General features: G+C 56.6%; 38 protein-coding genes and 1 riboswitch (2 of these 39 cut by a window edge). Of the genes, 23 read left to right on the plus strand and 15 right to left on the minus strand.

Annotated elements, in window-relative coordinates; genetic code table 11:
- Positions 1-827, minus strand: the start of a protein-coding gene (locus tag QZ460_RS06215) for a SusC/RagA family TonB-linked outer membrane protein (RefSeq protein ID WP_290540712.1). It extends 2266 nt beyond the left edge of the window; only the first 827 of its 3093 coding nucleotides appear in the window; the start codon lies at positions 825-827; its stop codon lies beyond the left edge, outside the window.
- Between the two features lie 552 nt (positions 828-1379).
- Here QZ460_RS06215 and QZ460_RS06220 point away from each other — a divergent pair.
- Positions 1380-3998, plus strand: a complete 2619-nt coding sequence (locus QZ460_RS06220) for a transglutaminase family protein (protein ID WP_290540713.1) — start codon at positions 1380-1382, stop codon at positions 3996-3998.
- A 600-nt stretch (positions 3999-4598) separates the two neighbouring features.
- Here QZ460_RS06220 and QZ460_RS06225 read toward each other — a convergent pair.
- The 6 genes from QZ460_RS06225 to QZ460_RS06250 form a co-directional block, all read right to left on the minus strand.
- The gene (locus tag QZ460_RS06225; RefSeq protein WP_290540714.1) at positions 4599-7250 is read right to left on the minus strand and encodes a fimbrillin family protein; all 2652 of its coding nucleotides are present in this window, start codon (positions 7248-7250) and stop codon (positions 4599-4601) included.
- 181 nt (positions 7251-7431) lie between these two features.
- Positions 7432-8538, minus strand: a complete 1107-nt coding sequence (locus QZ460_RS06230) for a fimbrillin family protein (protein ID WP_290540715.1) — start codon at positions 8536-8538, stop codon at positions 7432-7434.
- Between the two features lie 40 nt (positions 8539-8578).
- Positions 8579-9622: a DUF5119 domain-containing protein gene (locus QZ460_RS06235; protein ID WP_366934992.1), complete on the minus strand. Its 1044-nt coding sequence runs from the start codon at positions 9620-9622 to the stop codon at positions 8579-8581.
- Positions 9511-10788: a DUF3575 domain-containing protein gene (locus tag QZ460_RS06240; RefSeq protein ID WP_290540717.1), complete on the minus strand. Its 1278-nt coding sequence runs from the start codon at positions 10786-10788 to the stop codon at positions 9511-9513. Before QZ460_RS06240 ends, QZ460_RS06235 begins: the two co-directional genes overlap by 112 nt.
- A gap of 215 nt (positions 10789-11003) precedes the next feature.
- Positions 11004-11456 (minus strand): tyrosine-type recombinase/integrase, encoded by a 453-nt coding sequence (locus tag QZ460_RS06245; RefSeq protein WP_290540718.1) that lies wholly within the window; start codon positions 11454-11456, stop codon positions 11004-11006.
- Entirely contained in the window at positions 11444-12199 is a 756-nt protein-coding gene (locus QZ460_RS06250; protein ID WP_290540719.1) for a phage integrase SAM-like domain-containing protein, read from the minus strand. The genes QZ460_RS06245 and QZ460_RS06250 overlap by 13 nt, the downstream gene beginning before the upstream one ends.
- Before the next feature lie 229 nt (positions 12200-12428).
- Between QZ460_RS06250 and QZ460_RS06255 the strand changes: the two genes are divergently transcribed.
- From QZ460_RS06255 to QZ460_RS06360, 22 genes are all read left to right on the plus strand, one after another.
- On the plus strand, positions 12429-12644 hold the full coding sequence (locus QZ460_RS06255) for a hypothetical protein (protein WP_290540720.1): 216 nt from the start codon (positions 12429-12431) through the stop codon (positions 12642-12644).
- 338 nt (positions 12645-12982) lie between these two features.
- Complete coding sequence (locus tag QZ460_RS06260; protein WP_290540721.1) at positions 12983-13693, plus strand: transposase; 711 nt, start codon at positions 12983-12985, stop codon at positions 13691-13693.
- Positions 13694-13885: 192 nt separating this feature from the next.
- A riboswitch (cobalamin riboswitch) is annotated at positions 13886-14083 on the plus strand.
- Positions 14084-14246: 163 nt separating this feature from the next.
- The gene (locus QZ460_RS06265; RefSeq protein WP_290540722.1) at positions 14247-15176 is read left to right on the plus strand and encodes a DUF4465 domain-containing protein; all 930 of its coding nucleotides are present in this window, start codon (positions 14247-14249) and stop codon (positions 15174-15176) included.
- A 109-nt stretch (positions 15177-15285) separates the two neighbouring features.
- On the plus strand, positions 15286-16317 hold the full coding sequence (locus QZ460_RS06270) for a DUF5074 domain-containing protein (RefSeq protein WP_290540755.1): 1032 nt from the start codon (positions 15286-15288) through the stop codon (positions 16315-16317).
- A gap of 97 nt (positions 16318-16414) precedes the next feature.
- Positions 16415-18136 (plus strand): PKD-like domain-containing protein, encoded by a 1722-nt coding sequence (locus QZ460_RS06275; protein ID WP_366934994.1) that lies wholly within the window; start codon positions 16415-16417, stop codon positions 18134-18136.
- Positions 18137-18171: 35 nt separating this feature from the next.
- The gene (locus QZ460_RS06280) at positions 18172-20343 is read left to right on the plus strand and encodes a hypothetical protein (RefSeq protein WP_290540724.1); all 2172 of its coding nucleotides are present in this window, start codon (positions 18172-18174) and stop codon (positions 20341-20343) included.
- A 55-nt stretch (positions 20344-20398) separates the two neighbouring features.
- Complete coding sequence (locus QZ460_RS06285) at positions 20399-22531, plus strand: TonB-dependent receptor (protein ID WP_290540725.1); 2133 nt, start codon at positions 20399-20401, stop codon at positions 22529-22531.
- A gap of 483 nt (positions 22532-23014) precedes the next feature.
- Positions 23015-27331, plus strand: coding sequence for a CusA/CzcA family heavy metal efflux RND transporter (locus tag QZ460_RS06290; protein ID WP_290540726.1), 4317 nt, complete (start codon positions 23015-23017; stop codon positions 27329-27331).
- A gap of 11 nt (positions 27332-27342) precedes the next feature.
- On the plus strand, positions 27343-28251 hold the full coding sequence (locus tag QZ460_RS06295; RefSeq protein WP_290540727.1) for an efflux RND transporter periplasmic adaptor subunit: 909 nt from the start codon (positions 27343-27345) through the stop codon (positions 28249-28251).
- Positions 28252-28266: 15 nt separating this feature from the next.
- Positions 28267-29349: a histidine kinase gene (locus QZ460_RS06300; protein ID WP_290540728.1), complete on the plus strand. Its 1083-nt coding sequence runs from the start codon at positions 28267-28269 to the stop codon at positions 29347-29349.
- Entirely contained in the window at positions 29330-30094 is a 765-nt protein-coding gene (locus QZ460_RS06305) for a LytTR family DNA-binding domain-containing protein (RefSeq protein WP_290540729.1), read from the plus strand. The genes QZ460_RS06300 and QZ460_RS06305 overlap by 20 nt, the downstream gene beginning before the upstream one ends.
- A 286-nt stretch (positions 30095-30380) precedes the next feature.
- Positions 30381-31259, plus strand: a complete 879-nt coding sequence (locus tag QZ460_RS06310; protein ID WP_290540730.1) for an AraC family transcriptional regulator — start codon at positions 30381-30383, stop codon at positions 31257-31259.
- Positions 31260-31625: 366 nt separating this feature from the next.
- The gene (locus tag QZ460_RS06315) at positions 31626-32141 is read left to right on the plus strand and encodes a DUF3575 domain-containing protein (protein WP_366934993.1); all 516 of its coding nucleotides are present in this window, start codon (positions 31626-31628) and stop codon (positions 32139-32141) included.
- 6 nt (positions 32142-32147) lie between these two features.
- Complete coding sequence (locus tag QZ460_RS06320; RefSeq protein WP_290540732.1) at positions 32148-33950, plus strand: hypothetical protein; 1803 nt, start codon at positions 32148-32150, stop codon at positions 33948-33950.
- Positions 33947-34852, plus strand: coding sequence for a hypothetical protein (locus QZ460_RS06325; RefSeq protein WP_290540733.1), 906 nt, complete (start codon positions 33947-33949; stop codon positions 34850-34852). The genes QZ460_RS06320 and QZ460_RS06325 overlap by 4 nt, the downstream gene beginning before the upstream one ends.
- Positions 34853-34903: 51 nt before the next feature.
- Positions 34904-36274: a hypothetical protein gene (locus QZ460_RS06330; RefSeq protein ID WP_290540734.1), complete on the plus strand. Its 1371-nt coding sequence runs from the start codon at positions 34904-34906 to the stop codon at positions 36272-36274.
- A gap of 78 nt (positions 36275-36352) precedes the next feature.
- Complete coding sequence (locus QZ460_RS06335; protein ID WP_290540735.1) at positions 36353-40789, plus strand: hypothetical protein; 4437 nt, start codon at positions 36353-36355, stop codon at positions 40787-40789.
- A gap of 26 nt (positions 40790-40815) precedes the next feature.
- Positions 40816-41994, plus strand: a complete 1179-nt coding sequence (locus QZ460_RS06340) for a hypothetical protein (protein ID WP_290540736.1) — start codon at positions 40816-40818, stop codon at positions 41992-41994.
- A gap of 21 nt (positions 41995-42015) precedes the next feature.
- A complete protein-coding gene (locus tag QZ460_RS06345) occupies positions 42016-44310 on the plus strand; it encodes a hypothetical protein (RefSeq protein WP_290540737.1) in 2295 nt (764 codons plus the stop codon).
- 7 nt (positions 44311-44317) lie between these two features.
- Entirely contained in the window at positions 44318-46642 is a 2325-nt protein-coding gene (locus QZ460_RS06350) for a hypothetical protein (protein ID WP_290540738.1), read from the plus strand.
- Between the two features lie 17 nt (positions 46643-46659).
- Positions 46660-47679: a hypothetical protein gene (locus tag QZ460_RS06355; protein ID WP_290540739.1), complete on the plus strand. Its 1020-nt coding sequence runs from the start codon at positions 46660-46662 to the stop codon at positions 47677-47679.
- A gap of 64 nt (positions 47680-47743) precedes the next feature.
- Entirely contained in the window at positions 47744-49378 is a 1635-nt protein-coding gene (locus QZ460_RS06360; protein ID WP_290540740.1) for a hypothetical protein, read from the plus strand.
- A gap of 291 nt (positions 49379-49669) precedes the next feature.
- Here QZ460_RS06360 and QZ460_RS06365 read toward each other — a convergent pair whose 3' ends face one another.
- From QZ460_RS06365 to QZ460_RS06400, 8 genes are all read right to left on the minus strand, one after another.
- The gene (locus QZ460_RS06365; protein ID WP_290540741.1) at positions 49670-50578 is read right to left on the minus strand and encodes a sugar phosphate isomerase/epimerase; all 909 of its coding nucleotides are present in this window, start codon (positions 50576-50578) and stop codon (positions 49670-49672) included.
- A gap of 12 nt (positions 50579-50590) precedes the next feature.
- Positions 50591-51466: a DUF1080 domain-containing protein gene (locus tag QZ460_RS06370; RefSeq protein WP_290540742.1), complete on the minus strand. Its 876-nt coding sequence runs from the start codon at positions 51464-51466 to the stop codon at positions 50591-50593.
- Positions 51467-51508: 42 nt separating this feature from the next.
- The gene (locus QZ460_RS06375) at positions 51509-52981 is read right to left on the minus strand and encodes a Gfo/Idh/MocA family oxidoreductase (protein ID WP_290540743.1); all 1473 of its coding nucleotides are present in this window, start codon (positions 52979-52981) and stop codon (positions 51509-51511) included.
- 33 nt (positions 52982-53014) lie between these two features.
- Positions 53015-53179, minus strand: a complete 165-nt coding sequence (locus QZ460_RS06380) for a twin-arginine translocase TatA/TatE family subunit (RefSeq protein ID WP_290540744.1) — start codon at positions 53177-53179, stop codon at positions 53015-53017.
- 30 nt (positions 53180-53209) lie between these two features.
- Positions 53210-54283, minus strand: coding sequence for a Gfo/Idh/MocA family oxidoreductase (locus QZ460_RS06385; protein WP_290540745.1), 1074 nt, complete (start codon positions 54281-54283; stop codon positions 53210-53212).
- Positions 54284-54506: 223 nt separating this feature from the next.
- A complete protein-coding gene (locus QZ460_RS06390; RefSeq protein WP_290540746.1) occupies positions 54507-56171 on the minus strand; it encodes a DUF6377 domain-containing protein in 1665 nt (554 codons plus the stop codon).
- 555 nt (positions 56172-56726) lie between these two features.
- Positions 56727-57239 (minus strand): hypothetical protein, encoded by a 513-nt coding sequence (locus tag QZ460_RS06395; protein WP_290540747.1) that lies wholly within the window; start codon positions 57237-57239, stop codon positions 56727-56729.
- Between the two features lie 77 nt (positions 57240-57316).
- Positions 57317-57671: the 3' portion of a hypothetical protein gene (locus QZ460_RS06400; RefSeq protein WP_290540748.1), read on the minus strand. It continues 38 nt past the right edge of the window; only the last 355 of its 393 coding nucleotides appear in the window; its start codon lies off the right edge, out of view; its stop codon occupies positions 57317-57319.

The following is a 57671-nucleotide window of genomic DNA, read 5'->3' on the forward strand; positions in this document are numbered from 1 at the left end:
TTGCTGCCCTGACCGAAGATGGTCTGGTGGTCGGGACGCATGAAGCGGGTGGTCATCGTGGCGGTTCCCGAAACGGTGATACCCAGACCGGGTGTTTCACGGCCTTTCTTGGTGGTGATGAGGATGACACCGTTACCTGCCCGCGAACCGTAAAGAGCGGCAGCCGAAGCTCCTTTCAGCACGGACATCGATTCAACGTCTTCGGGGTTGATATCCTGCAGACCGTTACCCATGTCGGCCGAAGGATTCCAGAAGTCGTTGTTGGCGGCTCCGGTGAAGTTATCCATCGGAATACCGTCGACTACGATAAGGGGTTGGTTCAGACCGGTAAGCGAGTTGTTACCGCGAAGTTGGATTTTTGACGAACCGCCGGGGCCGTTGCTCGAACGGATGATTTCCACACCGGCGATTTTACCGGTCAGGGCGTTGGCGATATTGATTTCGCGCGCCTCGACCAGCGATTCTCCCTTGACTTCCTGGATGGCGTAGCCCAGTGTTTTCTTTTCACGGCTGATACCGAGTGCGGTGACTACGACCTCTCCAATCGATTGAGAATCTTCAGCTAAAGTGATTTTGAGCGAGGGGGGGGGATTTTTGCCGATCTGTATGGTTTGGGGAATGTAGCCGATAAACGACACTTCAAGGTCGCTGTTCGGGCTTACGGAGATGGTGAAGGTGCCGTTAACGTCGGTGGATACACCGTTGGCCGTTCCGGGAACGATGACCGAAGCGCCCGGAAGCGGTGCTCCCTGAGCGTCCAATACCGTACCCTTAACTTGCAGCGTTTGGGCGGAAACCGAAGTTGCGACGAACAAAGCCGCAGTCATCAGTAAATAACGGCAAAAAGCAAACGCTTGTCGATTGTGTTTCATTCTGTTAATGGTTCGTTAAAATTAGTAGATAATTAAGGTGTGTAGGTTGTTCCGATTTTTTATTTACATAGGCGGTATCTTTTAAGTTTAAACGTCATTTTCAGGTCGCCGAAATTAGGTTTTCGGTGGTTGCACGTCGTTATTTTTTAAAATCAAATTAAAATTATAAAAAAATAATTAAAACAACAAAAAAAATCAGCCGGATAAAAAAAATGTCACACAAATTTCACACAAACGATCGGATGGCAGATTTGCAGCGGCCCTCCTCCGGCCTTCCGGCAAAGGCCCTGACCGAGGCGCGGGAGCGGGAGCGGGTCAGAATTGCAAACGCGGCCACGGGTCGTGAACCTGCAACCAGACGTGCTGCAAAACCGTCCATATACTTTATTGGGTGTAAAGTTGCATCCAGTTACAAAAAAAAATATATCTTTGCAGATGAGTAACTCGTCGTAAATGGATTTTCGGAAAACGGAGCACGTCGTTTTTAATTCCAAATGCGATTCGGTTATGAAATTTTTACGATGGACGGCGCTTGTTGCCGTCGTGATTCTTTTTTGTACGTGCGGCCGGGAAACGGGCATCTTCTCCGACAGAGCCTACCGCCGGCAGGTGCTTCAGGACCTGGAGCAGCGGCGGGAGATGCTGGCCCGCTGCGATGCGTTGCGCATTCTCGACGAGGCGTCGCTCACGGAGCGTGAACGCGAGGCGCTGCAATTCCTCTATGCCTATATGCCTTTGGGCGATGCCGTCAATTTCGACGGAGACTATTTCCTGCGGAACGTCCGGCTGAGCGAAGAGGCCCGCGAGCGGATGCCGTGGGGCGCGATCATTCCGGTGGATTACTACCGCCATTTTGTGCTGCCCGTACGGGTGAACAACGAAGATCTGGACGAGGCCCGCGGCGTCTTTTATGCGGAATTGAGCGAACGCGTGCAGGGACTTTCGATGCAGGAAGCCATCCTGGAGATCAACCACTGGTGCCATGAAAAGGCGGTCTATACGCCAACCGACTCGCGGACGAGCGCCCCGCTGGCCATGATTTGCACGGCGGCGGGCCGTTGCGGCGAGGAGTCGACCCTGCTGGTCGCCGCCCTGCGGGCCGTGGGTATCCCGGCCCGTCAGGTCTACACCCCCCGCTGGGCGCATACCGACGACAACCACGCCTGGGTTGAGGCTTGGGCCGACGGCGAATGGTATTTCCTGGGAGCCTGCGAGCCCGAACCCGTGCTCGACCTGGGGTGGTTCAATGCCCCGGCCAGCCGCGGAATGTTGCTGCACACAAACGTGTTCGGCCGCTACGAAGGCCCCGAGCAGGTGATGCGCCGCACCCCGCTGTTCACCGAGATCAACATCACGGAGAATTATGCGCCGACGGCTTCGGTCGCCGTGTCGGTGATCGAGGCCGACGGAACGCCCGCAGCCGATGCCCGCGTGGAATATAAGATCTACAACTATTCCGAGCTCTATTCGATCGCCTCGCAGCAGGCCGATGCACAGGGCCGCACGTCGGTGATTGCCGGACGCGGCGATGCCCTTGTCTGGGCCTCGAAGGAGGGCCGTTACGGCTTCGCCAAAGTTTCGTTCGGCAAGGACGAAGCGGTGATCGTGACTCTCGACAAAACGCCCGGAGCAACCTTTGCTTCGGAATTTTGCCTGGTTCCCCCACCCGAGAGCGGCGAACTGCCGCCCGTCACGGAGGAGCAGCGGGCCGAAAACACGCGCCGGATGATCTATGAGGATTCGTTGCGCAACGCCTATACGGCAACGTTCCGCACAACGGCGCAGGGCGAGGCCTTTGCCCGCAAACTGGGCCTCGATGCCGCCCGGACGGCGGCCCTGCTGGTCGAGTCGAAAGGCAACTACGCCGCCATCGAGGCATTTCTCGAAGCTGCGGTGGGCGCCGGAAAGGGCGACCGGGCGTTGGCTCTGCTGGAGCAGGTGTCGCGGAAAGACCTCCACGATACGCCGCGCGAAGTATTCGACGACCATCTCTACCAGGCGGAAGGCGACCCGGCCCGCATAATGAATCCGCGCGTCGGGCTGGAGTTGCTGAGTGCCTATCGCGCCTACCTCCAGGAGCAGATCCCGGCAGCCGATGCCGCCCGGTTCCGCGAAGATCCGCAGCAGCTGGTCGCCTGGTGCCGCGACAGCCTGCGCATGGAGTCTATGCACAACATGCGGCTGGTTCCCATTCGCCCGATCGGGGTCTGGGAGTCCCGGATCGTGGACCAGACCTCGCGCGACCTCTTCTTCATCGCCGTTTGCCGGAGTCTGGAGATTCCGGCCTGGCGCGACGAGGTGACCGGCAAAATCCGTTACAGCCATGCCGGGACCGATTACGACGTCGATTTCGAAGCTCCCGAACCGGCTCCGACCGACTACGGGACATTGAAGCTGACGCACACCCCTTCGGTCGCTGTCCCCGATCCCTATTATTACAAACACTTCACCCTTTCGCGCATCGAGGAGGGCCGGATGCGGCTGCTCCATTTCGGCGAGGGGAATACGTGGAACGGCCAGTTCCGCGAAGGGGTCCGACTTGAAGCCGGCGACTATGCGCTGGTAAGCGGAACCCGCCTGAGCGGCGGCGAGGTGCTGACCGAGTTGCGGATTTTCACCATCGCCAAAGAGGCCGAAACGACGGTCGACCTGGTTCTTCCGGCCGAACAGCGCTCGGGCGAGGTCTACGGGACCTTCGACACGGAACTCGAGTACCAGACCCTCGACGGCCAGACGCGCGCACTGCATGCGTCGATGGGCGACGGATGCTGCGTCGTGGGTATTTTGGGCGCCGGCGAGGAGCCCACGAACCACGCCTTGAACGACATTGCGGCGTTCCGCGAAGCACTCGAGACGACCGGCACACCGATCGTCCTGCTGTTTGCCAGCGAGGAGAACGCCCGCCGGTTCGTGGCGGATGATTTCCCGGCAATACCTTCGACCCTGCAATTCGGCATCGATGCCACGGGCGAACTCCGCACCCGGCTGGTTGCCGGAGCGGGGCTCACACGCGACGAGTTGCCGATCGTGGCCGTGACCGACGGATTCGGACGGATTCTCTTCCGCTCGTCGGGCTACTCGATCGGGCTGGGCGAACGCCTGGTAAAGGAGCTTGCCGCACAATAATTCAAGTCACCGACCTCGGGATCGGGAACCGGCTACGGCCGCAACTCTGATTCCGAGCAGGAATGCAACGCTGCGACCGACCGGTTTTGTCCGGTCGGCCGCAGTGCTTGTATTGCGGTGTCCGTCCGTGAGTTCGGGACGATGCTCACAGCTTCCCGGGGCGAAGTCGATTGCCATGAGGTCGGCTCCGGAGGAGTCGGGGACCGGGACGAAACGCAAAAGATTGCAAAACCCTTCGAATCGCGAATTTACAGTTTTTTTGGAGGGGGGGGGCAAAGGCATCGAAAAGCCGGTTGTCTGCGGCCTGTTCGGTGTACTTTTTTCCGACTCGAAAAAGCGCACCGAATCACCAACAACAAACTGATTTTCAAAAACATTCACCCATCAACGAGAGAGCAATACAGCAACTGCGGGGTCCGTTGATTTCAAAAACAGGTGGAGCGAGGCGCGAAAGAAGGGAGTTGGAGAGCTTCCTTTTCGAGACGGTACCAATGTGCCAATTGGCGAAAATGCCGTATAGCACGACTTCCAGAAGAAGAGGCTATACGGCAATACTCATTTTAAGAGAATATTTAAACGATCATATAGTCGCGATGGCCCCTATTCTTGAGCAGGACGCACCATACACGCATAGGATCGATTCAGGCGGTGAATCGGGTATACCGTCCACGGAGCGAGAGACATGTCCAAACCATCATTCTTGTAGGTTGTATTCGCCGTCCAAAAGTAACCCCATGTACCACCCCCGTCTATATCGCAAGACCTTCTATAGTTACGATGTCCCATCGCAGGGAAGAAGATGGTTTTGGTTTTCGAGGGATCAGTGTAGAAATTATATCCTCCTCCCAAGGCATTGTCCCAAAATCCGTTGACTTCTTCAGGTTTGTATGATGCCGGGCGTCCCGTTGTTGTAAATCCCGTAAAGGCATTGCCGGGAGGAACCGTGAAGCCGACAGGAGAGGGATCATAAATCGTTTTTACAACCGGATTGTCATTTTGGGGGTCAAATTCAGCAGTAAAGAAATTATTGGCACACCAAAGATTAGAATAAAAATAATCACCATCGTCATTTTTCGACATTGCCTGAGGCGACGAGACATAGCTTGAAATACTCTGTTTACCGATACCACCACCCACAAACCAATAAGGAGATTCTGTGCGAGCAGAGCCGTCCGGGTCGTACCATGTTTTATTGGTTAAACCTCCGCCCGAAGGAATAAAGGGATCCTTGCGTCCCCATTGATAATAGGGACTGCCACCACCTAAAGTAATTGATTTCGAGGTTTGTTGAATGGTCATTTCTTGACTTTGGTTTCCGGCTATGAATCTTACTTTGCAGCTACGAGCTGCATAGGTAATAACACGATCGGCACACCAGCCGAGATTGACAGGCATAAATTTATATTTATGGTTTTGGTGGTTGGTTACTTCAACCGTTTTGCTGAGATCTTCATCGGTAACCCAGATATGCCAGGACCAGAGAATAGAGTTATTGGCTGCCTTGATGACGATAACGGCATTGCCCTGGCAGATATAGTCCCTATTCACCGTAAAGGAAATATTGCCGTCGGCCGTATCGTTGTATTCTATATTGGTAACCAGATTCGGAGCATCCTGCCATAGCAGTTCGGCTTTGGCAGGGACACAGTAGGCGTGCCTTTTTATATAAGGCGAGTAGATATCAACTACGCTATAATTTGAGTCACTGGAGACAAAACGACTCAGAATGGAAGGACCCGAAACCTTGGAGAAATATGCGGAAGTATTGGTTGTTCCATCTTTGATAGCATTCCCGTATACCAGGGGAAAAGAGTAATGGCCGGGAGCATTAACAACATAGCAGTTGGCTGTATTCTCATCAATTGGGCCTCCGTCGGTCTGGTTGGCAAGATTGTACGGAGAACTTGCGCTGCCTTTGACAGGGGCGTTCTGCAAAGCGGCCGTATGAGGATTGTTCTTATCAGAACCAATCTGTGCACTGACTGTTACATCGTATGCCCGTGGCGTTGTCCCGCCCGCATCGGAAGCGGTAAAAGCGGGGAGCCATTCCGGCGGGGTGTCCGCCCAAGAATCTCCGTTATCCGTGGAAAACCGTGCAGTCCATCCGGCGGCTTCTATGACCCCTTTGGAGTTCTGACGGTAACTGGTAACATGATATGGCTTTGTACCGCCGGTATAGTCGAAGTCGGCAGGCGGTGCGACGACAAGCGTGTAATTCCAATTGATGGAACTGGTGGAAATTGTATATGTGACGGTTGTGCCGGCAACCCACGACTGGCCTTTAAGACTGGCAGTCAGAGTATGTTCGGCATCATCATCCGTGAACACAATCTCAATGACACTGCTATCGTCGTGAAAACTTTGCGGAGGAAGCATGAAAGTCTGGAAAGGCTCCGTTATAGCCGAACCCGGAGTGCCGTCTGTCACCTTGTTCAACTCTTGCCCGAAGTCCTTGACTGCTCCCGACACCTGCCCGAGCCCCGTTTCAGGATCATACGTACCGGCAGAAGCGATGTTCCGCAACCGAATTTTATTCACAGTGCCGGCTTTCATGTCATCTCCCACAACAAACCGCACAGCCGTGAGCACATGCTTGAACGGCAAAGATACACTATTGCCATGATTACCCGGATATTCCGTACTTTTGGCTACCAGCAGATCCTTCTGTTTCGACACATCGGTCGGGACGTCGTATTTGATATGAAAATCATTGGCTGCTGCACTTTGATCCGAAGGCTTAAACTCCGCATCGATCGGAGCATAAGCAAAAAAACGAATCTTATAGCCGCTGCCGGGCCAATAATAATCCGTTTGAGGAGACCACACGCCACCCGACAGACTGACAGGAACATAATACATGAAGTTCATGTTTTGACTGCCAGGCAACCATGCACCTTGATAAAAAGCGGCAAAAACGGAAAAACTTCCGTAGGTGTTCATATCACTTACGGGAGCGGCGCGGGTAACAGACTCGTCTTTACCCAAACGGCTCCCGTCAATACCCTCGGTGACGGAGGAGTGTAAATATAAAGTGCGGTCCTCGGCTTCCAGCGGAATAATGCCGGAAGAGAGCAGGCTGTCACCGTCGGAAAAGGAACGGCTTAAAGCATTCTTTTCCGAGATGTTTTCAAGACTGAACTGCACGCTGTTGCTATTGCTGAAAGGGGGAGAAAACGACTTATCCTCACAGGCTGTAGCAAATACGAGCAACCACATAAAAAAAAAGCAGTTGTTCAAATTATTTGTTTTCATCAATATGAAGTGTTGAGAAATAAAATATTTTGCGAATACAATCTCATTGACCGGATTTAATTTATATTATATTAACCCCGGAATGAGGAAAACATCTACCTCATTCCGGGGTGGAAAATTGTGATCACCCCCTTGCATCGGGTATCGTTTCGCTATTGGGGGATTTCATCAAAGAGATTATTTACAAGTCGATATCCGTGTCGACATCAGTCCAGCTATCCACGGTAACGGTAAACTTGATCGGACCACCCACGATATCTCCACCACCATTAGATTCGTCAGGATCGACCTGACCACCGCCGCCGTTACCAAAGAAATCAAGCGTGTAAGTGTACTTCTTACCCGGTTCCCAATTTACAGCAACAGGCACGGCCGAATAAGCATAATTAGTGGTATTAGGGGCCGGGTAAAGCAGATTCCAATTGCCGGCACCATCGTTTTGGCTGATTCGACACAATACGGCCAGATAAGCACCGTCAGCACCAGGCACCGAAGTCCATTGAGACTGTTTTTGCGGCAATAGCATGAAACCGCCTTCGCCAAATTGAAGATCCTTGGCAGTGCCAGTCAACTCAATAACATTACCTGTACCTGTGGCAGCGGTTTTATCATTCGAACCGGCAGTATAGGTGAGTTCCGTTGCCTGACCTGTCCAATTGCCGGAAGGAAGGGTCGTTCCGTCGTTGGATGTTTCAGTTGCAGGCATAGTCAAGGTACCGTTCGATTTTACGAAACCTACTTTCACGCCAATGACTTCGACTTTCATGTTGGTTGCGTTGGAGTTTTTGGCCTGTATGACGACCTGCGACAAAGCATGGCGAAAGTTCATTGCAAGACCGGCGGTCTCATTGATCGATTTCTTGCCCTTATTAAACCCGACAACCAAGTCCGTCTGATCTTTGGCCGAAGTAGCCGTAATGGTATAATTGGGAATAGTCTTGCCATCAGTTGCCGCTGCGGTAGTAGCCGGAGCGTAAGCGAAAAATTCCAGTTCGGAGTCGTCGCCCGGCCAATAATGTTTGTTGTCGCTGTTCCAGTCTCCGGTTCCTCCACTTGTGTTTTTAAACACATCGGTAAAGTTAAATCCGGTGTTGGAGGCGGAATGTGCATGGACTTTAAAACTTCCCATATTTGCAGGAGTCATTACCGTGGCGCGAGAGATGGGACTATTCAAGAAGGCTCTCATACGGATGGCACTTCCCTGATTTACATCCGACAACTTGTCATTCGAGCATGATGCTAAAGCGGCCAATGCTGCGGAGGCCAAAAACAGAGTTCTAATTTTCATAATTGAAATAATAATTAGTTAATAATAAATATTATATAGATCACATATCTATATTTTCATTCACATCCTCCCAATCGTCGACTGAGGGATACATTCCTCCTCCTCCGACAATGGGTTTCGGGAAGGGAAGTTTGTCCAAAACGATATGTATGCGATGCCGGTCGGGAGCCTCATGAATTTGCCGGGTAACATCGTCCTTGTCGAACCTGTAGTACCATTTGCTTCCGTCCTCGAGAACGGCATAAACCGTGAGCTGGTGGTGCATGGCCGTATCGGGACAATGCCCGAAGACAAGAAATTCACCCGTAATCACGTTTTCCTCTCTTTTTGAAAGCGCGAAAGGATGGGTCACGCGTACTTCCGAGAGTTTGTCCTTTCCGGCAAAATAACTTCTGGACATACCCGACAACGAACCGATAACGCCGGTCACATGTTTAATATTCTGCACGTTGCGAATTTCGCAACTGACTCTAACGACCGATTCCGCAGGGTAAAGCGTGATGGTATCACCCCGATCCGATTCGGACACCGTGAGGCTTTCCAGACGGTCCATCCATATCATGTCGGGAGTTGCAACAACAGGCTCATCTTCGGGGCGGGCAGGTTCCGTGGAAACCATTGTCCCCAACCCTTCCAGCAATGAGGCAGGGGTGGTGAAAATCTCGAACATATCATATGCGTCGCTCTTAATCAGGACTTTCTCCGTGTCGCTGTTCATACACAGCACATGATACCTCCCGCGCGGAAGAGACTCGAGTTTGCCTCCGGTCTTATTCATAAACTCATATTTGACGGGTTGTCCACCCCCGACTGGAAAAAAGAAAGCCATCATACGTTCCGGACAGGCATCCGGGGCATTCTTCCAGTCAAAAGACAGATGCATGTCAACACCAAGGGGGTGGTCATAGCATAAGTCCTTATGCTCACACGAACTCAAGAAAACACCTATCAGAAACAATAGTAAATATCGGCTCATTGTCTGCCTCCTTTCTTTTGATTGTAATTTCCACGACCGAGCAGCCACACAAGAGAGATTTCGGCCTTCGTCGGTCCGAACCAATGACGGTTTTTGGAGGCCTGCCATACATAGTGACCATCCAAGGGGTTGTATTCGTAATATTTACCGCCCCAATACCCCACGCCGAGCGCAAAGTCGATGTTCATGCATCTTGCAACGGGCAGCGAGTAACCGTATTCCACGCCTACTGCATAATTAGCCCTTTCCCAGAGCGTTCCGCCGGGTTTGCCCCCCATATAACCTTTGCCGCCCCATTCGAAATCGAACGTGAAAGCCTGTCCGTAAACTCCCACATGATGTCCGGTGAGAGGTTTTTCTCCGGCTCTTTTTCCGAACCATTTGCGCAAGGCAACATCTCCACCGTATATACGCCAGTAACGTTGCCTGCTCTCTTTTTTCCACCATCCGTACATCCAGTTGATGCCGACCGACCAGTTACGCCCCAGATGGAATTCCGCTCCGATATTGAGAACAGCCAGCGCATCATAAAGCATATTGGTCTTGAGAGCCATGTGGAAGGGTTTCAAAACCGCCGGGGGCTCCGCGACAACCGGATCCAGGATCTTCGCGACAACCGTCGTGTCGACAGAAACCGGCGCAATCGGTTTTTCCTCCTTGGTGACTGGTTTTTCATTGATTACAGGCTTGTGGTGAATCGTTACGAGTACAAGTACGGCATTACGCACTTTCCAAAAGAAATGTTCGTACATATAATGCCACGTCCGCCCATATTGCAGTTCCTGCAGGCGTTTCTTGCGGCTGTCAATCATCAGGCCATTACGATCGTAGGTAAATTCCGGCCCATTGAGCAACACGTCAACCGCCTCTTCCCGGTGGGGCATATCAGAATTTTCGACCAGTTCGGCAAGGTATTTCCATGCGATAAACCCCTCTGAACGCGAAATGATACTATCCGGAAGCAAGATGCGTTCACGGACATAATATTCCAAAGAATTGCAGCGTCTTTCCGCCAATTTCCTATTCAAGGCAAAGCTGCCTTCGGGTGAGGCGAAACCACTGAACGACACCTCGACCAGTTCCAGCGTAGAGTCTCTTTTCACCCGTTCCAGAAACGATACCACCTCGGACAATTTGGTGGCATTATCGCCATACGCAGTATCCAGAGTCGATTTTCCTACCGGAAATCCAACGCAGACCTCTTTCTGACGTTCCTGCCCGGATGCCTGGATACATCCGAGCAACAGAAACGATGATACTATTAATCCTTTCATGTGCATATTATTTACAGTCCGTTTCTTGGTTAGAAACGGACCACACGCACAATCAATTGATATACAGCATCATCAACAATATTCTATACACCTTGACAATTTAATACAGCAAAAAAATATCTCCAAATAGCCATTTATTGCAGATTTTATATTTTCTTTGCATCGGGAATCTGTTTCTAACCAAGAGACAGGCTGTCTCCCGGGAAAGAGCCTGTCTACAAATCACCAGCGATCAATTCGTTAGCCCTGTCAATGGTGGATGCATCAATAGAGGCGAGATATATCTGTGTCGTGGCAATGGAATCATGTCCGAGTGCTTCCGAAATAACATTGATCGGCACGTTTTTAGACTTGGCGATGGTCGCCCATGCATGACGGCTGACATATGTCGTAAGCGTGACTGGCAGCTTTACCATTTCGGCTATGACTTTGAGATCGCGGTTTACTCGCCGTAACGCCGTTTCATACTGCCTTCGCCCGTCTTGTCCGGGATGGGAAATGACAGGCAGCAGATACGGGGAATCCTTGTCTGAATGGCGGTCGATGATTTCTTTTATTTGTCTGATGATCTTTATGTGCTGCAACTGTCCGGTCTTATGGCGCCGATAGGTCAGTATGCCGTTGCAAATATCATCTTTTTTCAGGAATGCAGCGTCTATGAACGACATTCCCCGGCAGAGAAAAAAAAAAGAAACAGATCGCGGGCTAATTCAAGATCTGATCCAAGCGGGAGGTCGAGGTTTTTGATGCGTCTGACGTCATGGATCGATATGGCACGTTTGCGCGTCTTTTCCACCCCGGTGAATACCTTGCGGAACGGCCTCCTGTCTTCGGTCAGATTTTGGTCGACAGCTTGGTTATAAGCCGCATGAAGATTACGCATATAAAAGGATATGGAATTTAGAGTTATACCGGTGGATTTCAGATATGCCTGATAATCTTCCATGATAAAAGAGTCTATCGCCTCTATCGGGAGGTCCTTGTAATCACGAAATCGCATGAAACTGCCGAGTGTGGCACGGTAATTCTTGGCTGTACCAAAGCGATTCAATTGCAGCAGACGTTCGATGAGTTCTCCCATAAAATTGAAAATAGTGTTCTCCCGATCGGGAAACCCGAGCCCCGACACCACATCATGCGATGAGTTGCCACTGTGATTTTTCCGTTGAGCCATTCTGTCCAGCCGCTCAATCTTCGCATGTGACTTCCGGGCTGCCGATCGCCTGGAGGATGTCTGCCAGCCCTTGTTTTCAGGCCCAGGATCAGACAGTTCTCCATCCCGTTCATCGGAGAATAGATTATACCCGCCGGAGATTTTTTTGACCGGTTGATTACGAGTTACGACATAGACGACAGTATCCGGATGGCATTTAACCATCAAGGGGCGGATTTTTGCTTTCACTTTAACCATATTTATACATCTTAAATTGATAATATCCCATTGTCCTACGTAAATAATCATTTGAAGCATTCATTACTTAATTTATAATATTTGTAATATAGGGACCGTCGCAAAATGTTGAAAACCTTATAAATAATTAATCGATAAAGTATTGTGAATATGCATCTTAGCACGAGGAAATAAAATCCCCGCACCTCAGGCAAAGGTAAAAATCGGGGGAAACGAGCAAAAAGCACTCATGGCAAAAATACAAAATTTATCAGACCTCCAACCAGAAGTCGCATTCACAGAGTACGATTTCCATAAGAATTACACCAAGGCCTTTGCCCGGACAGAACCAGGGCGCATCAAAAAACTTTTACCACTTCGCGAAATGGCTATCAGCTTGGGACTCATACCGGCAACATCCATTATCAGATCTTCTGCGGAATCAGAATCAGACCTGATCATGTGATGACCAACTACAAACTCATTGACAATATATTGCATAAACTCTCGAAGAAGTTGCGTGTCCGGAAACAACAGAAGGTGCTTGCCGATAAGTGGATACCGTACATGAAGAATCTTGACACGGTGTATACTGACGCGACTTGCCATGAACGTTGGATGCGGTATCCGACAGATGTGAGACTCCTTTGGGAATGTATTGAGCGTGTAATGATGTTCAGGATCAGCTCCAGCCTTGGAGAGCACAGGATGAGAACCAAATACAACGGTATCGCGAGAGCAAATCTCGCATACCGGAAGCAGTGACGCCATACCCGGAAGCAGACCAGGAAGATGATACTCCGCATGCTCGCATTGTTAGGAAAAATCCTCGGAGAAATCCGTCGTCAGATCCGCATCCATGCAGACAAGAACCGGCTCTCTGACAAAGAGCTGTCGCTACTTGAAACAATTACCAGGGTATACCGTCAGCAGAAGAACCACTTTGTCGGGGAAGATGCAAGAAAGAGTATACCGAACCGCATTGTGAGCGTCAGCAAACCGTATGTGCGTCCGATTGTACGAGGAAAGGAGATCAAGACAGTCGAGTTCGGAGCCAAGTGCAACAACATCCAGATTGACGGGATCTCGTTCATGGAGAAGTTGTCATTCAATGCTTCCAGTGAAGGTACCCGCTTGAAGCATTGTGTGACTCTGGCAGAAAAACCGACAAGTGTTCCAGTGAAGAATATCGGTGGAGACCAAGGGTACTCAGGCAATGCCAACCGTTCTTTCTGTTGCGATAGAGAAATCAAGACCTCCTTCTCGCCGAAGGGGCGGAAGAGCAGGAATGAGGTGAAGAGTGCTTTGAAACAGGAACTGGCCAGAGTCCGGGTGACCGCTATGGAAGGTTCTTTCGGAACACAGAAAGAGCACTACGGCATGAAGAAGATCATGGCGAGAATTAAGTCGACGGAGATACTTCTGATCTACTTCGGAATCCATACTGCGAATGCAGGGCTCCTCAGCCAGAGGCAGGCAATGGCTGAAACTGAATTCGAAGAAGCTGCAGCCTGATAGAATTGCAAAACCAGGCAGATCTGCAGGAGTATTGCGTCGCGTTTGCTCTTAAAAACATGAATTAGCCATATAAGGTGCTGATCCGATACAAGGATATTACATCGTTCGCAAAAACAAGGAAGGGGAGGGGTACGAAAGGCTCCATTTAAATAAAAAGAAAAAAAACAGTACAAGATGCGAGGAAAAACACTACATTTGTAATTGTTAAGTTTCCGCATCGGATTGTCGATCGGAATTAAAAGGGAATACCGGTGAGAATCCGGAGCTGTACCTGCAGCTGTAAGTCCCCGATTCATTTTATCGCACTCTTTGCCATTGGTATTCGATACCGAGAAGGCGCGATAAATGGGACGAGCCAGAAGACCTGCTTGACGAGATGTGATTTTGTGACCACGGGAAAATTGGCACTTAATCAAATTGGATGGAGGCTTGTCCGCAAATACCTTGCAATTCTTTTTGATGACCGAAAATCCCGTTCGTCGCAGGTCCGTCGCAACGAATGGAAATTTTGTGTGCTTAAACTTTTTGTTTAACCGATTATACAAAAGTCATGAAACAGAATTTCAGTTTTTTGGCAATGACCGTTGCAGCAATGGCCACCGTGACTCTCTCCGCCTGTAATGCGGACGACGATTTTTGCATGGAGCCGCTCGATTCGGACTTTCCGCAAACACGTGCCGAAGTCGGATCCGATTGGGTTACCGTAACGTTCGACGACGTACCCGCAAATCATCTCGCCGGTCCCACATCCTACGGCGCCAATCTATACGACGGCTACACCGGATCCCAGCCCGACCGCTTCACCTCCTACACCGACAATGCTCCCCGGTTTTTCGAGATCGTCTACGGGCTGAACAAAGACGGTTATGGTGGTACGTATAACTATTGGAACGGCGGCATTGCCGTTTCGAACTGGAACATCCGCTCCAACGTCGACAATCATTCAGACGACTGGTGGTATTCCTTCCAAAACCAATGCAGCGTCTACAATACGGCATCGGCGGATAATACCAATGCCAACGCCGGACACAGCGGATCGAACTTCGGCGTGGTTTACGGCTACACCGATACTTACTCGGGATTCATCGCCTGTGCGCAGATGGCATTGGCCAACAGTGAAGAGCGCAGGTTCGACCAGATGTATGTCTGCAACTCTTCTTACGCATACGGCGTAATCGTCCAAGGGAACAGCTTCACGCAGGGCAGCCTGTCGAGTAAAAACGGATGGTTCAAGCTGGTGGTCCGCGGCTATAAGGCCGGAGCCGCATCGCCGGTCGCCGAGGACGAGATCTATCTGGCCGACTATCGAAACGGACGAAATGTTTGTCTTACCGAGTGGACGTTGTTCAATCTGACAAATATCAGGAAACAGCCCGTGAATCGTATCGAATTCGATTTCGAAGGCTCGGATGCGGAAGCCTACGGGCTGAACACGCCGGCCTATGTCTGCATCGATGATGTTCGTATTTCCAAAAACTAATTAAATAACCAGGAGGGAATGGAGGCGGTTCGTCTCCACGCCCCCCTTCTGTTTGACCATGACAAAACGTATATTCTATCTCTTATTCGCACTCCTGCTGTCCTCGTGCATGGGATATGGCCCCATCGACGAGGAGGCCTTCGACATCGGTGGCGAATTCGGAAACGGCGATGAGGTCACGGGCAAGGGGTTGTTTATCACCAACGAGGGCAACTTCATGTACGGCAATGCGTCGTTATCCTACTACGATCCCGAGACACGGCACGTGGAGAACGAGGTATTCGCCCGGGCCAATGCCCAGAAGCTGGGCGATGTCGCGCAGTCGATGACCATGTACGGCGGGCAGGGCTGGATCGTGGTCAACAATTCGGGCGTCATCTTCGCCATCGACCCGAATACGTTCAAGGAGGTTGGCAGAATCACGGGCTTCACCTCTCCGCGTTACATCCATTTTCTGTCGGACGAAAAGGCCTACGTTACCCAAATTTGGGATCCGCGCATCTATATCGTCAATCCCAAGACCTATCGGATTACAGGCTACGTCGAGACTGACATGGACTACGAATCGGGGTCTACGGAGCAGATGGTGCAATACGGCAAATACGTCTTTACAAATTGTTGGTCGTACCAAAACCGGATTCTGAAAATCGACACCCAAACCGACAAGGTTGTCGATGAACTGGTCGTGGGGATCCAGCCCACATCGCTGGTAATGGACTGCAACAACAAGATGTGGACGATCACCGACGGCGGTTACGAGGGCAGTCCCTACGGGCACGAAGCCCCGTCACTCTACCGCATCGACGCCGAGACGTTCAAAATCGAAAAACAGTTCAAGTTCAAATTCGGCGACTGGCCTTCGGAGGTGCAGCTCAACGGCACGAAAGACAAGATCTACTGGCTCAACAATTCGGTCTGGTGCATGGATGTGACGAGCGATCGTGTGCCGGTAAAGCCGTTTCTCGAATACCACAACACGCTCTACTACGGATTGACGATCAACCCCGTGAATGGCGATGTCTACATTGCCGATGCCATCGACTACGTGCAGAACGGTGTGGTGCTGCGCTACTCGTCCGAAGGCGAGCTGCTCGACACGTTCACGGTCGGAATCATTCCGGGAGCATTTTGCTGGAGATAAAAATCATCGGATTATGAAAAAACTCTACACACTCTTTTGTATTACGGTCTTTCTTGCGGGATGCAACAAGGACGAGCAGGTCGAAATCAACCAGCCGATGACTCCGCAAATCACGCTCGACAGCGAGGATGGGGTCTATACGGTAAAAGTCGGCCACGAGTTGACCATCGCTCCGACGGTGCAATATGCCGAAAACGCCCTTTTTTCGTGGACATCGGGCGGAAAGCTGCTCTCCACGGAGCCGACGCTGACCCATACATGGAACGAAGCGGCTGAGGTCTACGTGACATTCTCGGTGCAAAACGAAAACGGCAAGGCCGAGGAGGAACTGAAAGTGGAGGTGCTGGAGATGGCTCCGCCGATCATTTCGCTGGCCCTGCCGTCGAAAGGATTGAAAATACAGCAAAACACGGACTACATCTTTGCTCCCGACATTCAGAACGCCGACTTGGAGGGGTTCCGGTGCGAATGGCTGCGCGAGGGCAAGGTCGTGGCCGAAGGCATGACCTATACGTTCAACGAAGCGAAGCTCGGCACCCATACGATCGTCTGCCGCGCTTCGAACGTCGACGGCGAGACGACGAAGGAGATCGCGCTCGAAGTCGTGGATGAACTTCCCTACGAGGTCTTCTTTCCCGCGCAGTCCGTCTTTCGCACCTCGACGGACCGTTATGTTTATATCGGCACACCCATCTTCCTCGAACCGCAGCTGTCCTATTTCGACAATCCGCAATTCACCTGGAGCGTGGACGGCGAGACGATTCCCGACGCCGTGGAGCGCATGTTCCGCTATACACCGACCAAAGCGGGTGAACACATCGTCCGGGTTACGGTAAGCGAAGCAAAGCAGCAGGCCGAACAACTCACCCGCAACATAACCCGTGCGGAAATGGCGCTCACGGCCGAAGTAAAGGTTGTCTGCATCGATGCTGACCAGAAGGACCACTACCGTCCGGCCACGGGCGACAGTTCTCCGCTGTGGAACAAGGTCTGGGAATATACGCCTGCCCCGGGACAGTTCGTCGGCGAGATGAAGACCGGCGGGTTCGACGGTACGGAGACGACGCAGGAGGCAGCCATTGCCTATGCCGAGAGGCGTATGAAAGAGAAGATCTGGGTGTCGCTGGGCGCTTTCGGCGGCTATATCGTGGTAGGCTTCGACCACAGCATCCCCAAACGGGCTGCGGCAGAGGGCGAATACGACTTCACGATTCAGGGCAACGCCTTCGACGGATCGTCGGAGCCGGGCATCATCTGGGTCATGCAGGATATCAACAAGAACAGCGAGCCCGACGATGAGTGGTACGAACTGCGCGGCAGCGACACGGGCAAGGAGGGTACCATTCAGAATTATGCGGTCACTTATTACCGTCCGGCCGGCAAGCAGATGGACGTACAGTGGACCGATTCGGAGGGCAAATCGGGGTGCATCGACTACCTGATCACCTACCACCAGCAGGATTATTACTACCCGGCCTGGGTCAAAGGGGACAGCTTCACCCTTTACGGGACCCGTCTGGCTCCGAACAATGTGCAGGACCCGACCACCGGATACTGGGACAATCAGACTTACGGCTGGGGCTATGCCGACAATTTCAGCGAAACAGACAACCTCGGCGGCAACGTGGTGGACGGAAGCGGCCAAACCAATGGATTTCGGATTTCGAACGCCATGTATCGCGACGGCACTCCGATCGATCTGCAATACGTGGACTTCATCAAGGTTCAGACGGGCGTACAGGTCAAGAGCGGCTGGCTCGGAGAGGTCTCGACGGAGGTATTCTCCTTTGCGGACGAGTCGGCAGCACCCCGGAAATGACAAAAACAAAAAACAACCAAGAAGTGTATAAAATCATGAATTTGAAGAAAATGCTACTACTGTTCGCCGCAGGTTCGCAGTTGTTGATCGGCTGCAACGACGACGACCCGACTCCTTCGGCCCCCAAAGATGCGGACGACAACTTCATCACATCGGTGGTGCTGACCGTCGGCAAAACCACCTATGCCGCAGCGATCGAAGGGAACGATATCACCATAACGGTTCCCTACAACGTGTCGCTCGACGGCGCTACGGCCGAATTCAAGTACACGCCGTCGGCGACGATCATGCCCAATCCGTCCGAGATTACGGACTGGAATACCGAACGTCAGTTCCGCGTAACGTCCTACAACGGCGCGACGAACGACTACAAATACCTCGTCGTGAAGGACGACATCCGCGAAGAGGGCGATGTCACGCTGAAAACCGATGCCGAGGTCAAGGCATTTGCCGACAAGGGCGTAACGATCATCAAAGGCGATCTCGTCATCGGCGAAGCAAGTGGGGACAACTCCGTGACGGACATCAAGGCTCTCGCGACTCTTACGCAGATCGAAGGCAAGATCGTCATCAACAACACCTACGGGGGCAAGGCGCTGGACGGGCTGGAAAATGTCGTAAAGATCGGCGGTCTGCACATCGGCTCGACCGAGGCGGCATCGAAGGCTCCCGAACTCTACTACGCGAGCCTCAAGTCGCTCGAAGAGGTCACGGGCGACGTGGTGATCCGCAACGACAAGGTGCAATGGTTCGAAGCCGGGAAACTGACGGCAATCGGCGGTTCGCTGGTCGTGCGATCGGCGACGCTTACGTCGGTAACGACACCTTCTCTGGCGACAATCGGCGGCGACTTCGAGTTGCAGGGATCGAACGAGGACAAGGCCGGCGGCGATATGACCTCCGTCGAGATGAAGGCGCTTGCGTCGGTCGGCGGAAAAATCACCGTCAAGAACCTCGCGAAACTCAACGCCGTGAAATTCGAGGCGCTGACCTCGGCCGGGGCCGTGCTGCTGCCGACGATTCCCTATGAGTTCGAGACGATTTCGCTGCCCGCACTTTCCAAGGTCGGCGGAGACATTCAGCTCATCGCCAACACCGACCCAACCGCCATCGGCGGCATGACGATGAATACGGGAGTCAAGACGATCGACATGAACAGTCTGACCCGGGTGGACGGAACACTCTTCCTCACGGCATTTGCCGAACTCGGCTCCCTCCCGGCATTGGACGGAGTTACGGTGAAGGGAATCGAGCTGGTCAATCTGGGCAAACTGCCCAACCCGCTGAATCTTTCCAAGGTGACGTTCTCGGGCGGCGGGCGGCTTCTGCTCACCAACATGAATCTGATCGAGACACTTACGCTGCCCGTGCAGGCGGACGTAACGCTCGAACTGCGGTACAACAAACTGCTGAGCAAGGTTGAGGGCGTCGAAGAACTCGCCGGGCTCGTTTATGCTCCCGGAATAGACTGCTCGTTCCCCTCGCTGAAATCGGTTCACGGCGATGTTTCGTTCAGCGGCCAACAAATTGGCATTTCGACGCCGTTGCTCGAACGGGTCGAAGGGAATTTTCTGAACGATATCAAGACAATTGCGTATCCGAAACTCACGGAGGTCGGCGGATACCTCGCCGTTACGATGAACGTCTCGAACAAGAGCGCCAGCTGCGACTTCCGGAATCTGCACAAGGTCGGCGGGCAACTCTATTTCGACAGCACGAATATTTATGCGGCTATCGACATGCCGGAGCTGGAAGAGGTCGGCACTGCGGCGAATCCCGCCTACTACAAGGAAGATACCAACAACAAATATAAGGATGCCGTATACGGCTCCTGCGCGCTCCTCTCTTATGACGGATTGAAACTCCCGAAACTCCGAAAGGTAGGTGGACAGGGCTTCACGCTCGACCTTGGACTGGGGATGGCCACTTTCGCGGATTTGAAACTGCCTGCGCTTGAAGAGGTGGATGGGATTTTCCAGATCCACCAGAACGGCCCGGGAAAGAAACCCGCACCGTTGAAGACCATCGAACTTCCCGCTATCAAAAAAATCGGATCGGTACACATCGAAGGTTGTTCGGTTACGGATTTCAGTGCCTTTGCACCTGTCATCGGACAATTATCGGCCAAAACATGGTTCGTCCACGAGGATTGTCCCTACAGTCCGACATGGCAGGAGATGAAAGACGGAAAATACAAGCAAGAATAACCCATTTCGAAACCCGGCTGCGGCCTTTACGGGCCGCAGCCGGGTTCCTTTCCTTATGAAGAACCTGTCGGCACTCATATTTGCCTTGCTTCTCGGATGCTCCGGCTTCGCGCAGGAGGGGCCGAAAAACGGCGTGCATCCGGGAGCAAGATCGGGTAAAGGCTGGTGGAACAACAATCCATCGTTCGTCCAGCCGATTCCCGAAGTTTACGTTACGGCGCGGCGGCCGATGAAGGAAATCGGCGTGCAGCAGACCAAACTTGATTCGATCGTGTTGAAGGAGAACATCGCGCTGTCGATGGCCGACGTGCTGACGTTCAACACCTCGATTTTCGTCAAGCAGTATGGCCGTGCCACACTTTCGACCGTAGCGTTCCGCGGCACGTCGCCCTCCCACACGCAGGTCACGTGGAACGGCATGCGCATCAATTCGCCGATGCTGGGCATGACCGACTTTTCGATGATTCCCTCCTACTTCATCGACGACGCCTCACTGCTGCACGGCACCTCGTCGGTCAATGAGACGGGCGGCGGACTGGGCGGCGCCGTGAAACTCGCCACCAAACCCGCCGCAGCCAACGGATTCGGACTGCAATACGTACAGGGCATCGGGTCGTTCAAGACATTCGACGAATTTCTGCGGCTTACCTACGGAGACAAACACTGGCAGGTATCGACGCGGGCCGTCTATTCATCTTCCGACAACGATTTCAAATACAGGAACTACAACAAGAAGATGAATATCTATGACGATGACCGCAAAATCGTCGGTTCCTATTATCCTGTCGAACGCAACAAGTGCGGGGAATTCAGGGATTTTCACCTCTTGCAGGAAGTGTATTACAACACCGGCCGCGGCGACCGCTTCGGACTCAACGCATGGTTCCTCGACTCGAAACGCGGTGTCCCGATGTTGTCGGTCGACCATCGCTCGGACGACGAATATGTAAACCAGCAGACGGAACAGACCTTCCGCGGCATTCTGTCGTGGGACCGGCTGCGCGACAACTACAAAGTGGGCTTGCGAGCCGGTTATATCCACACGGGACAAGGCTACAACTTCTCGAAGGACAAAGGCAACGGCACGATGGCGGAGATGATCCGCTCGCGCAGCAAGATAAACACCCTATACGGACAGGCCGAGGGTGAATACTACATCGGCAAGAAATGGCTCTTCACGGCCAACATCTCGGTGCATCAGCATTTTGTGGAGAGCCGCGACAAGAATGTGCTCGAACTCAACTCGCAGTCGCTGGCGCAGGGGAACAACAAAAAAGTGGTCGTGGGATACGACAAGGGGCGCATTGAGCTATCGGCCTATGCCTCGGCCAAGTGGATGCCCACCGAGCGGCTCGGATTGTCGCTGGCGCTGCGCGAAGAGATGTACGGCAAGGATTGGTCGCCCGTTATTCCGGCATTTTTTGCCGATTATCTGCTCTCGAAGCGCGGCAACATCGTTGCCAAGGCCTCCATCTCGCGCAACTACCGATTCCCGACACTCAACGACCTCTATTTTCTGCCGGGCGGCAACCCCGACCTGAAAAAGGAGCACGGGTTCACCTACGACGCCGGACTTTCGTTTGCCGTGGGCAAGGAAGGCGTTTATCTGCTCAACGGTTCGGCCACGTGGTTCGACTCGTACATAGACAACTGGATCGTATGGCTGCCGACGTTCAAGGGTTTTTGGACCCCGAAGAACGTCAAGGAGGTGCACGCCTATGGTGTCGAACTGAAAGCCGATGCGACGGTGAGGCTGTCCGAAAACTGGCAGTTGGGAGCAAACGCCTCGTTCTCATGGACGCCCTCGATCAACAACGGCGACCCCGTGGACTGGGCGGACAAGGCTATCGGCAAACAGCTGGTCTATGTCCCCGAATACTCCGCCTCGGCAACAGGGCATCTCTCCTGCCGATCGTGGCGCCTCGTCTACAAATGGTGCTACTACAGCGAACGTTTCACCACCTCGGACAACAACATGAAAAGCAAGATCTCGCGGGTGCTTCCATACTACATGAGCGACGTGTCGCTGGAGAAACTCTTCTCGCTGCGCTGGTCGGATTTTTCGGTAAAAGTAGCCGTTAAAAATCTGCTAAACGAAGAGTACGAATCGGTGCTGTCGCGTCCCATGCCGCGCATGAACTTCGAGGTCTTTCTCGACATACGTCCCAAGTGGGGCAAACGGAAATAGAAGCGATGCGGCGAGCCCTTTCGATCACAGTGAAGCGTTGCAAAATTTTCCGCAATCGCATTTCGCCGCCGTTCTCTGTGATATGGCCGGGAGCCAAAGCAAGAAACGCACAGGATCGGAGGCTGCATCTGCCGTCCCGATGCCCGGATATCGCTCGCCACGGGCCTCGCCGTCCGGCGGAGGCCCCCAAAAAACCAAGCAAAGGCCCCTCGAAGAGATGCCCTCCCCATGGACAACCGACGGCATTCCGCGGCAAAGGCACCCCGCATCGGCCTCCCTTCTTTTCTCAGACGACGCTGCAACCTATCCGGTTGCAGCGTCGTTTCCTTTCGGAGTGCTTTTCCGGAAAGTGCGGTGATCCGGGCGATATTTCACCGCGTCATTCGTACGGTTCATCCCGCAAATAGGCGATTTCACCATTTTCCCGGACGGATCCCTCTGTCCGGGGACTACTTTTGCCCGAAATTCACAATTTCCGATACCATGTTTCAAGCCATAGTCCGCTTTGCGGTTACAAAAAAACTATTCATCGGCATAACGACCTTGTTCCTGCTCGCAGGCGGTATTTATTCGATGCTGACTCTTCCGGTGGACGCCGTGCCGGATATCACCAACAACCAGGTACAGATCGTTACCGTGTCTCCGACGCTGGCTCCCCAAGAGGTCGAGCAGCTCATCACATTCCCGATCGAGGTAGCCATGAGCAACATCATGAATGTCACAGAAATACGCTCCGTATCCCGTTTCGGGCTGTCTGTCGTCACCGTTGTTTTCAAGGAAAGCGTCCCCGTGCTTGACGCCCGGCAGCTGATCAACGAGCAGATACAGACCGTGGCAGGTGAGATCCCGCAGGAACTCGGCACTCCGGAGATGATGCCGATCACGACGGGACTGGGCGAAATCTACCAATACACGCTCGAGGTGGCTCCGGGCTATGAGGGGCAATACGACCCGATGGAGTTGCGCACGATTCAGGACTGGATCGTGAAGCGCCAGCTCTCCGGAATCCCGGGCATTGTCGAGATCAACAGCTTCGGCGGCTATCTCAAACAATACGAGGTTGCGGTCGATCCCGACGCCCTCTACTCGCTCAACATCACGATCGGGGATGTGTTCGAGGCGCTGAGCCGCAACAACCAGAACACCGGAGGCAGCTACATCGAAAAGGCCGACCGGGCCTACTACATCCGCTCCGAAGGCATGATCTCTTCGCTTGAGGATATCGGAAATATCGTTGTCACCAACCGCGGAGGGATCCCGATTCATATCAGCGACGTGGGGAGCGTCAGGTTCGGTTCGGCCAAACGGTTCGGAGCCATGACACGCGACGGCAAGGGAGAATGCGTGGGCGGAATCGCCATGATGCTCAAAGGGGCAAATGCCAATGCGGTGACCGAGGAGCTGGAAGCCCGTGTGGCGAAGATTCAGAAGATGCTGCCCGAAGGCGTGTCGATCAGTCCGTATCTGAATCGCTCGGAGCTCGTCAGCCGCAACATCGCGACCGTCATACGCAATCTGGTCGAGGGTGCCATAATCGTATTTCTGGTGCTGATCGTCTTCCTAGGGAACCTCCGCGCAGGGCTGATCGTGGCCTCGGTCATCCCCCTAGCCATGCTCTTCGCATTCATCCTCATGCGCGTGTTCGGCGTGTCGGCAAACCTGATGAGTCTGGGCGCCATCGACTTCGGGATCGTCGTCGACGGATCGATCGTCATCGTGGAGGGGATCCTCGCCTACCTGTACAGCCGGGAAAACTACGGCAAACGCCTCTCCCATGCGCAAATGGACGAGCAAATCATTGCGGGAGCCGGAAAGGTGGTGCGCTCGGCCACCTTTGCCGTCATCATCATCCTGATCGTCTTCTTCCCGATTCTCACGCTGACGGGCATCGAGGGCAAGTATTTCACCCCTATGGCCAAGACGCTCGTATTCTGCATCATCGGGTCCCTGTTCCTCTCGCTGACCTACGTGCCAATGATGTCCTCGCTCTTCCTGAACCACCGGATAAGCGCCAGACCGACATTTGCTGACCGGTTCTTCGAGCGCCTGAACCGTATCTATCAAAAAGCGTTGGCCGGATGTCTCCGGTTCGGGTGGACGACCCTGGGAGTCTCGGTCGCGGCATTCATCGGCAGTCTGATGCTGTTCACAAGGTTGGGGGCTGAGTTCATCCCAACGCTCGACGAAGGCGATTTCGCGATGCAGATGACCCTCCCGGCCGGCAGTTCTCTGACCCAAAGCATCGCCCTCTCGGAGAAAGCCGAAAAAACGCTGATGGACAACTTCCCGGAGATCAAGCATGTGGTGGCAAAAATCGGAACCGCAGAGGTGCCGACGGACCCCATGGCTGTGGAGGATGCGGACATCATGATCGTCATGAAGCCCTTCGAAGAGTGGACGAGCGCCTCGTCGCGGGCCGAAATGGTCGAACGAATGAAGGCGGCCCTGGACAGCATCTCCGGCGCGGAGTTCAACTTCAGCCAGCCGATACAGCTGCGATTCAACGAGTTGATGACCGGCGCCAAGGCCGACATCGCCATCAAGCTCTACGGCGAAGATATGGATGAGCTGTATGCCAAGGCCAGGGAGGCTGCGAAATATGTCGAACAGGTCCCCGGGGCTGCCGACGTGCTGGTCGAACAGGCCATGGGACTGCCGCAGCTGGTGGTGAATTACAACCGGTCGAAAATTGCCCGATACGGCATCAACATCGAAGAGCTGAACGGCATCATCCGATCCGCCTACGCCGGCGAGACGGCAGGGACGGTCTTCGAAAACGAGCGCCGTTTTGACCTGGTCGTGCGCCTTGACCAGCAAAAGGTCGCCGACCTGAATCTCGACCGGCTGTTCATCCGCACGGCCGAAGGCATCCAGCTCCCGGTCAGCGAAGTGGCCTCCATCGACCTGGTAAACGGACCCCTCCAAATCAATCGCGATGCCACGAAACGACGCGTGGTGATCGGCGTGAATGTCCGCGACGCCGATATCCAGCAGGTCGTATCGGAGATCCGCCGGACGCTGGAGCAGCATGTCGCGCTCCCATCGGGCTATTATTTTGAATACGGGGGCCAGTTCGAGAACCTGCAAAATGCGATCAGAACACTGCTCGTTGTGATCCCCGTCGCCCTGTTGCTGATTCTGCTGCTGCTCTTCTTCGCCTTCAAGAGCATGACATACACGCTGGCGGTCTTCTCAACCGTGCCGCTATCCCTGATCGGAGGGGTTCTGGCCCTGTGGCTGCGCGGCCTTCCGTTCAGCATCTCGGCCGGCGTGGGGTTCATCGCCCTATTCGGAGTCGCTGTTCTCAACGGCATTCTCATGATCAACCATTTCAACGATTTGCGGGATATGAACAAGTATCACCTGTCGACGCGCCGCATCATCATGCGCGGCGCCTCACACCTGCTGCGCCCGGTATTCCTCACCGGCCTGGTCGCATCGCTAGGATTTGTGCCGATGGCCATCGCCACTACGGCCGGAGCCGAGGTGCAGCGCCCCCTGGCAACAGTTGTCATCGGCGGACTCATCGTGTCGACGCTCCTCGCCCTGTTTGTGGTTCCCGTATTCTACAAACTCGTGGCAACGACCGCCCTGGCGACCCGCCGGCCGGCAATCCGCCGACTCTTCCCCTTCCTGCTCCCGCTCCTGCTGGTTGCCGTCCCCGCAAACAGCCGGGCGCAGCAGGCCGTGACGCTCGACCAGACCATCGCCCTGGCCCTCGACAACCACCCCCGGCTCAAGGCCGCCGAGGCTTCGGTCGAACGGACCAGAGCCATGCGCGGGGAGTCGTGGGAACTGGGCCCGACGTCGATCGACTACTCCTTCGGACAGCTCAACGGCACGCAGCGCAACGACCGGGAGATCAGCATCACACAATCCTTCGGGTCGCTGCTGACCCCCTTCTACAAGAATGCGCTCGTCCGACGCGAGACCGAGACCGGAGTTCTCTACGGGGAGCTCGTCCGGCGCGAGATCGTCGCCGAGGTCAAACGGGCCTGGTCCTACTACCTCTACACCCGGGAGCTTTGCGATCTCTATGCCGATCAGAACGCCCTGGCCTCGGAACTTGCACGGACCAGTAAAATCCGCTACGAACAGGGCGACATCACCCGCCTGGAGCAGAGCATGACAAAGACCATGGCCAACGAGATGCGCAACAAGCTCTTCCAGGCACAGGAGGAGCACAAGATTGCCTCGGCCCGCTTACAGTGGGCATGCTATGCCGACGCTCCGCTCATCCCGGCGGACAGCACGCTGGTGCGTTTCGCCCTGCCGGATACGGCCACGGCCGGGGCCGAACTCCATCGGGACTACTTCGAGTCCCAGGTCCGGGAGGCGGAGGCCCGCACCAGGGTGGAGAAGAGCCGCTTCTTCCCGGAGCTGTCCTTCGGCTTCCAGCGCCAGAACATCCTGCCCGACAAAGGTCTGAACGCCTATGTCGTCGGCGCCTCCTTCCCGATTTTCTTCAACACGCAGCGCAGCCGGATCCGCCAGACCAAGGCCGATGTCCGCATAGCCCGCAACCAGGCCCAAATCCACCTGCGAACATTGAACAACCGGGTGACGGAACTGGAGGCCAACCTCCGCCAATACGGCGAGCGGCTGCGCTACTACACCCAAGCCGCACTTCCGGAGGCCGAGGCGCTGATGCGCGCGGCAAAACTCCAGTTGGCCCACAGCGAAACCAGCATCGCGGAGTACATCATGAGCATGAACACGGCTCTTGAAATCCGTCGCGCCTATGTCGAAACCCTCAACCAATACAACATCGCCATCCTCGAATACGAACTATACCGATAAATCCTTTTGTCATGAAAAAAATACTCATCCCGTGCGTCGCTCTCCTGTGCGCCTGCTCCAATCCGAAAACTCCGCCCTCTTCGGCTCCGTCGACACCCTCCGGAACCGAACAGAGCGCACCCGCCGACACGGACAAGGCCTCCTTGCCGGCTTCGCAAGCCGATGAGGCGTCGGGCGCTACGGCCGTGCCCAACCGCACCACCTTCAACGGGGTTCTTGTCACATCGCCCCAGCACCATGCCACCGTGACCCTGACCCTGGGAGGCTCGATCCGCAGCACCTCGCTGCTGCCGGGCGCCCGCGTGGAACAGGGCGCCGTGCTGGCCACACTCGAGAATCCCGACTTCATCACCCTGCAACAGACCTATCTGGACGCCCACGCCCAACACGAGTACCTGCTGTCCGAATTCCGGCGTCAGCAGGCCCTGTCCCGCGAGGAGGCCTCGTCGCACAAGCGCTTTCAGCAAAGCAAGGCGGAATACCTGTCCATGCGCAGCCGTATGGATGCGGCAGCCGCCCAGCTCGACCTGCTGGGGGTCGACACGTCACGCCTGCTCACCGAAGGCATCGTCCCCTGCCTCGCCATCAAGGCCCCGATCAGCGGCTATGTCGCCGACGTAAGGATGAACCTCGGGAAACACTTCAGCCCGGGGGAGCCTTTCTGCGAAATCGTGAATAAAAGCGCCCTGATGCTACGCCTGACGGCCTACGAAAAGGACCTGCCCCACCTGCAGGTCGGCGACAGCGTCGAGTTCTCAGTCAACGGACTCAGCGGCGAGCGTTTCCAGGGCACCGTTGCGACAATCGGCCAACAGGTCAACAGCGAGAACCGCTCGATCGAGGTCTATGTCCGCATCGCGAAGCAGAATCCGCAGTTTCGCCCCGGAATGTATGCAACAGCCCGGATATTGCGCAAATAATATTATTTTTGCAGCATGAAGGCATACCGCTCGTTCAGGGACAAATATCTGCTATCCACGCTGATCATTTCGGCCGTGGTTGCCGTCCTCACCCATTTCCCCGAGGTGCTGTCGCTCTCCGACCACTTCGAGCAGCACGCGCTGTTCCCCGGAATCAACCCTGTGGACGTCCTGAACGAAATTCTGTTCACGTTCCTTTCGCTGCTCTTCCTGTTCTGGATCAACGCCCGCATTTTCCGCTTCGGGACCTCGCTGGTCCGCGTCACAAAGGGCAAAATCACCCTTTCGTTCCTGCTGACCTGGGCGTTCAGCAGCCTGCTGGGCCAGCTCTTCGTGTGGCTCCACCACCGGTTCGACATTCCGGCCATCGACGCCATGGTCCACCACTACCTGCATCCGCTGCGTGACCTGATCATCGCCGGCATCATCGCCGGGAGCAATCAGATCATTCACCTGATCCACCGACAGCAGTGTATGGTTGTCGAAAACGAGGAACTGCATACGGAGAGCGTGCGGCATCAGTACGAGTCGCTGAAAAACCAGTTGAATCCGCACATGCTCTTCAATTCGCTCAACACGCTCCAGTCGCTGATCCGCGAATCGCCGCCCAAGGCCCTCGAATACACGCAGGAGCTCTCGCGCGTCCTCCGCTACTCGCTGCAGGACAACGACCAACAGAGCGTGACGCTGGCCGAGGAGATGCAGCGCAGCGAAGCCTACATGTTCCTGATGAAGATGCGCTATGAGGAGAATCTCGTCTTTGACATTGATATCGACGCGGCCCTGTCGGGGCTCCACCTGCCTCCGATGTCGGTCCAGCTGCTGATCGAGAACGCCATCAAGCACAACGAGATCAGCAACCGCAATCCGCTGACGATATCCATCCGCAGCGAATCGGGTCCGTCGCTCGTCGTCCGCAACCGCATACAGGCCAAACGTCAGGCATCGCCCGGTCCCGGCATCGGTCTGGACAATTTGGCCAAACGCTACCGCCTGCTGTGGCAGCAGGAGATCCAGATCTCGACCGACGAGGAGATGTTCTGCGTCCGGATTCCGCTTCACCAACCCGACAACGCCCATGAAAGCACTCATCATTGAAGACGAAAAGGCTGCCGTACGTAACCTGAAGGCCCTGCTGAAGGAGGTCAGCCCCTCAACGGAGGTCATCGACGTGATCGACAGCGTCCGTGACGCCGTCGCCTGGTTCGGGACCCATCAGCGTCCGGACCTTGTCTTTCTGGATATCCATCTGGCCGACGGCTCCTCGTTCGAGATCTTCGACCATGTGCGGATTCCCGCCCCGGTCATCTTCACCACGGCCTACGACGAGTATGCGCTCAAGGCCTTCAAGGTCAACAGCATCGACTACCTGCTCAAGCCGATCGGAGCCGCCGATCTGCGCCAGGCGCTCGCCAAGTTCGAGGAGCTGCACAAGGCTTCGGATCCCGGGGAGTCGCTGGCCTCGCTCGTGCGGAGCATGCAACGGCACGAGCGCTTCAAGACCCATTTTCTGATTCCGTACAAGGGCGACAAGCTGATCCCGCTGGCTGTCAGCCAAGTGCAGTATTTCTGTATTGCCGACGGGACCACCAGAGCGGTGATCAGCGCCAGCGAATCGTATGTTCTTCCACACACGCTCGACGAACTGGCAGAGCGTATCGACCCCGATCAGTTTTTCCGGGCCAATCGCCAATACCTCATTTCGCGCCATGCCGTGCGGGATATAGACCTGTGGTTCAACAACCGCCTGTCGATCAACCTCCGGGTTCCGACCGAGGGGAAGATCCTCGTCAGCAAACTCCGCGTCAATGACTTCAAGACCTGGTTTGCGGGGTATAAATAGCAATCCATAGCCGCCGGGCAACGGGGAGCCGGGGCGGCCCGGGCAGGCGACGACAGGAAGCCCGAGAGTAGACGGCGGCCGGAGACAGACAGCGGCGACGAGGAGCCCGGGAGGAGGACGACGACGGGGAGCCGGCGGGAAGCAAAGCCCCAAAATCGGGAACACATCATCTCCAAAGCGAAAAAACAGACGATTTTACATCCAGTAATGAACATTGTCGTAGCCCCAAAAATTATATTTTTGCATGGCGTAAATAAATAATACAACTCTCATTCGGTCTCTGTTTATGTATGATTTCTGCGATTTACAATACACCGACGAACATCAGAATTGCATCTACTACACCAACGCGACACCCCAAAACCTGCTCACCAGGACACTGCGCAAAGGCGCATACATGACTCTCAAGGAAAACGACACGAACACACTGATCTTCATCCTCGAGGGAAGCATCACCTCCGACATCGCCCGCTACAAGAACGTGACGGTCAACGAAGGCGAATTTATCTTTGCCGAAAACGGAAACGAAATGCTCATCAAGGCCTTGGCCGACTCCACCATCATATGGGCCGGAGTGAAGGGACAGATGAGTCTCTGCAACGAATACTCCTTCAAGGATTTGATGGCCTACTACAAGAAGAACAAACGCCGTCTGGGCAAAGAGACCGAACCGTTCAAACTGCCCATCAACCACATCCTCCGCAAGGAACTGGAGAGCACCTGCGACACCCTCAACAAGGGAATGCTGTGCGCCCACTACCAGAAACTGAAGATCAACATCCTGCTGATGCTCCTCAGGGCCTTCTACACCAAGGACGACCTGGTGCGGCTCTTCCGCCCCATCCTCAACGAAGACAACGAATTCAAACACGCGGTGCAGGCGGCCTACAACGACCAGCTCAATGTGCAGGAGCTCATGACGGCACTCAACCTGTCGGAGAGCACCTTCAACCGCAAGTTCACCAAGGTCTTCGGCATGACGGCCGGCAAATACATCACCCGGCGCAAAAAAGACCAGGTGCTGCGCTACCTGCTCTTCTCCGACTTATCGGAGAAGGAGATTTCCGAGAAATTCAAATTCACACCCGGCTACATCGTGAAATTCAGCAAAAACCACTTCGGGAAAACACCCTCGGAGCTCCGGGCCGAACACGAAACGGAGTAGCCGAAGAAAAGAGCCGAAAACAGGACGCACGGTTGCAAACAAAAGTTTGCAACCGTGCGTTTTTTCGCGCAGACGCCCTTTCGGTATTTCATCCGCCAATACGGAATTACAGACCTGAAAATCAGAAAAATAAAACAGCACCAAAGCGACCAGTCACCCGGTTCGGGCCCCGGATGGGAGGGTGACTGGAAATGATAACTTCCTGACTGAAAATGACAAGGCAAGTGTTCGGCCCGAATGCATTACATTCCGTAAATTTGCGCCCGGAAACCAACGAAATCGGATAGTCGAAGGGGCAATCGTCCCACCCACCGGAGCCAACGGCCGATTTCGGACAGCTCATCGCGCATGAAAAAATATGTAATATTGCTACTTACCCTCCTCGGCCTGGGACAGGCTGCCTCGGCGCAAAAGATCGCCGTGAAGACCAATGCCCTCTATTGGCTGACGACCACCATCAACGGCGGTGCGGAGATTGCCCTCCGTCCGCATTCGACCCTCGATTTGTCGGGCGCCTACAATCCGTGGAACTTCAGCGGTGGCGAAAAGATTCATTTCTGGCTCGCACAACCCGAATACCGCTATTGGTTCTGCGAGAAATTCGAGGGCCACTTCATGGGGATTCACGCCCATGGCGGACAATTCTTCGCAGCACTCGACGACAAGCGTTACGACGGTAATTTCGTGGGCGGAGGCCTCTCCTACGGCTTCGACTGGATTCTATCCCCGCACTGGAACATCGAGACCACCATCGGTGTGGGCTACGCCTACATCTGGTACAAGGAGGGGCCCTGGCTGCCCTGCATCAAGTGTCAGGAGAACAAGTACAAGCATTACATCGGCCCCACGAAGATCGGTGTGACATTCACTTACCTATTTTAGGACGACATGAAGAGTTGGATTTACAATATCGGAATTTGCGTGACGGCAACCGCCCTGATCACGGGCTGCGCCGCAGAGAAAAAGACTCCGCAACGCGTCAGCGTCACCCCGTCGCCCTGCGTGGTCACACCCGACGAACACAACCGCGTCACACTCGACATGACGATGCACGTGCCGGCAAACTATCTCTCCACGCGCTGCCGGCTGGTGATGACGCCCCACTTGCTGGTGGACGACTCGCTGCGCTGCGCCTACACCCCCTCGATGCTCGATGCCCCCATATTCGACAGGAAGATGGAGCGTCGCAAACGTCTGGAGGGCTATCAGGACCCCTATGCCGGTCGCACGGTGAAGATGGACAAGGTGCGAAAAGCCTATGACCTGCCCTACAACGAGACGATAACCCTCCCCGAGGATGTCGACGAGGGCCGCATCGTGGCGGTGGTCGAGGCCAACGGCTGCGGACGCTGCCGCACGATGGACACCGTAACGGTGGCTTCGGTGACCAATCCCGTGACCCTGATCCCCGAGGCCAAGGAGGCAATGCACCTCGACTGGATCGAGCCCGAATTCGTCATCCGGCCCAAGGTCGTGGAGGGCAGGGGCGTGGCACGCCTGCAATTCGCCATCAACAGCTACGGCATTGACCTCGAAATGGGCGACAACCGTTCGGAACTGGAACAGATGACCCGCACCCTCGCCCCCATTCTGGAGGATTCGCTGGCGACGCTCTCCTCGCTGAAGATCATAGGCATGGCCTCGGCCGACGGACGGCTCGCCACCAACTCCCGGCTGGCACACCAGCGTGCCGAAGCGGCGGCAAAGTGGCTGACCGCACAGCTCGACCCCTCGCAGCAGACCCTGCACGGAATCAGCATCGGCAGCCGTCCCGAGGGCTGGCAGCCGGTCGTTGATGCCATGATCCAGGCCCAGGACAGGGACACGGCCGCCGTGTTGGGAGTGCTCCGCAAGTATGCCGACCGCGACGACGACGTGCAGGAGTACTTCATCCGCCGGCTGCCCTGCTGGCCGAAAATCAGAAACCGCTATCTGCAAAAAGACCGCAAGGTCGAGTACCTCTATACTTACCATATAAAGAGCTTCACCACCGACGAGGAGCTCAGGGCGATGTACTCCAGACGTCCCGATGCCTTCAACGAGGAGGAACTGCTGCGTGTCGCCACGCTCGCCCAAAGCCCCGAAGAGAAGAAGGAGGTCTACCATACGCTGCTCCACTACTTCCCCTCGTCGCAGGTGGCGGCCAACAATCTGGCGGTGCTCTACCTCCGCGAGGGCAAGACCGAGGAGGCTCAACGCATCGTCGCCATCCCCGAATCCTGCTCCGAGGAGATGCTCAACACGCTGGCCGTAAGCTATGTCTACACCAACGACTACGAAAAGGCCGTGGAGCTGCTGCAGGAGATCGACTCCCCGCAGGCACGCTATAATCTGGGTATCATCCGCGCCAAGCAGCGCCAATTGACCGAAGCGCACGAGCTGATGCAGCCGTTCCGCGACCTCAACAGCGCCATCTGCGCATTGAGTGTCAATCGGACGGAGGAAGCCGACGGGATCATGCGTCAGATTGACGACGAGCGTCCCGTGGCCGAGTATGTGAGGGCCCTCATTGCCGCCCGCCAAGGCGACGGGAAGGCCGTCATGCGCCACCTCGCCCCCGCCTGCCGTGAGGAGCAACTCCGCAAGAGAGCCGCCAACGAGGGGGTCTTCCTCCCCTACCACGAACTGGAGGAGTTCCGCAGCATCCTGGCTCCGGAAGCGGAGGATTTACAAACTGAGTTGCGAAAATGAGAAACAACACAACATACCGGATATTGTTGGCAGGAGGTCTCCTGCTGCTCGCCAGCTCCTGCATCAAGGACGAGGATTTGCGCCCCTGTCCGCCGCTGATGGTAACCATCGAAGTGAAGGACAAGAACTACTTCAACATCGGGGCCGTGGAGTCGGAGCAGCGTCGCGACGAGAATCTCCCCTTCAAGGCCTATGTCCCCACGCTCTACTACCGCCTGCAACGGATCGACGACGACGGCACGGCAACGCTCATGACCGAGCACAGGCTGGCCAAGGTGGAGGGCGACGAGCGAAGCATCGAAGTGGTTTTTCCCGATGCCTATCCCCACGGAAAATACGTGATGACCACCTGGGGCGGTCTTCACGACATGGCGGCTCTCGACGAGAAGCGCGAACAGGTGACCTTTCACCCCCAGAACCGGGGCGGAGACGACATCTACATGTCGCACGACACCCTGATCTACGATGCCTACAGGCACGACTACTCCGTAGAACTCGAACGCACGAAAGGAAAACTCATTGTCGAGGGCAAGGACCTGCCTTTGGAAATCCACTACGCGACCAAACAGATCGCATCGGTAGCCCGTCACATGGATTTGGCCTTCCGCTACTGGGAACCGACCTTCCTCCATGAGGAGAACGACTGGGAGGGACAACAGCATGTGGTCTTCAAGACCCTGGCCTCGCCCTCACTGACCGAGCACGGAACGCAGGTGACCATCAGGTGCTACGACTCTCCGCAGCACGACGTGGCACTCCTCTCGCCGCCGCCCGTGAAGCTGAGCATCGAGCGGAACCGGCTCTCCGCCATACGCTACGTCTACGAGGGACAGGACCGATTCAAGGTCTACGTGCTGGTCAACGACAATTGGGAGCTGATTCACGACATGGACATCGAATGACACAAGAAACACATATATATACACCAATTCAATCACTTAACAAACAACATCATGAAAAAAAGCAATTTACTTTTCATGCTCGCAGCAGGAGCGTTGACGCTCACGGCCTGCAGCAACGACGATCCCATCGCCAAGGAAGGTAATGGTGCAGGCAATGATGCCCAGCAGATTGTCCTCCAGGTGGCCAACGGTGGCGATGCACTCACGACACGTGCCGGACGCCCGCTCTTGAGCTCCGAGGCCAAACAGAGCATCGAGAACGTCCACATCATCATCACCACCACAGACGGTACGGTTGTCGACCACCAGAATGTGGAGAACTGGAACACCGAGTCGACCCCCTATACGGGCAGCAGCAACGGTCGCGAGAAGATTGTCACGCTGAACAAGAAACTCGAAGCAGGTACCTACCGCATCTACGCCGTAGGCCACAGCAACTCCACGGCTTACACCTTTGAGGATCAGGGCACGAAGAAATTTGGCCCCAACGCCATCCTCACCATGACCAAGTCGGGCGACAAGACCGTCGCCGAAGAGATTTTCGCGGGTTCGGTCGATCAGACCGTTGAAGCAGGCAAGGGTTTCCGCCCCACCATCGTTCTTCACCGTCAGGTAGCAGGTATCTTCACCTACATGTCGAACATCCCCTACTACCACGAGGGCAACGCCGACAAAGGTGTTACCGGCACACAACTGCGTCTCTACGCTGTTGCCAACAGCCCCAAGCTGGTATTGGGTAACTTTATCAGCCAGGAACTCATGGCAAACGGCACCAACACGACGACCAACGTCATCAACGGCGCCGGTCAGACGACTGAAAAGACGCTGATTTACACCATCGAGCTCAACAAATGGTTCAAGACGATCAAGGACGCCAACAACGACCGCCTGATCGATACCTATGAGACCGAAGAGGGGCAGTTCGACAACTGGCAGAACCCCTACAAGAAGGCCACTTCCGACGGCAAGACCTACTACGAGTCAACCTTCGTCAAGGGTTCGGTATTCGGCGGCGAGTTCATCATCCCCTTCAAGTCGGTAGCCGACAACAACACCTTCGTTCTGGAGATGACCAACGACGACGGCAGCCACTCGTTCCAGAGCTGGGTCATCAAACTCGGCACGAGCGATACTCCTGCAACCAGCGCAACGATCTGGACCGAGGACGCATTCTCTCCCTCATCTGAACTCAAGGATACGGAGACCAGCTACAGCGTATTCCGCAACCACCTCTATGGCGTAGGTACCAAGGTTAAGGACGGCGAGACCTCGCCCGAGCAGCCCGACCCCGAGCAGCCCGACCCCAACCCCGAGAAGCCCGAGCCCGACACGAATACCCCCACGCCCATCGACAAAAAGCAGGAACTGACGCTTCGTGTCAACGACAACTGGGAAATAATTCACCACATGGAAATCGAGTAATCGCTCTTCCGGACAAAAAAATTACCCCGATATGGAGTTTGAAATATCGGGGTAATTTTAAAATTTAAATCTTCAGACATGAACAACTTGCGTCTTTTCCACATTCTATCCGTCCTGTTGCTCTCCGCGTGGGGCTGCACCAAGGAGGAGCTTTCCTCCCCTGTCAATGTGCTGCACGATGAAGAACAGGGCAACACGACTCGTGTTACGGAATTCACTTCGGGAATGGTCAAAAACCCCGACGGTACATGGAGCACCCTGCGCCGCGTGCCTCTGGTCGGAATGGGACGCATGGTCGATAATTATGCAGATGCACTGGTGTCGGTTCTCTCATCGGACACCAATCTTGACAACATCACCGATACCGATTTACAAAATGCAGCAGCATTCGGCAACGGATTGGTCAGCGCCGAAGTGCTCGCCGACGAAATCGTTTCGGTGAAAGATATACACCGCACATACGCCGCAGGTCAGAAGGTCGGCTTTGTGATTAAAGCATCCGAGAGCGGACTGCTCACGCTCGACGTACTGAAAAAATTCTGGCTGCAAACCTATCTCGATGACAAAAAGGTCGAATCATCGGCCGACCAATCATCGACAGGCAGCGGACTGCTCAAACTGGAGCTCATCAGTATCGCCAACAACGACGGATTGCAGGAGGTGTCGTTTACCGCCACAAAACCTTTTGACGAGGTAGCACTCTCCATTGGAGGTGTTTCCGCTTCCGTACTCCAAAAAATGAGCATTCTCTACGCCTTCGTGGGAGAGAATCCAATGAAATATGCCTACACGGGCAGTGTCGATTACGAAAATGCCCAACTGGTCAAAAAAACATCGTGGACGGGCGGCGCGATCTACAACACCGACCGCATCGTCGACAGCGACCTCACCAACTTCGCACTCTTTGAGGGATTGACGGGGCTGCTCCCCGGATTGTTCGTCTCGCCGCGTGTGGCCGTCGACCTGGGCAAGGTCGTGCCCGCCGGCACGGAGGTGGGATTCGAGGTGGCATCGTCCGACGTCCTGAGCATCGACCTGCTGAAGGGCGGGGTGCAGCTGGCCACCTACACCGATGTGGACAGCAACACGCGTCAGGATTTTGTCGACGCCGCAAGTGTCGTCGGGATTTCGGCATTGTCCGGAGGCCGCAGCCGCATCAACATGAAGACCACGAAACCCTATCGTATCGTCTACGTCCAGTTCGGCCGCCCGGGTCTCGAGGTCCGGATCGGCTCGACGCAGATCTACTACGCCTACACGCGCGACGAGGTGACCCTCGACGAAACGTCGTTCTTCTCGATGCCCGACCACACCTCCATCAAGCACAACTCGATGCGGTTGCCCACTCCGGCCGAAGGAACCGTGACATGGCACATCGCCCGACAGGAGGAGGGCACCATGCCCGAGGTGGTGACCGAAAACAACTTCACCCGCATAAAGGGAATGTCGAAAAACGGAACGTACGAACTGGTGGGCGTCTACACCAGCCCCGAGGGCAAATGCATTACCACCAAGACCATCATCACGCGCAACGCCGCGGAGCCGGGCAGCAAATGCAACCAGCTCATCGGTTCGAAATACGGTGCCACGATAGGCCAGGGTTACGGCTTTGACGGCGGTCTGATCCAGATATTGGTCAATGGCAAGGATGCCGGCAACATCACCGACAACGACCCCGACACCTACTCGCGTTACGGCGAGGGCATATCGGTGGCCAAGAACCTCTGCATCGTGGCCATCGACCTCAAAACCCCCATTTCGCCCCAGGAGACGGGCAACACGAAGATCCGAGCCGGATTCACCCTGCAGACCACCTTCGACTTCCTGTCTGCCGACTTGCTTAACTTCTTTGTCGTGAAGCTCTACAGGCAGGGCAAACTCGTGGCGGAGAGCTACCACAGCGGGGCCCAGGGTCAAGAATTCAACACACTGGGAGTTAGCCTCATAGGCACCAAATCCGACAAGTTCAGGGTCTACATCGAAACCTCCGAGGCCTTCGATCACATGGAGTTGTGGTCGGCCGGAGTGCTAAAACTCGGTCTGGCGGAGCGACGCATCTACAACGCCTTTTGGGAGAGTGCCGACCCCGAGGTGGCATGCCCTTCGACCGGGATCTTTGACGCCGGACTGGAATTCCTCACCACAACCGAAAACCATGCCGTCATCGACTACAGGAACACCTACCCCAACCGTTCGTTGGCCGGTGTCGCGCCGCGTTTCATCAACCTGAGCAAATACCTCGATTCCAGCAGGGAGACCTCGGCGCTCCTCCACTGTACCACCGTGGCGGGCAAGAACCAGATCGCCGTGAAGTTCGACGAGATACCCGCCCCGGCATCGGGCCCCGCACAGGCGACCCGGGCCGGAGAGTTGCCCACTCCGGCTCACCATATTGTGGGAGTGCTGATCCGCAAACCCATGGGATTGGATGTCGAGCTGCTCAACAATCAGACCATGCAGATCATGCACGGCGACCGTGTAGTGAAGGAGGTCTCGAATTTTCGGCTGGCCGATGCCGACGTGATCGGCAAATCGGGCGACATGTATGTCGAGACCGATATTACGGAAGCCTTTGACGGCGTGCGTTACAATTACATCACCACGGCCAGCATCACCAACATTCCCGAATTTACCGGTGTATATGCCCGTCTCGATCTCGACGGAGACGGCATTCCCGACGGTTCGGAGGGCGATGTAACACCTCCCTCCCCCGTTCTTCCCGAGGAGCGTCTGCAAGGCGTCGTCGAACCGGCCCACATCTGCCAGAACTCCGAACTGGTCATCACCCTCACACAAGGGGCCCGCCCAGACAAGGAGTACAACATCATCTGCTCCAACATCATGGACAACTACAGCGAGACGGGATTCTACAACCAGCGTCTCTCCGCATCCAACACCTTCACCCTCAAGACCCTGCCCGTGGGTGTATTCGACATCGAGGTGTCGGAGGCGGAGAACATCCACAACCACACCGACAAGATGCGGGCCACGGTTCACCCCCTGCGCACCACATGGAAGACCGATGCACAGTCCGACGAGTGGAACAACTGGAAGAACTGGACCGACGGATCGCCGTGGAAGTGTACCGATGTCGTCATCCCGGCCCAGTGCCACCGCTACCCCGAATTGCAGGAGACCGAGACGAACTATTGTGCCAACCTCCACATCGCCCACCACGGCGAGATTGTCGGCACACAGAACCTCGCCTATTCGGGTCACGTGTGGGTAGACATGTCGATGCCGTCGGGCCACTACTTCCTGCTCGCGGCACCGCTCAAACAGATGGTCACGGGCGACATGTTCATCCCCTCGAAGTGGCACGGCGACCATTCGCAGGAGCGGTTGTTCATCAGGCTCAATGCCATCACCGCCCCCGAAAACCGGTTCTCACCGCGCATCTACCAGCGTTTCTGGAGTTGCGAGGCGGAAGGCAAGGTGATCACCGACGGCGCGCTCGAAAATCAGGTGGTCTGCTCCCAGACCGACTGGACTGCCCCCTTCAATGCGGTGGCCGAGCCCTACAAGGCAGGTGCGGGCTTCATGGTGCGCAGCGAGAAGGAGTCCCTGGGAAGCGACATGCTCTCCTTCCGGTTCCCCAAACTGCACGACGAATATACCTACTACGATGCAACGGGAGCTTCGACGGGTCTCACCGAGCATGTGAACCGCACCACGGAGGTCGGCCACTTCATCTTCGAGGGCGCAAGTACGGGCACGGGCCGCAACTGGAGCTACGAAGTCACCGTGGAGAACGCGCTGCCCGACGGCAACGTCTTCGTGGCGGGCAATCCCCTGATGTGCCACATCGACATTGCCCGTTTCCTCGAGGTCAACAGTGCCGTCATCAGCGAAGTCCGGCTCTTCAACGGCAACGGCATCTACACCACCAAGGCCGACGGCCGGGAGGTGGTCGCCACCTCACCCACGTTCACCCACATCGCCCCGATGCAGGGTTTCTACGTGGTGTCGAAGTCCCCGGCCAAGCAGCTGCGCCTGCGGTTCAATGCCGACATGCAGGCCCAGAAACCCGGCTACAACATAGCATCGCTGCTCTCGGCCCCGGCGACACGCTCCCTGGCGGCACAGACACGCACACAGGACACCCCGGAGAACGACTTGCAGATCGAGGCGAGCTGCGAGGGACTGGGCACACACTGCATGGTCAGACACCGCGCCTCGGCCAACAACGGCTACGTCCCCCGGGAGGATGCACGCCTGCTCTACGACAAGGAGGCCGCCCCGACCGTGGCCGTCTTCACCGTGAGCGAAAACAAGGCCCTTGAAATCAGCCAGGTGGCCGACTGCCGCGAGATCCCGCTGGGCATCATACTGCCCAGGGAGGGACGCGTGCAGCTCACCCTCACCCACGGCAGCAACGACGTGTGGAGCACGTGGGTATTGGAAGACAGAGAGTCGGGCAGGCGTTACCCCCTGTCGGGCCGACAGACCTGCATCGATTTGGGCTCGAGCAAAAGTTGCACGGGGCGCTATCGCCTGGTCAAAAACCACGAATAAAAAGGCCTGAAAGAAACGATCAAGCTATGACGATAAAATCCACATATCTGGCTCTGGCGACGGGCGCGGCACTGCTGCTGGCGGGCTGCTCGCGCGATGCGGAGCCGTCCGTCACCGACGCCGAAGGTCCGGCCGTGACCCTCCGCATGAGGGTCAGCACACGCGCACTCGCCGCCGACGGCAGCCCCATCACCTACCCCACCAACTCCATCACCGGCGAACAGCACGCCTCGACCGTCTACGTCTATGTATTCGAGGGCCGCGGCAACGACGCCACCTACACGGGATTTTGTGCCAATGCGGGATGGAGCGAGTATTTTGAGTTGCACCCCGATCCCGCGACCCACGGTCTTCCCGTCCACACGGCGGAGATGACCTGCAAATTCGGATATCGGTTCTCCGCCGGCGGCTACTACACGCTTCTGGGTGTGGCGGTCAACGAGGCCGCCAAGGAGGCCTTCAACTGTCCGATCGCCTTCGCGCCGGGAGCGACCCTGCGCTCCACACAGGCGACACTCGCCGCACAGGAGCTCACGTCGCGGATTCGCAACTCGGAAATCTACATCGGCACCCGCGAACTGCTCTACGAAAAAGACCTGCTCACCCTTCCCGAGGTGGAGATGTCGCGCCGTGTGGCAGGGGTGATGGGCTACTTCAGGAATGTGCCCGACAAAATCTACATCGACGACCGCCTGCACGAGGTGAAGGAGGTGAGACTGACGCTCTACACCCGCCAGAACACCACGCTGCCCCTCATGCAGCGGCGGCAGGCTCCCTTCTTCGAAGACTTCGTCGCCAGCCCCTCGCAGGCTGCGGACGGCGAGGTGCTGTTCTCGCTGCCCGTGTCTGCGAACATCGACCCGAAGGAGATCGTCAGCGGCGGCAGTTATGTGCTTCCGGCCGAAGCCCCCAGCAAGGGCATCTACACCATGCACGTGGATTTGGCAGGCGATGACGGCATTCTGAAGTCCATCCGCGTGAAGCTCCCCGACGGCGATACCCTCGACGAGGGCCAAACGGGTGGCGGCACGGGCATCATCGACTCGGAGAGCGCCTTCCGCTTCCCGATTGTGGCCAACCATTTCTATGCGCTGGGCCGCCCCTCGGAGCCCATCGACCTGAAGGGCAACGGCAGCGACCTGGTCATCACCATCGACAAGGACTGGTCGGAAAACAACGATTTGGAAGTCGGCGAAAGGCCCTAATCCGAAAAAACAAACGATCGTATGAACTATCTTCATCTGTATCTCACCACGCTCGCACTGCTGCTGGCGGCATCCTGCTCCAAGGAGGAGAGCGCAGGGCAGGGCACCCTCCGGGAAACACGCATCTGCCTCTCGTTTTCGGGCGAGGCCGCCACGCGCGGGGAGCTCGACAGCAACGATGCGGGGCTGCACGACATCACCACCGCCTATCTCTACATCTTCGAAGGTACGACGGCCGATGCGCCCTGCATCGCAAGGCACGACATCGGATGGCAGGCCGGCACGCCCACCCGCGAATATTGGATCAGCCACTACCTGAAGCCCAATACCGCCTACACCTATATTGCCGCAGGCTGGGACTCCGCCTCGGGCGAGGTCTACTCGCTTCCCAACGCCGTGGAAGCGGGGACAACGCTGGGCAAGGCCGTGGCGCGCCTCGCCCCGCAACAGGGCAAGGACCGGATGGCGGCCTCGCAAATCTACGCCGGGCAGTGTGTCAGGGAGATTCGCCCGAACGAATTGAGCGTAAGGGTGAACATCACCATGCGCCGCAAGATGGCCGGCGTGCTGGCCTACTTCGAGAGCGTGCCCTACAAGGTCAATGAGCAGGTCGTCGATCAGGTGAGGGTGAGGCTGCACACCGCACAGAACACCGTCGTGCCCCTGTGGCACGACACGGCCCTCGCCGATGTCTTCGGCTCGGCTCCGTTGGAGGGCGACGACGGCGTACTCCTGTCGTGGGACATGAGCGGCTACACCCACAACGACGACATCTACACCTCGGCCCCCGTAGTCAACGCTTCGGGCCAGACCGTACAGTTGGAGAACACCCTGCTGGCGGGTGCATTCCTCTTGCCCGTGGCGCAGTCGGCCGCAGCGCCCACGCTCTGCATCGAGTTGTGCAATGCATCGGGCGATGTGCTGAAGACCTTCGACGTCCGCCACAACAACAGGCTGCAGTTCGACCTCAGGGAGAACTGCTATTACAGCATGGGCACCAAACTCTCGGCCAACACCATCGAGGGCGACCGTCCCATACCCCTGAGCGGCAAATACGTCGACATCCACCTCGCAAACATCGCCCAGTGGGACGAGATCGTCTCCAATCAGGGTTTCGAGTCTATACAGGGCGTGGCACGCATACTGACCGACATCAACCCCGAGAAGTACATCTTCGATGCGACGTGCCGCACGCTGGACATTTTCATCAAGCAGGGCACTCCACAAAAGCAGTGGTCGCTTTCGGTGGTCTACGACCCCTATGTCGATGCACAGGGCATCACCCAGCCCGCCGGCAATCCCGCATTCAAGGATGCCGCCCAAGATGATCTGAGAGACTGGATCCACATCGCCGACACAGACGCCGAAGGCAACATCACCGGCTATGTCAACCAGAAGATCCAGGCCGACGGCAGCAGCCAGGTGGTCCGCATCGTGGTGAACGATTACGTCGTGCAGCGCAACCTCACCAACGGCACGGGGCCGGTAACGGCAGCCGACAACGGCACCCGCATCACCGATCCCAAGGTGGCGGCCCTCTTCAAGAACGACATCCGCACGGCCTATCTGAAGATTTCGACCGAGGGCGGCGCGCCGCTCTACTACCGCATCCGCCAATACAACGCGCTGACCATACACACCGACTACACGGACAAGGAATCGGACAAATCCATCTTCAACCCCGATCCCAACCCCTACCGCGCCGTGGCCCGCCTGGACTACGGTTGGAAATACGACGAAAACACGGGGCTTCCCGTGCATGCACAGGCCCCCGACGAGGGCCAGACCGACCCGGCGAACATCCGTTGGGGATTCTTCAAGTCGGCAACGGTGGTCTACGCGGATTTCAACGGTCCGATCATCAAGGCCTACATGAGTTGTGACGACGGTCAGATGAACACCCGCGCCATGATGCGCAAATGCGAAGGCAGCCGCTCCAACAACATCAAACTCGCATATCCCGGATGTGCCGTGCGCCGTCTCCAAGTCCCCTTCACGGAGATACGGACCAACGAAAACCTCGTGGTCGAGGATACCAACACGGGCCTTCATATCGACAAACAGTACTGGTATCTGCCGGCCGGAAACGAGATGCTGGGCATCGCCAAGAATTTCGAAGACGATGCGGCCGGTGCCGCCGCCCTCGATTTGTTCGGCATCGAGGCCAATTCGGACTACTGGACATCGACCGACCACGAATCAAACATCCACAAAGCCCACTTTGTCACCGCAACGGCACACGCAACCCTCAACACGGCCCGCAAGGAGGAATACAAACGCGCGCGACGCATGCGCCACTTCGGAAAAGTAAATTAGAACGACCATGAACAAGTTTTTCCAACTCATACTGTGCGGTCTGCTCCTGCCGACGGCGTGCAGCAAGGATTTCGACGGACCAGAGCCGGCCGGCGGCGGGCAGGGCATCACCCTGAGCATCGTCCCCGACCGGCCAATGACCATAACCAGCCGCGCGGAGGAGGGTTCCGACATCGCCGACGACACCTGCGTGGAACACATCATCATCTACGCCTTCAACGGCGACGGCACTCTCTATCAGCGGTTCCAGCAGAACTTGGGCTCGCCGACGCTGGAGGGCGACAACGCCCCCGTCTACAAGATACAGCTGCTGCTCAAATCGCCCAACGCCCTGCATCTGGCGGCCGTGTGCAACTATCCCGAGTTGTGGGACAAGAGCGGAAACGAAGACATCACCCTTTCCGAACTGCGCCATGCCACCTTCGAAGGACAGGGGGCGGACTGTGCCTTCCAGGGGCTGATGATCATGAGCGGCGAGGTCGATCTCTCCGTCGAAGAGATGAACGACAGGGGCGCCCATCTGCAACTCATCGTCAAACGCATCTCCTCCAAAGTGGAATTCACGGTCAATTTCGACCCCGAGGTGGCCACCGACCAATTCCTGCTGTCGGGGGTCAAAATCTGCAATATCCCGCTGCGCAGCCACATCCTTGAGGCCCCGGCCAACTATGTCGTCGACACCGAGGGCAACTACGACGGCGCACAGGGCGATGCCGTACACGAGACCATACCACAGCCCCTGCCCGAGAACTACTCGCCGCGCGAGGACTTCTACCTTGCCCAGGCCTCGCTGAAAACCTCGCCTGCCGGCGAGCACTCCCTGCAGGCCAGCTTCTACCTCTTCGAGAACCGCCGCGGCCGCAAGAACGACCTCTCCTACTTCAAGAAGGAGTATGCACAGACTCGCTACTACCAGACCCTGATGGGTCGTCTGGGTCAGGAGGAGTACCCCACGGCCACCTATCTGCTGGTCGAGGGGATCTACATCTCGGGCAACGGCAAACGCACGGAGCATGTCGCCTACCGCATCTATGTCGGTCAGCCCCAACCCTATGACGCGAACACGCCCAACAACGACCAAGTCAATTTCAACGACTTCAACGTCTGTCGCAACTCGCATTACCGCATGACCACCACCATCAGGGCGGCCGACGACATCGACACCCGCATATCGGCGCAACTGCTCACACGCTCCACCATCACGCCGTTCTTCAACACGCCGCTCGACGCCCACTACGGCACGGGCATGTGCTATGCCTACACGGGCAACAGGAATTGGGAACTGTATGTCGAAGAACCCGACCTCCACCCGTGGTTGGAGATTTCGCTCTCGCCCCGGTATCGTCCCCGTCTGGCCGGCGAGGTCATCCCCGACGATCAGAGGGGACACTACGCCTGCACCCACATCGAGAGCCGCGGAAATGCCCTCTCGCAGTACTTCTACATCCACACCGACGAGTACATCCCCGAGAACCCCTCGGCCGATGAGAATGCCAACCTCCACAACGGCGTGAACATCGCCCTCGACGAGGCATCGTGGCGCACGGGCTATGTCGTCCTGCGCGACAAGGAGAACAATTCGGTCTGCCGTTTCAAGGTGCAGCAACGCCCCGCACAGGTGGTGCGGATGCCGCTGACCAACGCCCTGGGGCACCCCACGGGCGAGTACAACGAGTATTATGTGGAGTATGAGCTGGAGCGCACGGGCCTGCAGTTCGGATTCCTGCGCTATGGGGCCAACCCCGTGATGACGAGCATGATAAACGACCGCTGGGACGGTCTGGCCAACACGCGCCGTCTGTACGAGGAGGCCATCAAGCCGGGCGGCGCCTACAACCCCCGGACCAGCGGCAGCCTGCTGCACCCCATCTACAAATACGACACCCCCGAAGAGGCGGCACGCGCCCTGCCCGACAATGCCGGAGAAGACCTCATCGGCTACATGACCACCAAGAACCGCGACCGCAACGGCAACGGATACATCGACTATGACGAAATCGAGTGGTATGTCCCGGCCGTCGACGAGCTGGCCTACCTGTGGGAGGTCATCTCGCGCGGACATCTTTGCTTCGAGAACGACGAGGGGCGGTTCCACTCATCGACCCCTTATCTGGCCGGCTACACCGCCGAAGTGCCGGGACGCTCGTTCTATGTCAAGACCTCGAACGGCAAGAAGAAAGCCGCCTTCACCATGCGCGACCGCCAATACAACATCATCTGCTGCCGCAGAAAGAACGCCTGGACGGGAAAACCCGACGGCGGGATAGACGGCCATGTGGAGGTCGACACCGACTGGGGTGCCGACGAGAACGATCTTCTACCCAAACAATGACAGTTTATTTGCAGACCATGAAACAGATCCTTCAAATAGCGGCAGCGACACTCCTGTGCGGCATGGCCGCAGCGTGCGACTCATCGGAAAGCGGTGATTCGGAGACGACCGCCGGCATCGACCTCCGCATTTCACGCGCCGAGGCGCAGGCTGCCTCGCCCTACGACTTCCGCGCACACATGAACCGCATCTATGTGGGCGAGCGCAAACCGGAACACAACAAGAGCGAACTCCATGTCAGGGAGATATCCGACCTCTACAGCATCGACAACGGAGAGTCGCTCCAATTCAGAATGACGCAGCTCAAGGCCCAGTGGTATAAATTCATCATTCTCTCCGTGCCGAAGATTTACCCCGGCACGGAGGGTATCGACGTGCGCAACTTCGGGATCTTCTCCGAGGAGCAACCCGACGAATCGTCGTGCGACCTGAACCGGCACTTCATCGACTACACCCCCATTTTGGAGAAGGCCCCCGGCACCACGGCGCCCGATGTTCCGGCCCCCGACGGCGACATTTTCCGCGCGGTGCTCAACTGCTGGGCGAAGAACAACCTCCTCGTGGAGGAGAAGATCACCCTGAAGCGCATCAACGGCCGGCTGGACATCGACATGGGCATTCTGACCGACCAGTTCCCGCAACACATCAACCGCATCATCATAGAGGTGACCACTCCCTCGCATCTCTATCTGAGCGACGACAACAAAGAGGTCGTGAAGAGCTCCACGCCCCGGACATTCACCTACACGACCCGCCCCGACGACCTGGGCGCCCTGCCCGAGTCGCAGCACCGCCACCACATCATCTCGTTGCCGCTGCTGCCCGGACTCCTGCAGGGGACCATCACCGTCGATGCCGCGGACAAGGCCTACACCTACAACATCTCCTCGTCGGGCGACGAGTTATCCATCAAGCCCAACACCGTCACCCGGCTCCGCTTCAACGGCATGGCGGAGGGTTTCTTCGATGTGCGCTACGCCGGTTACAACGACACGGGAATCAACGTCGAGGAGGACTGGAACGGCGGCTGGAACTGATGTCGGACATAATACAGAACCGAAAATGCAATACAAAAGATTACACGCAACGATATGGGGGCTGATGGCGTCACTGCTGTGGTGCGCGGCGTGCTCCGACGATTTGACAACCTCCGACGAATGGGGTGGCTCCCCACAGGCGGAGCACCCCGTAGGAGCGGAGCCCGCTCCCGACGACCCGACCTTCGTCATCTCCTACTCCATCGACAGCGAAGGAGCGGCAACACGCGCCTCCGATCCCAATGCCGGCAGCCGCATACAGTCGCTGGACTACTATGTCTACTTCCAGAGCGGCGCACTCTACAAGAAACGCCACATCCGAGGCATCAACGCCGCAACACACTGGCCCATCTCCGACCGTCAGCGGATGAGTTGGGAGTTGCGACAGGATTTGCAGGACACCCTGCCCGACGGATACGACTACCGCATCCTCTTTGTGGCCAATGTCTCCCCCTCGCTCTTTGCCACAGTACAAGACCCCCGAAGCGGGGCCCAGGTTGCCCAGCAGATTGTCCGCAACGACGAAGACTATCATACGGCACGCATCGTCCTGCCGCACGAGCCGCTGACCAACAAGACGATGTTCTACATGTGGGAGGGCGATATCACCCGCACCGATCCGGCCATCACCCCCGGCAACACGGTGAAGCCCCAAAACATCATGCTGCGCAGAATTGTCGCCAAGACCGATTTCCGGCGCGAGGTGACAGCTCCGACCCCAGCGCTGCCCGATGCCACGGACGCCCACCTTTACAAGGCCGTCAACGACGGATTCTACAAGGATTACAAGGCAAAGGTCGAAGCGGCGGTGGACAAACAGATCGAAGCATTCTGCCAGACGGTGTACACCGAAGTCATCGACTACACCGCCGAAGACGGCTATCCCTTCTATGGCGAGAATGGCGAGGCGGCACAGCTGAACGCCTTCCTCCGCGCCCACAAGGGCGACATAGCCGCCGAGGTGGAGCGGATGCTGATAGACGAATATGTGCAAAAGATGAAGGTGGCCAACGGGAGGCTTTGGGCACAGGCCAACCCGTGGGAGGGCATGACGGCAGAACTCGTCTACGCCACAGAGCAGGCCTCCGGCAAGGCCAATGCCTTGGGATTCGACCGCACGGCACACCACATGACCGATGTCGTCACCGACAACAGCTGCACCATAGGCAGCGACGGACAATTTTCCGTGGTGGGCTTTACGGGCGGGGATCTCAACCACATCAAGGGGATCAAGTTCACCGACCCATCCGGAGCCGCCGCCCCGTTTGAGATAGGGAATTTCGACTACGCCTTCACGCTGGGACAGGGGCTCAACACCCGACGCCTCGTCACCTGCACCCCCGCATCGACCGTCACCCTCACCCCGCAGGCTCTCACAACGGACCATACGGTGACCATCGACATGCGCGCACTGCTCAAGGATGCAGAGGTGACACCCGGAGTTACGTTTGACCAATATCTCGAACTTCAGGGCGAGAAAACAAACGGCTTTCATACAGGGTCTTACAGCATCCACGGATATATGGAGTGGTATGTTTTCCACATAGACCACCACTCCTATGATGCGCGCAGTTTCGGCAACAGTTTCACCGAATTCGCGTTCCCGATCTCCGCCATTCCCGATCTGACGGAATCCACATCGGTGAGCATCGACCAGATGATCGAGGTGCACCACACCTGGCGGCATACAGCCTACTAACAGGCGACGCCCGGGCGCATCGGCCATTCCCCGAGCCGCTTTCCAGAACTGCTCCCCCGAACTGCCGGAAGGCCTTGTTCGGGGATTTTTCACCGGAAGCGGAAAGAGCGGCCACCGGGAAACAGACGAAGCGCATTTATATATTACTAAAAACCTGATTGTTACACATTTCCCTCATCAGGAAAACTCTTTTGACAGCCGAAGACAAGAAAAAGCCACGGCGGCAGGCCCAAAACGAAAAATCCGGCCGTCCGCAGGACGACCGGATAGGCACAACATGGCCGGAAGGCGTTATCTGTCCCGGAAAAAGGCCGTGACGAAAGGCGCTTCGAGCAGGTAGTCGATACACTCGCGGACACTGCGCACGATGTCGTTGTAGCTCGAACCTTCGATCTCGACGATGATGTTCTCCACTCCGGCCTCCCGCGCGTTGGCGAAGATGGCGTCGAAGCCCACCATGCCGCTCTGACCGATCTCGCGGCGGTCCTTGATATGCAGGAGCTTGAAACGTCCCGGATACTTCCTGAAATAGTCCACCGGGCTGGCCTGGCCCATCACGGCCCAGTAGACGTCCATTTCGAACAGCACCTTGTCGGGATCCGTATTTTCGAGCATGTAGTCCAGCATGACGCGATCCTCGATCGTCCCGAACTCCCGCGAGTGGTTGTGGTAGCCGAACTTCATGCCGGCCGCCGCACAGCGCGCTCCCACCTCGTCGAAATAGCGGCAGTAGGTCTTCAGCTCCTTGAGCGTCGAGATCTTCCGCATCGAGGGAACCACGATATATTCCGCACCGGCGGCCTTGTGCGCCGCGATGCACTCGTCCCACCACGCGAGGGCCTTCGAGAAATCACCGCTCGCCAGCTCCTCGTCGGAGAGGTCGAGCGTGCAGTGCGTGGAGAGCACCCGCATACCGGCATCGGCAACATCCCGGCGGAATTGTTCGGGCGTCTGCCCATAGAGCATTCCATCCTTGTAGCTGGCGGCCTCGACCGAAGTGTAGCCCATGTCGGCAAGCTGCTTCAGGACGGATTTGTAGTCGCCCTGACTCTGGCCGAACACCCCGATCAGGCTGCGCACCGAATAGAGCTGGATCCCGATGTCCATCTTCGGAGCCTGCCCCGCCCGGGCGGATGCTCCGCCGGGGAGCATCGCCAGAGCAAGAAGGGCGCAGACAACTGCGAATAGCCTGTTTCTCATCGCAAGGAGTCCTTAATCGAGAATCTTGACCCGGATATTGCGGAACCAGACATCGTCGCCGTGGTCCTGCAGACCGATGTAGCCTTCGTGGTTCTCACCGCCGCAGTTGTTCAGCAGTTCGAATGCCAGGGGCCACTTTTCGGAGCTGAACTTGCTGTTCTCCAGCATCTCGGTCCACTGGGGAGTCCACAGGTGGTACTCCACGACATTCTTGTCGTTCTGGCCGTGTACAACCGTGCCCTTGTAAACCATGATCTTGGCCTTGTTCCACTCGCCGAAGGGTTTCTGGTTCTGCGGAACGGCGGGGATCATGTCGTAGAGCGACGCCGACTGGCGGTTGCCGTCGACACCCAGCCGGGCATCGGGATGGTTGGCGTTGTCGAGCACCTGATATTCGGGGCACGAGATGTAGATTGGTTCGTAGCGGGTCTTGCCGTCCTTCTGAGTCGTAACCTCCTGGGCCAGATAGAAGATACCCGAGTTGCCGCCCTTCGAAACCTTCCACTCCAGTTCCAGCTCGAAGTTCTTGAACTTCCGGGCGAAAATCAAATCGCCGCCATCGCCCGTCTGGGCCTCACCGCCGCCCGAGCCGTTGAACTTGATGGCGCCATCCTCCACCGTCCAGCGCGAAGGCACCTTGTCCTTGCCGTAGCCGCGCCAGCCGTTGAACGTCTTGCCGTCGAAGATCACATAATAGCCGTCCTTGTCCTGCGGGAACGAGGCCAGGTCCACCTGTGCATTGTCGACAACGGTGTATTCGGGGACAGCGTTGCGGGTCGTTTCGGCATCGGCCGTTTCAGACGTCTTGGCCTTGCCGCCGGGGCCGCCGCACGAAACCAGCGACGCGGTCAGAAGGGTGCATACCGGGAATAAAAGACTCTTTTTCATATTCTTTCTGTTTTTTTAAGTTTTACGTATCAGGTCGGTTCATCAGAGCGGCATGGCGGGAAGCGCCCAGCCGTCGCGGTAGGTGTGTTTGATCAGCTCCTGGGCGAACTGCTGTGCGTTCACGGGATCGGTCCAGGTCTTGTCGAAGGTCGGGTGTCCGTCCTTGATGTGGAAGCCGTCCTTGATGACCGTGCGGATCATGGCGTCGTCCGGGATGTTCGTGAAACGCATGTTCGGGCCGTCCCACTCCAGCACCTGGTTGAGGCTCTGGAGGCGTACCGCCAGCACGCCCATGACGACCATTTCGTTGAACGGTCCGGCTTCGCTGAAGTCCGATGCCGAAAGCACGCGGTCGTCGGCATCCTCCTTGCAGGCGCGCACCCAGTCCATCTGGTGCGATTCGGTGATCTCGCGCAACACCTTCGGAGCCTCGGGAACACGGCCCGAAACCAGATAGGGATCCTTGCCGTAGCAGCCGCAGATCAGCGTATCCTTCGTGCCGTAGAAGATGGCGCCGCCACCGCTCACGTTCAGGTCCTTGCCGGCCGGAAGTCCTGCGGGACGCTCCGGCATCAGGCCGCCGTCGTACCAGTGGACCTCGACTTCGGGCATGGCCACCTTCGGCATGTTGTCGCGGGCCGGGAAGATGAACTTCACGCGCTGTGCCGAGGGAGCGGACTCGTTCAGCAGCAGCGTCGAACTGCCCTCCACCTTGGTCGGATAACCCAGCTTCAGCCCCTTGAACACGGGGTGCAGGATATGGCAGGCCATATCGCCCAGCGCACCGGTTCCGAAATCCCACCATCCGCGGAAGTTCCACGGCGTATAGGCGGCGTTGTAGGGACGGTAGGGGGCCGGACCGATGAAGGAGTCCCAGTTCATCGTCTTGGGGATGCGCATGTCCTCCTCGGGACGCGCCAGGCCCTGCGGCCAGATGGGACGGTCGGTGAAGGTATCCACACGGCGCACCTCGCCGATCTCGCCGTTCCAGATCCATTCGCAGACCTTGCGCACGCCTTCATCCGATGCGCCCTGGTTGCCCATCTGCGTGGCCACCTTGTATTTGTCGGCCAGTTTGGTCAGCAGGCGCGACTCGTAGACGGTGTGTGTCAGCGGTTTCTCACAATATACATGCTTGCCGGCGGTGATGGCGTCGGCGGCGATGATGGCGTGGGTGTGGTCCGCCGTAGCGATCATCACGGCATCGGCTGACTTGAGCATCTCGTCGTACATCTTGCGGTAGTCGTTGAACTTCCTGGCCGCAGGATAACGTTCGAAAACGTGGCCGGCATATTTCCAGTCGACGTCGCACAGACCGATGATGTTCTGGCTCTCCAGCCCCTTCAGCACCGAAGCGCCGCGTCCGCCGACGCCGACACCCAGGATGTTGAGTTTGTCGCTGGGGGCCGTGTAGCCGAACTTCTTGCCCAGCACGGTGCTGGGTACGACCGCCAAACCGATCGCAGCAGCCGCTCCCTGCTTCAGGAACGCTCTTCTTGACATTTCTTTTGCCATCGTTTCAAGGTTTAATTTGAGTTAGTATTGAGGTTATTTGATGTTCTTCTCGATGTTGTCGACCTCGTCCTTGAAGATCTTGTAGCCTTTGCCCAGGCCCTTCATCAATTCCGGGATCTTCGTGCCGCCGAACAGCAGCAGCACGACAAGCGCAATGACGACGACTTGTCCCGCGCCGATAAATAACAGATGATTCATAGTTCAGGTAGTTTTTGGGTTATACGTTTCTCATGCGTGTCTGCGCAGCAGGCCGTAGCCGTTCTTCATCGTGCGGCGGCGTTCGCGGATCTGCCGCAGGGTCTCCAGCTCCCCGATGGCCGGGAGGTCGTGCCCCTGCGCATCGTGCAGAAAGCGCCAGGCATACTCCGAAGCCAGCGCCGCGTCGCGGAACGTCGGGAGGGTCTCGCTGCGGCGGCCCGTCTCGATCGACTCGGCGAAGAGTTTGCACAGCGTGTCGATATTCTTGCCCCCGTAGGGCTGGATGAGGCGGTGGGTCTGCGTCACGCCGTGCAGCTCGACGATCGCCGTCTTGAAGTCGTGCGTCATGCGCGCAATGCCCTTCGTGCCGATGATGTCCACGTAGGAATTGTGGGTCTGCGTCTGTGCCAGCTGGCCGTAGACATGCCCCTGGGTGATGTCGAAGACAACGCCGTTCTCAAACGTGCCGTGGCACTGCAGCCACCAGGGGTCCTTGTAGTTCCACATCCGCACGGCCTGGGCGTTCCAGGTCTTGAATTCCGACTGGGCATACCAGCGTGCGATGTCCACATAGTGCATGCCGCAGTCGTGGAAGGCCGGGCCTTCGTATTCGTGGCCCTCGCCCGGCGCCAGCCCCGGAGTCATGTGGCAGACCCGGATGATGGCCAGTTCGCCGATCTGGCCCTGGGCGATGAAATCCTTGATCGTATTGTGATACCAGGAGTTGCGCAGATAGAGGTTCACCGTCGAGAATTGGGGAGCCTTCTCGGCCAGTTCGACGGCCTGCCATTCGTTTTCGATACTGTCGGCGATGGGTTTTTCGGCGATGACGTGCTTGCCTGCGGCGAAAGCCCGCTCGATCTGCGCTTTGCGCGAGTCTGCCAGAGCGAACAGCCCCACGACACGCACCTCGGGATCGTCGAAAATAACCTGTTCGTCGTCCACCACCTTCGCCCCGGGAGCCAGCTTGCGCGCCAGGTCCCGCGATTCGGCACAGACGTCGCAGATGTACGCAACGTCCCACCTGCCGCTTTTCTGCATCTCGTCGAGGTAGAAACCTCCCATTCTGCCGAAGCCGATAAGGCCTACTTTTACAGGATTCATCGTGTAGTCAATAAGGTCGATTAAAAGTTAGGTTGAGCGTCGCGCCTCCCGTTTCCGACGGGGAAATAGCGGCAGGCACACTGCATTCCTTACAAAATTACCCCGAATAGTCTTCGATTCGAAATCTGGAGTGGAAAATGTAGAATCTGTTTTATAACATATATCTAATAAACAACACGTTAATATCTCTAAAAACCGAAAAAATGTAGACCGCTTGGAACGATCAACCGTCCGTTTTACCGTCCGTTTTACGGGCCGTTCCGATCTTCATGACCATCTTTTCGAACTCCTCGCGCGAGTAAGCCGCCTTGTTGCGCACCTTGGTCCGGTAGTTATAGACGGTCGACAGCGAGCATCGCAGGAACGAGGCGATCTTCGCGCTGTCGGTGATGCCCAGACGCAGCAGGGCGAAAATCCGCAGTTCCCGGTTCAGCAGATCCTCCTGCTTGGGCACGATCCGCTCGTCCTCGGTCAGCAGGGCATTGAAGTCCTCGACGAACGACGGGTAGAGGTTCAGGAAGATGGCATCGAAATTCTTGTAGAGTTCATCCTGCTCGTCCTCGAGCATCGAGGTCGACTTGAGCCGCCGGTTGAGTTCGTCGAATTTCCGGTCCTGGGCCAGTTTCTTGAGCGACTTGCGGTAGTTGTCCATCTTGTCGATATAGATGGAGCAGAGGTCGAAGAACCGCGCGATGTACTGCACCTTGACGGCGTTGGAATCCGACAGCTGTCCGTTCTTCTCGCCCAGTTCCTTGTTGAGCCGGGCCAGCTTGGCATTGGTCTGCGAAAGCTCCTCCTTGATGCGGTAGACCTTGCGAAGCTGCTTGCAGAGGTAGGCGAACAGCAGGATGAGAACCGCCGACAACAGACTGATCAGCGCCAGATAGTATTGCAGCTTGTGCTTGGTGCGGGCCTCCTTGGCCTGATGCGAGGCAATGATGATCGAGTAGAGTTCCGCCATCTGGACCGTGCGGAACTGCACGTTGGAAAAGAGTGCATCCTCGACGGCCGCCTGCGTGTAGCGGAACGCGCGGGAAAGGTCTCCGTGACGGTAATAGAGCGTCGCAAGGGCCTGAAAGGCGGCATTTTCCTTCGTGGAATTGCGGATGTCGGTCATCGCCGAGAGCGTGTAGTACTTCCGCGCCAGCCAGTCGTCCCCGCGGCGGCGGTAGAAGCTGCCCATCAGATAGGCACACTCGGCATAGAGCTGCGAATCGGGCTCGAGGCTGTCCAGAAGGCCCAGCAGGCGGACCTCCATGTCGTGCGACTGGTTGCGGCGGCTCATCTGGTAGAGCCGGTCGAGCTTGTAGGGCAGCAAGGCCGTGTCGGCCACCAGGATCACCGAATCCTGATAGCGCTCCTCCTGTTTGCGGAAGCGCCGCTGCCCGCTGAACGCCTCGTATTGCTGGTAGAAACGGTTGTAGGCCTTGTAGTAGGTCACCAGCATGTCGCGGGCTACCGACCGGCGGTCGATCGAGTCCAGAATCCGCTTCGCCTCGATCGACATACCCGTCGAGGAGTAGAGCTCCGCCAGCCGTATTCCCGAAAGAGTGACCTTGCGGCGGTCGCCCAGACGCCGCGCCAGCACGACGTTGCGCTCCGTGTAGCGGATGGCCGAGTCGAGTTTGTACTTGTGGAATTCGCCGAAGAGCCGGTCGTTGATCTCGTACTCCTGCGCGGGAGTCAGACTGCTCACGCTCAGCAGACGCCGCAGGTCGGCGATGCGCTGCTCCTTCCGGCAGTCGAAGACCTGACGGCTGGCGATCATGTGGTCCAGTTTGTCCGACAGCGTCTGTGTTTCGTTTTGCTCGCAGGCCGACGATAGGACGGCTACAGCGCAGGGCAACAGCAGTTTTGGCAGCAGGTATGTAGGTTTCAGCAGTTTCATGGTCGGGGTTGGGGCTGCAGGGAGCGCCTGCAAGCAGGACAAAAATACAATTTTTTGCCCAATGGCGGCTCTCTCTTTCAATCTTTCTTGTTTTCTGCCGCAAGGGCTCAGCGCCCGTTGCAAACCAAAAAGAAGAGTCGTTCCGGACTCCGGGCTCCGATTTCGGAACGAAACATCCCTATTCCCGGTTCAAGATACGAAAAATCGCCGACATCCGGAACAGAACGGACAAAAAAGAATCCCCGGCGACAAAATCGCCGGAGATTCGGACAAGAGCCTGCCGGAGGGCACCACGAAGAGCGGCGACGCATCGACCGACGCGCCATTTTCGCCGCGGAAGTCGCCCTCCCCAAGCATCTGGCCGGATTCCCGATCTGACGGACCCGGCCCCGCCCCGGGACATAACAACAAACCCTTTACCCAGAAGCGCTGCAACACCCCCTTGGTCCCGGAGCGTTGCAACAAACCCTTGTCCCCGGAGCATCACGACAGGCCCTTCGCCCCGGAGCACGCAACAAACTCTCGGCTCCGGAGCATTGCGACAGGCTCTCGGCCCTAAGCCATCTTTTCCGGCGGGCAGATCTGCAGCCGAGTCAGCGGACGGTATTCCAGATCCGCATATTCGAAGGCCTGCATGGCGGCAAAACGGTTGTCGGGCGTATGATACATGGCCACCGAGATTGCCGGAACCCGCGCATGGGGCATTTCCAACAGCCGGTCCACATTTCCGGCCGCCACGAGATCCTCCACTTCACGACTCTGGGAACGCTCGAAGTAGAGTTCTTCATAGCGCAGGTAACAGCGCCCGGCGCGGTGGTAGGGCGCACCCTCGGCGCTGAAAAAGCGCGCCGCGAGGGAGATCATCCCCGCCAGGGCCAGCGTCCCGCCGATGAAGACCGCCGCCGAACGGAGGTTGTTGGTCATCGAGCCCGCATAAACATGATTCAGAAACAGCAGCGCCACACCAGCCGCGAGAAGCGCAACAGGCAGTACGAGGGACTTGCGGCGGCGCACCACAACCTCCCCGGGCAAGGCGTACATCGCCTCGCAAATTTTAATCTTATCCATATATCTCTTTCGTTATTGGCAAATGTTCGTATTTCAACCACAGGGAACGGAAAACCGTTCCGGAAACGACACACGTGCTAAATAATGAGCCGCCGCAGCCGGTAGACATAGTAATCCACGGCATGCGGTCCGGCGGAGAGATCGGAGGTTTGGAACGTAGCGGTTAACTTGGAAACTCCCGTACCGCAGCCCCGCAAGGCGGCGCCGCGCACGACGGCGCGTTCGGCCGGAATCTGCCGGTCGCCATAACGGAACGAAGGCTGCGCCGGGCAGGAATTCGCCTCCCGGAACACACGGGGTTGGTGATTCAGATCCGAATTGTGCGTCCGCTCGCACTGCCACTCGTCTGCATTATCGCCCGCCAAGAAGGCCGCAGCCGGAGCCTGCCACCGGGTGCACACACCGTTGCCGCTCTCCGAAAAGAGCAGGACC

The organism is Alistipes sp., from assembly GCF_020026455.1.
Classification (GTDB): domain Bacteria; phylum Bacteroidota; class Bacteroidia; order Bacteroidales; family Rikenellaceae; genus Alistipes.

Bases quoted from the DNA above. Each gene is read 5' to 3' on its own strand.
- QZ460_RS06255 (WP_290540720.1), top strand. From the start codon at position 12,429: ATGGCAAAAATACAAAATTTATCAGACCTCCAACCAGAAGTCGCATTC.
- QZ460_RS06395 (WP_290540747.1), bottom strand. From the start codon at position 57,239: ATGGATAAGATTAAAATTTGCGAGGCGATGTACGCCTTGCCCGGGGAG.
- QZ460_RS06270 (WP_290540755.1), top strand. From the start codon at position 15,286: ATGGGATATGGCCCCATCGACGAGGAGGCCTTCGACATCGGTGGCGAA.
- QZ460_RS06285 (WP_290540725.1), top strand. From the start codon at position 20,399: ATGAAGAACCTGTCGGCACTCATATTTGCCTTGCTTCTCGGATGCTCC.
- QZ460_RS06220 (WP_290540713.1), top strand. From the start codon at position 1,380: ATGAAATTTTTACGATGGACGGCGCTTGTTGCCGTCGTGATTCTTTTT.
- QZ460_RS06310 (WP_290540730.1), top strand. From the start codon at position 30,381: ATGTATGATTTCTGCGATTTACAATACACCGACGAACATCAGAATTGC.
- QZ460_RS06365 (WP_290540741.1), bottom strand. From the start codon at position 50,578: ATGAGAAACAGGCTATTCGCAGTTGTCTGCGCCCTTCTTGCTCTGGCG.
- QZ460_RS06300 (WP_290540728.1), top strand. From the start codon at position 28,267: ATGAAGGCATACCGCTCGTTCAGGGACAAATATCTGCTATCCACGCTG.
- QZ460_RS06280 (WP_290540724.1), top strand. From the start codon at position 18,172: ATGAATTTGAAGAAAATGCTACTACTGTTCGCCGCAGGTTCGCAGTTG.
- QZ460_RS06335 (WP_290540735.1), top strand. From the start codon at position 36,353: ATGAACAACTTGCGTCTTTTCCACATTCTATCCGTCCTGTTGCTCTCC.
- QZ460_RS06260 (WP_290540721.1), top strand. From the start codon at position 12,983: ATGCTCGCATTGTTAGGAAAAATCCTCGGAGAAATCCGTCGTCAGATC.
- QZ460_RS06275 (WP_366934994.1), top strand. From the start codon at position 16,415: ATGACTCCGCAAATCACGCTCGACAGCGAGGATGGGGTCTATACGGTA.
- QZ460_RS06380 (WP_290540744.1), bottom strand. From the start codon at position 53,179: ATGAATCATCTGTTATTTATCGGCGCGGGACAAGTCGTCGTCATTGCG.
- QZ460_RS06385 (WP_290540745.1), bottom strand. From the start codon at position 54,283: ATGAATCCTGTAAAAGTAGGCCTTATCGGCTTCGGCAGAATGGGAGGT.
- QZ460_RS06370 (WP_290540742.1), bottom strand. From the start codon at position 51,466: ATGAAAAAGAGTCTTTTATTCCCGGTATGCACCCTTCTGACCGCGTCG.
- QZ460_RS06345 (WP_290540737.1), top strand. From the start codon at position 42,016: ATGAACTATCTTCATCTGTATCTCACCACGCTCGCACTGCTGCTGGCG.
- QZ460_RS06355 (WP_290540739.1), top strand. From the start codon at position 46,660: ATGAAACAGATCCTTCAAATAGCGGCAGCGACACTCCTGTGCGGCATG.
- QZ460_RS06235 (WP_366934992.1), bottom strand. From the start codon at position 9,622: ATGGCAGGCCTCCAAAAACCGTCATTGGTTCGGACCGACGAAGGCCGA.
- QZ460_RS06230 (WP_290540715.1), bottom strand. From the start codon at position 8,538: ATGAAAATTAGAACTCTGTTTTTGGCCTCCGCAGCATTGGCCGCTTTA.
- QZ460_RS06325 (WP_290540733.1), top strand. From the start codon at position 33,947: ATGAGAAACAACACAACATACCGGATATTGTTGGCAGGAGGTCTCCTG.
- QZ460_RS06225 (WP_290540714.1), bottom strand. From the start codon at position 7,250: ATGAAAACAAATAATTTGAACAACTGCTTTTTTTTTATGTGGTTGCTC.
- QZ460_RS06305 (WP_290540729.1), top strand. From the start codon at position 29,330: ATGAAAGCACTCATCATTGAAGACGAAAAGGCTGCCGTACGTAACCTG.
- QZ460_RS06245 (WP_290540718.1), bottom strand. From the start codon at position 11,456: ATGTCGTTCATAGACGCTGCATTCCTGAAAAAAGATGATATTTGCAAC.
- QZ460_RS06360 (WP_290540740.1), top strand. From the start codon at position 47,744: ATGGCGTCACTGCTGTGGTGCGCGGCGTGCTCCGACGATTTGACAACC.
- QZ460_RS06330 (WP_290540734.1), top strand. From the start codon at position 34,904: ATGAAAAAAAGCAATTTACTTTTCATGCTCGCAGCAGGAGCGTTGACG.
- QZ460_RS06375 (WP_290540743.1), bottom strand. From the start codon at position 52,981: ATGGCAAAAGAAATGTCAAGAAGAGCGTTCCTGAAGCAGGGAGCGGCT.
- QZ460_RS06340 (WP_290540736.1), top strand. From the start codon at position 40,816: ATGACGATAAAATCCACATATCTGGCTCTGGCGACGGGCGCGGCACTG.
- QZ460_RS06265 (WP_290540722.1), top strand. From the start codon at position 14,247: ATGAAACAGAATTTCAGTTTTTTGGCAATGACCGTTGCAGCAATGGCC.
- QZ460_RS06295 (WP_290540727.1), top strand. From the start codon at position 27,343: ATGAAAAAAATACTCATCCCGTGCGTCGCTCTCCTGTGCGCCTGCTCC.
- QZ460_RS06320 (WP_290540732.1), top strand. From the start codon at position 32,148: ATGAAGAGTTGGATTTACAATATCGGAATTTGCGTGACGGCAACCGCC.
- QZ460_RS06250 (WP_290540719.1), bottom strand. From the start codon at position 12,199: ATGGTTAAAGTGAAAGCAAAAATCCGCCCCTTGATGGTTAAATGCCAT.
- QZ460_RS06290 (WP_290540726.1), top strand. From the start codon at position 23,015: ATGTTTCAAGCCATAGTCCGCTTTGCGGTTACAAAAAAACTATTCATC.
- QZ460_RS06350 (WP_290540738.1), top strand. From the start codon at position 44,318: ATGAACAAGTTTTTCCAACTCATACTGTGCGGTCTGCTCCTGCCGACG.
- QZ460_RS06390 (WP_290540746.1), bottom strand. From the start codon at position 56,171: ATGAAACTGCTGAAACCTACATACCTGCTGCCAAAACTGCTGTTGCCC.
- QZ460_RS06240 (WP_290540717.1), bottom strand. From the start codon at position 10,788: ATGAAAGGATTAATAGTATCATCGTTTCTGTTGCTCGGATGTATCCAG.